This window comes from Rhizobium sp. EC-SD404 (assembly GCF_902498825.1).
GTDB lineage: Bacteria > Pseudomonadota > Alphaproteobacteria > Rhizobiales > Rhizobiaceae > Georhizobium.
Window position 1 is genome coordinate 2172329 of record NZ_LR701459.1, and the last position, 56286, is coordinate 2228614.

General features: G+C 61.7%; 54 protein-coding genes (1 of these 54 running past the window's edge). 33 read left to right on the forward strand and 21 right to left on the reverse strand.

What is annotated here, in order from left to right:
* The first annotated feature begins 19 nt into the window (after positions 1-19).
* From GC125_RS11170 to prfB, 3 genes are all read left to right on the forward strand, one after another.
* A complete protein-coding gene (locus GC125_RS11170) occupies positions 20-1273 on the forward strand; it encodes an N-acetylmuramoyl-L-alanine amidase (RefSeq protein WP_151985735.1) in 1254 nt (417 codons plus the stop codon).
* 186 nt (positions 1274-1459) lie between these two features.
* Positions 1460-3919 (forward strand): penicillin-binding protein 1A, encoded by a 2460-nt coding sequence (locus GC125_RS11175; protein ID WP_151985736.1) that lies wholly within the window; start codon positions 1460-1462, stop codon positions 3917-3919.
* Positions 3920-4040: 121 nt separating this feature from the next.
* Positions 4041-5169, forward strand: a protein-coding gene (prfB, locus tag GC125_RS11180; protein ID WP_151985737.1) for a peptide chain release factor 2 whose coding sequence is annotated in 2 segments (ribosomal slippage) — positions 4041-4109 and positions 4111-5169 — 1128 coding nt in all. Because the reading frame shifts where the segments join, the coding sequence is not laid out codon by codon here.
* A 25-nt stretch (positions 5170-5194) separates the two neighbouring features.
* Here the strand turns inward: prfB and GC125_RS11185 are convergent.
* A complete protein-coding gene (locus tag GC125_RS11185; RefSeq protein ID WP_199864554.1) occupies positions 5195-5764 on the reverse strand; it encodes a hypothetical protein in 570 nt (189 codons plus the stop codon).
* 276 nt (positions 5765-6040) lie between these two features.
* Between GC125_RS11185 and GC125_RS11190 the strand changes: the two genes are divergently transcribed.
* Complete coding sequence (locus tag GC125_RS11190) at positions 6041-6454, forward strand: DUF4168 domain-containing protein (RefSeq protein WP_199864555.1); 414 nt, start codon at positions 6041-6043, stop codon at positions 6452-6454.
* Positions 6455-6547: 93 nt separating this feature from the next.
* Here the strand turns inward: GC125_RS11190 and GC125_RS11195 are convergent, their stop codons facing one another.
* From GC125_RS11195 to gltX, 3 genes are all read right to left on the reverse strand, one after another.
* Positions 6548-7183, reverse strand: a complete 636-nt coding sequence (locus GC125_RS11195) for a MarC family protein (RefSeq protein WP_151985740.1) — start codon at positions 7181-7183, stop codon at positions 6548-6550.
* Positions 7184-7261: 78 nt separating this feature from the next.
* The gene (gene gltA / locus GC125_RS11200; RefSeq protein WP_151985741.1) at positions 7262-8551 is read right to left on the reverse strand and encodes a citrate synthase; all 1290 of its coding nucleotides are present in this window, start codon (positions 8549-8551) and stop codon (positions 7262-7264) included.
* A gap of 193 nt (positions 8552-8744) precedes the next feature.
* The gene (gltX, locus tag GC125_RS11205; RefSeq protein WP_151985742.1) at positions 8745-10163 is read right to left on the reverse strand and encodes a glutamate--tRNA ligase; all 1419 of its coding nucleotides are present in this window, start codon (positions 10161-10163) and stop codon (positions 8745-8747) included.
* A 146-nt stretch (positions 10164-10309) separates the two neighbouring features.
* On the opposite strand from gltX, the gene GC125_RS11210 reads away from it, so the two are divergent.
* A complete protein-coding gene (locus GC125_RS11210) occupies positions 10310-12862 on the forward strand; it encodes a ComEC/Rec2 family competence protein (RefSeq protein WP_151985743.1) in 2553 nt (850 codons plus the stop codon).
* On the opposite strand, the gene lexA is transcribed toward GC125_RS11210, so the two are convergent.
* The 6 genes from lexA to GC125_RS11240 form a co-directional block, all read right to left on the reverse strand.
* Positions 12856-13587, reverse strand: coding sequence for a transcriptional repressor LexA (gene lexA, locus GC125_RS11215; RefSeq protein ID WP_126010475.1), 732 nt, complete (start codon positions 13585-13587; stop codon positions 12856-12858). The two genes, GC125_RS11210 and lexA, sit on opposite strands and share 7 nt — an antisense overlap.
* A gap of 98 nt (positions 13588-13685) precedes the next feature.
* A complete protein-coding gene (locus tag GC125_RS11220) occupies positions 13686-14903 on the reverse strand; it encodes a molybdopterin molybdotransferase MoeA (RefSeq protein ID WP_151985744.1) in 1218 nt (405 codons plus the stop codon).
* A gap of 2 nt (positions 14904-14905) precedes the next feature.
* Positions 14906-15409 carry a cyclic pyranopterin monophosphate synthase MoaC gene (gene moaC, locus GC125_RS11225; RefSeq protein ID WP_151985745.1) on the reverse strand — a complete coding sequence of 168 codons (504 nt, stop codon included), beginning with the start codon at positions 15407-15409 and terminating at the stop codon, positions 14906-14908.
* Positions 15406-16215: an indole-3-glycerol phosphate synthase TrpC gene (gene trpC / locus GC125_RS11230; protein ID WP_151985746.1), complete on the reverse strand. Its 810-nt coding sequence runs from the start codon at positions 16213-16215 to the stop codon at positions 15406-15408. The genes moaC and trpC overlap by 4 nt, the downstream gene beginning before the upstream one ends.
* A gap of 34 nt (positions 16216-16249) precedes the next feature.
* The gene (gene trpD / locus GC125_RS11235) at positions 16250-17275 is read right to left on the reverse strand and encodes an anthranilate phosphoribosyltransferase (RefSeq protein ID WP_151985747.1); all 1026 of its coding nucleotides are present in this window, start codon (positions 17273-17275) and stop codon (positions 16250-16252) included.
* 25 nt (positions 17276-17300) lie between these two features.
* Positions 17301-19172 carry a peptidylprolyl isomerase gene (locus GC125_RS11240; protein ID WP_286165476.1) on the reverse strand — a complete coding sequence of 624 codons (1872 nt, stop codon included), beginning with the start codon at positions 19170-19172 and terminating at the stop codon, positions 17301-17303.
* Between the two features lie 179 nt (positions 19173-19351).
* Between GC125_RS11240 and tpiA the strand changes: the two genes are divergently transcribed.
* From tpiA to GC125_RS11280, 8 genes are all read left to right on the forward strand, one after another.
* Positions 19352-20116: a triose-phosphate isomerase gene (gene tpiA / locus GC125_RS11245; protein WP_151985749.1), complete on the forward strand. Its 765-nt coding sequence runs from the start codon at positions 19352-19354 to the stop codon at positions 20114-20116.
* Between the two features lie 118 nt (positions 20117-20234).
* Positions 20235-20807 (forward strand): preprotein translocase subunit SecG, encoded by a 573-nt coding sequence (secG, locus tag GC125_RS11250; protein WP_151985750.1) that lies wholly within the window; start codon positions 20235-20237, stop codon positions 20805-20807.
* A 155-nt stretch (positions 20808-20962) separates the two neighbouring features.
* Positions 20963-22591 carry a CTP synthase gene (gene pyrG / locus GC125_RS11255; RefSeq protein ID WP_151985751.1) on the forward strand — a complete coding sequence of 543 codons (1629 nt, stop codon included), beginning with the start codon at positions 20963-20965 and terminating at the stop codon, positions 22589-22591.
* 74 nt (positions 22592-22665) lie between these two features.
* Complete coding sequence (locus tag GC125_RS11260; protein WP_151985752.1) at positions 22666-23559, forward strand: VOC family protein; 894 nt, start codon at positions 22666-22668, stop codon at positions 23557-23559.
* Between the two features lie 3 nt (positions 23560-23562).
* Positions 23563-24402 carry a 3-deoxy-8-phosphooctulonate synthase gene (gene kdsA / locus GC125_RS11265; RefSeq protein WP_151985753.1) on the forward strand — a complete coding sequence of 280 codons (840 nt, stop codon included), beginning with the start codon at positions 23563-23565 and terminating at the stop codon, positions 24400-24402.
* Between the two features lie 110 nt (positions 24403-24512).
* The gene (locus GC125_RS11270) at positions 24513-25049 is read left to right on the forward strand and encodes a DUF992 domain-containing protein (RefSeq protein ID WP_151985754.1); all 537 of its coding nucleotides are present in this window, start codon (positions 24513-24515) and stop codon (positions 25047-25049) included.
* A gap of 126 nt (positions 25050-25175) precedes the next feature.
* Entirely contained in the window at positions 25176-26450 is a 1275-nt protein-coding gene (gene eno, locus GC125_RS11275; RefSeq protein WP_151985755.1) for a phosphopyruvate hydratase, read from the forward strand.
* 145 nt (positions 26451-26595) lie between these two features.
* Complete coding sequence (locus GC125_RS11280) at positions 26596-26865, forward strand: FtsB family cell division protein (RefSeq protein ID WP_502706051.1); 270 nt, start codon at positions 26596-26598, stop codon at positions 26863-26865.
* 73 nt (positions 26866-26938) lie between these two features.
* Here the strand turns inward: GC125_RS11280 and GC125_RS11285 are convergent, their stop codons facing one another.
* Together GC125_RS11285 and GC125_RS11290 are read right to left on the reverse strand one after the other, a co-directional pair.
* Positions 26939-27517 (reverse strand): transglycosylase SLT domain-containing protein, encoded by a 579-nt coding sequence (locus GC125_RS11285; protein WP_151985757.1) that lies wholly within the window; start codon positions 27515-27517, stop codon positions 26939-26941.
* 273 nt (positions 27518-27790) lie between these two features.
* Positions 27791-29068: a cystathionine beta-lyase gene (locus GC125_RS11290; protein WP_151985758.1), complete on the reverse strand. Its 1278-nt coding sequence runs from the start codon at positions 29066-29068 to the stop codon at positions 27791-27793.
* 203 nt (positions 29069-29271) lie between these two features.
* On the opposite strand from GC125_RS11290, the gene GC125_RS11295 reads away from it, so the two are divergent.
* The 4 genes from GC125_RS11295 to GC125_RS11310 all read left to right on the forward strand — a co-directional run bounded on the left by GC125_RS11295 (position 29272) and on the right by GC125_RS11310 (position 33692).
* A complete protein-coding gene (locus GC125_RS11295) occupies positions 29272-30291 on the forward strand; it encodes an amino acid ABC transporter substrate-binding protein (RefSeq protein WP_151985759.1) in 1020 nt (339 codons plus the stop codon).
* 223 nt (positions 30292-30514) lie between these two features.
* The gene (locus tag GC125_RS11300; RefSeq protein ID WP_151985760.1) at positions 30515-31714 is read left to right on the forward strand and encodes an amino acid ABC transporter permease; all 1200 of its coding nucleotides are present in this window, start codon (positions 30515-30517) and stop codon (positions 31712-31714) included.
* Positions 31715-31733: 19 nt separating this feature from the next.
* Positions 31734-32885 carry an amino acid ABC transporter permease gene (locus GC125_RS11305; protein ID WP_151985761.1) on the forward strand — a complete coding sequence of 384 codons (1152 nt, stop codon included), beginning with the start codon at positions 31734-31736 and terminating at the stop codon, positions 32883-32885.
* 18 nt (positions 32886-32903) lie between these two features.
* The gene (locus GC125_RS11310) at positions 32904-33692 is read left to right on the forward strand and encodes an amino acid ABC transporter ATP-binding protein (protein ID WP_151985762.1); all 789 of its coding nucleotides are present in this window, start codon (positions 32904-32906) and stop codon (positions 33690-33692) included.
* A 65-nt stretch (positions 33693-33757) separates the two neighbouring features.
* Here GC125_RS11310 and GC125_RS11315 read toward each other — a convergent pair whose 3' ends face one another.
* Positions 33758-34924 (reverse strand): FAD-dependent oxidoreductase, encoded by a 1167-nt coding sequence (locus GC125_RS11315; RefSeq protein ID WP_151985763.1) that lies wholly within the window; start codon positions 34922-34924, stop codon positions 33758-33760.
* Positions 34925-34939: 15 nt separating this feature from the next.
* Positions 34940-35185, reverse strand: coding sequence for a zinc-finger domain-containing protein (locus tag GC125_RS11320; RefSeq protein WP_151985764.1), 246 nt, complete (start codon positions 35183-35185; stop codon positions 34940-34942).
* Between the two features lie 159 nt (positions 35186-35344).
* Between GC125_RS11320 and GC125_RS11325 the strand changes: the two genes are divergently transcribed.
* The 4 genes from GC125_RS11325 (at position 35345) to GC125_RS11340 (ending at position 38401) form a co-directional block, all read left to right on the forward strand.
* Positions 35345-36127, forward strand: coding sequence for an alpha/beta fold hydrolase (locus GC125_RS11325; protein WP_151985765.1), 783 nt, complete (start codon positions 35345-35347; stop codon positions 36125-36127).
* Positions 36124-37005 (forward strand): alpha/beta fold hydrolase, encoded by an 882-nt coding sequence (locus GC125_RS11330; protein WP_151985766.1) that lies wholly within the window; start codon positions 36124-36126, stop codon positions 37003-37005. The genes GC125_RS11325 and GC125_RS11330 overlap by 4 nt, the downstream gene beginning before the upstream one ends.
* 184 nt (positions 37006-37189) lie before the next feature.
* Positions 37190-38011, forward strand: a complete 822-nt coding sequence (gene cysE, locus GC125_RS11335) for a serine O-acetyltransferase (protein ID WP_151985767.1) — start codon at positions 37190-37192, stop codon at positions 38009-38011.
* 186 nt (positions 38012-38197) lie between these two features.
* Positions 38198-38401 carry a DUF3126 family protein gene (locus GC125_RS11340; RefSeq protein ID WP_126010450.1) on the forward strand — a complete coding sequence of 68 codons (204 nt, stop codon included), beginning with the start codon at positions 38198-38200 and terminating at the stop codon, positions 38399-38401.
* A 56-nt stretch (positions 38402-38457) separates the two neighbouring features.
* On the opposite strand, the gene GC125_RS11345 is transcribed toward GC125_RS11340, so the two are convergent.
* On the reverse strand, positions 38458-39198 hold the full coding sequence (locus tag GC125_RS11345; RefSeq protein ID WP_151985768.1) for a hypothetical protein: 741 nt from the start codon (positions 39196-39198) through the stop codon (positions 38458-38460).
* Positions 39199-39326: 128 nt separating this feature from the next.
* Here GC125_RS11345 and GC125_RS11350 point away from each other — a divergent pair, with 128 nt between their 5' ends.
* Entirely contained in the window at positions 39327-39854 is a 528-nt protein-coding gene (locus GC125_RS11350; RefSeq protein ID WP_199864694.1) for a gamma carbonic anhydrase family protein, read from the forward strand.
* 85 nt (positions 39855-39939) lie between these two features.
* Here the strand turns inward: GC125_RS11350 and GC125_RS11355 are convergent, their stop codons facing one another.
* Both GC125_RS11355 and GC125_RS11360 read right to left on the reverse strand, forming a co-directional pair.
* Positions 39940-40551, reverse strand: coding sequence for a transglutaminase-like cysteine peptidase (locus tag GC125_RS11355; protein WP_151985770.1), 612 nt, complete (start codon positions 40549-40551; stop codon positions 39940-39942).
* Positions 40552-40842: 291 nt separating this feature from the next.
* A complete protein-coding gene (locus GC125_RS11360; RefSeq protein ID WP_151985771.1) occupies positions 40843-41454 on the reverse strand; it encodes a PilZ domain-containing protein in 612 nt (203 codons plus the stop codon).
* Positions 41455-41707: 253 nt separating this feature from the next.
* Here GC125_RS11360 and GC125_RS11365 point away from each other — a divergent pair, with 253 nt between their 5' ends.
* Together GC125_RS11365 and GC125_RS11370 are read left to right on the forward strand one after the other, a co-directional pair.
* A complete protein-coding gene (locus GC125_RS11365; RefSeq protein ID WP_151985772.1) occupies positions 41708-42454 on the forward strand; it encodes a rhomboid family intramembrane serine protease in 747 nt (248 codons plus the stop codon).
* Between the two features lie 113 nt (positions 42455-42567).
* On the forward strand, positions 42568-42996 hold the full coding sequence (locus GC125_RS11370) for a CBS domain-containing protein (protein ID WP_151987814.1): 429 nt from the start codon (positions 42568-42570) through the stop codon (positions 42994-42996).
* 4 nt (positions 42997-43000) lie between these two features.
* On the opposite strand, the gene GC125_RS11375 is transcribed toward GC125_RS11370, so the two are convergent.
* Genes GC125_RS11375 through GC125_RS11385 form a run of 3 tightly spaced genes read right to left on the reverse strand, consistent with a single transcriptional unit; the run spans position 43001 to position 45390 of the window.
* Positions 43001-44344, reverse strand: a complete 1344-nt coding sequence (locus tag GC125_RS11375) for a sensor histidine kinase (RefSeq protein ID WP_151985773.1) — start codon at positions 44342-44344, stop codon at positions 43001-43003.
* A 3-nt stretch (positions 44345-44347) separates the two neighbouring features.
* A complete protein-coding gene (locus tag GC125_RS11380) occupies positions 44348-45016 on the reverse strand; it encodes a response regulator (protein WP_151985774.1) in 669 nt (222 codons plus the stop codon).
* A complete protein-coding gene (locus tag GC125_RS11385; protein WP_199864556.1) occupies positions 45013-45390 on the reverse strand; it encodes a PepSY domain-containing protein in 378 nt (125 codons plus the stop codon). The genes GC125_RS11380 and GC125_RS11385 overlap by 4 nt, the downstream gene beginning before the upstream one ends.
* Positions 45391-45532: 142 nt before the next feature.
* On the opposite strand from GC125_RS11385, the gene GC125_RS11390 reads away from it, so the two are divergent.
* The 4 genes from GC125_RS11390 to GC125_RS11405 all read left to right on the forward strand — a co-directional run bounded on the left by GC125_RS11390 (position 45533) and on the right by GC125_RS11405 (position 50461).
* Entirely contained in the window at positions 45533-46525 is a 993-nt protein-coding gene (locus GC125_RS11390; protein WP_151985776.1) for a hypothetical protein, read from the forward strand.
* 332 nt (positions 46526-46857) lie between these two features.
* Positions 46858-47814 carry a TAXI family TRAP transporter solute-binding subunit gene (locus tag GC125_RS11395; RefSeq protein WP_151985777.1) on the forward strand — a complete coding sequence of 319 codons (957 nt, stop codon included), beginning with the start codon at positions 46858-46860 and terminating at the stop codon, positions 47812-47814.
* A 128-nt stretch (positions 47815-47942) separates the two neighbouring features.
* Positions 47943-50072 (forward strand): TRAP transporter permease, encoded by a 2130-nt coding sequence (locus GC125_RS11400; RefSeq protein ID WP_151985778.1) that lies wholly within the window; start codon positions 47943-47945, stop codon positions 50070-50072.
* The gene (locus tag GC125_RS11405) at positions 50069-50461 is read left to right on the forward strand and encodes a DUF1850 domain-containing protein (RefSeq protein WP_151985779.1); all 393 of its coding nucleotides are present in this window, start codon (positions 50069-50071) and stop codon (positions 50459-50461) included. The genes GC125_RS11400 and GC125_RS11405 overlap by 4 nt, the downstream gene beginning before the upstream one ends.
* Here the strand turns inward: GC125_RS11405 and GC125_RS11410 are convergent.
* Complete coding sequence (locus tag GC125_RS11410; RefSeq protein ID WP_151985780.1) at positions 50440-50679, reverse strand: hypothetical protein; 240 nt, start codon at positions 50677-50679, stop codon at positions 50440-50442. The genes GC125_RS11405 and GC125_RS11410 overlap by 22 nt on opposite strands.
* A gap of 347 nt (positions 50680-51026) precedes the next feature.
* On the opposite strand from GC125_RS11410, the gene pdhA reads away from it, so the two are divergent.
* The 5 genes from pdhA to lpdA form a co-directional block, all read left to right on the forward strand.
* On the forward strand, positions 51027-52115 hold the full coding sequence (pdhA, locus tag GC125_RS11415) for a pyruvate dehydrogenase (acetyl-transferring) E1 component subunit alpha (protein ID WP_151985781.1): 1089 nt from the start codon (positions 51027-51029) through the stop codon (positions 52113-52115).
* A 15-nt stretch (positions 52116-52130) separates the two neighbouring features.
* Positions 52131-53540, forward strand: a complete 1410-nt coding sequence (locus GC125_RS11420; protein WP_151985782.1) for a pyruvate dehydrogenase complex E1 component subunit beta — start codon at positions 52131-52133, stop codon at positions 53538-53540.
* A 13-nt stretch (positions 53541-53553) separates the two neighbouring features.
* Complete coding sequence (locus tag GC125_RS11425; protein ID WP_151985783.1) at positions 53554-54927, forward strand: pyruvate dehydrogenase complex dihydrolipoamide acetyltransferase; 1374 nt, start codon at positions 53554-53556, stop codon at positions 54925-54927.
* Positions 54928-54934: 7 nt separating this feature from the next.
* Positions 54935-55576, forward strand: coding sequence for an SGNH/GDSL hydrolase family protein (locus tag GC125_RS11430; protein ID WP_199864557.1), 642 nt, complete (start codon positions 54935-54937; stop codon positions 55574-55576).
* Positions 55577-55696: 120 nt separating this feature from the next.
* Positions 55697-56286: the 5' end (the start) of a dihydrolipoyl dehydrogenase gene (gene lpdA / locus GC125_RS11435; protein ID WP_151985785.1), read on the forward strand. It continues 856 nt past the right edge of the window; only the first 590 of its 1446 coding nucleotides appear in the window; it begins with the start codon at positions 55697-55699; its stop codon lies beyond the right edge, outside the window.

A 56286-nucleotide genomic window follows, 5' to 3' on the forward strand; every position in this document is an offset into this window, starting at 1 on the left:
CCTGAGGAGGCATACCGAGATGGACAAGACCCGAGTAAGCCGGTGTTTCTTGTACTTGGCGGCAGCGTTTCTGGCACATCTGACAATCCTGTCACTACCCGCGCACTCCCAGGATCGCGCATCAGGCAATCGGCATCTAGCCTTCGGTGCGCGCATCGCCGGTGACGAACTGCGAACCCGAGTGGTCGTCGATTTCGAGACCGAACCGGATTTCGAGGTCCATTATCTCGACGATCCGAAGCGCGTGATTATCGATCTGCCCGAAACGGTCTTCGCGTTCGACGAGGATGCATTGCCGCCGCGCGGTCTCTTCGACATGATCCGCTATGGCGCGATGGGCCCCGGGCGTTCACGCATGGTGTTCACGGCAATCGGTCCTGTCGAACTGGAGAATGCACTCGTCGAGCCGCGCGAAGATGGCCGTGGCCACCGCTTCGTGTTCGACGCCGTCGCGACCGGCGACGAGGAATTCGCGTCGAACCTGCGCGACCAGCAATGGCGTCAGGCAGGCGGACAGCCGGGAGACCAGCCAAGCACGCAAGGCGTGACGGTCGGTGAGGGCGGCGGCGAAACGCGGCCGTTCACCATTGTTCTGGATCCCGGGCACGGCGGTATCGACGCCGGCGCAAAGGGGCGGGGCGGGACGGACGAAAAGGACGTTACGCTCGAATTCGCCAAGGCCGTGGCGGCCGCATTGGAGACGAGCGACGACATTCGGGTGGTTCTGACCCGAGACGACGACCGGTTTGTTGCACTTGGCGAACGGGTGCGGATCGCGCGGCAGCACAATGCCGACCTGATGATGTCGATCCACGCCGATTCGATTCGACTTCCCGAAATTCGCGGCGCGACGGTCTATACGCTGTCCGACCGAGCCTCAGACGCCATGGCGGCCGATCTTGCCCGGCGCGAAAACCGCGTGGACGAACTCGCCGGTGTTGCCACCGGCAGCGAAGACGAAGACGTGGTCGACATCCTGCTCGATCTGACCCGACGCGAAACGCAGGTGTTTTCGGTCGGTCTTGCCCGTTCCGTTCTCGACCGGATGCGTGGCGAGATCCGGCTGATCAACAACCCGCATCGATTCGCCGGTTTCTCCGTCCTCAGGGCGCCGGATGTGCCCTCGCTGCTGGTCGAACTCGGCTATTTGTCCAATGTCGAGGACGAGAAACTGCTTAACGACAAGGAGTGGCGCACCAAAACGGCGGACCTCTTGGCCGATGCGATCAAATCCTTTCGAGCGCAGGTGTTTGCGGCCGCAAAGGATTTGTGAATGCCACTTGGTCGCGATATGCTGTGGCCAACTGGAAACACGTTCCATCCATTCGGTTCGATAGCGACTTCTGAGGGGCCATGAGCCCTATTTTGCGCACATTCCGCGGGGTAGGTCGGGACAACGACGTGCGCCGTTCGAACGGCAGCAGTCGAATGAGAAACGAACAGGCTCGGCAGACGCGATATGATCAGACTGATTGGCTATTTCTTCGGGATCGGCACCATCTTCGCCCTTATCGCCGCAGCTGCCGTCGCCTGGTATGTGGTCGACGTTACGGAAGACCTGCCGGATTACGAGGTTCTCGCCAACTACGAACCACCGGTCACGACGCGGTTCCACGCCGCTTCGGGCGAACTCATGGCCGAATACGCCCGTGAACGGCGGCTTTTCCTCCCGATCCAGGCAATTCCGGACCGGGTGAAGGCAGCGTTTCTTTCCGCCGAGGACAAGAACTTCTATTCCCACCCCGGCATCGATCCGATCGGTCTTGCGCGCGCCATCGTCGTCAATGTCCAAAATCTTGGATCCGGTCGGCGGCCGGTCGGCGCATCGACCATCACGCAGCAGGTTGCCAAGAACTTCCTTTTGAGCTCCGACCAGACGATCGATCGCAAGGTCAAGGAAGCGATTCTCTCGTTTCGCATCGAGCAGGCCTATTCCAAGGACCGCATTCTCGAACTCTATCTGAACGAGATCTTCTTCGGATATGGCGCTTACGGTATTGCCGGTGCTGCGCTTTCCTATTTCGACAAGTCGGTCAACGAACTGACGATCGCCGAGGCGGCCTATCTCGCCGCACTGCCCAAGGCACCCTCAAACTATCACCCGTTCCGTCAGACCGAGCGCGCCGTCGAGCGCCGCGACTGGGTCGTCGATCGGATGCTCGAGAACGGCTACATCAGCACGGAAGAAGCGCGCGAGGCGAAGGCGTCGCCCTTGGGCGTGGAGCCGTCGACCGGCAATTCCACGCTCTTTGCGTCCGACTACTTCGCCGAGGAAGTGCGTCGTCAGATCATCACCCGTTATGGCCAGGATGCACTCTACGAAGGCGGCCTCTCCGTTCGCACGACTCTGAACCCGCAGATGCAGGTTGCCGCCCGCGAAGCACTGCATCGCGGCCTGATGTCCTATGATCAAGAACGCGGTTTCCGCGGTCCGGTGGAGACGGTCGACATTTCCGGCGACTGGGGCGTTGCCATGGCCGAAATCAACGAACTCGCCGACGTACCGGAGTGGAAGCTCGGCGTGGTTCTCGAGGTCAACGATGCCGGCGCCACGATCGGCCTCAAGCCGCGGCCGACCGGTTCGGGCGAAGTGGGCGAAGACCGTGACACCATCACGCTGTCGGCTGCCGGCATGGAATGGGCTTACCGTCTGAATATCGATGGCCAGTCGTCGACGGCAAGCAGCCCTGCGGGTGTCCTCAATCCAGGCGACGTCGTCTTCGTCGAGGAAACAAGCGGCGAGAATGCCGGTTGGCGTCTGCGCCAGCCGCCGGAAGTGCAGGGCGCCCTGGTGGCGATGGATCCCCATACCGGCCGTGTTCTGGCTCTGGCTGGTGGATTTTCCTATTCGCAGTCGGAATTCAACCGCGCCACGCAGGCGATGCGCCAGCCGGGTTCGGCCTTCAAGCCATTCGTTTATGCAGCCGCGCTCGACAATGGCTATACGCCTGCTTCCGTGGTGATGGACGCTCCGATCGAGGTCGTGTCCGGCAATGAGATCTGGCGTCCCAAAAACTATGGTGGCGATTCGGCAGGTCCTTCGACGCTCCGACTTGGCATCGAGCGATCGCGCAACCTGATGACGGTGCGTCTGGCCCAGGACATGGGGATGGATCTCGTCGCAGAGTATTCGGAACGCTTCGGGATTTACGACGATCTGATGCCGTATTTGCCGATGTCGCTCGGCGCCGGCGAAACCACGGTTTTGAGGCTTGTCAGCGCCTATTCCGTTATCGCCAATGGCGGAAAGGCCATCGAGCCTTCGCTGATCGACCGCGTGCAGGACCGCTATGGACGAACCGTGTTCCGTCATGAAGAGCGCGTCTGCGAAACCTGCGCAGCGAATGAGTGGCAGGGACAGGAAGAGCCGGTGATCGCCGACAACCGTCAGCAGGTTCTCGACCCGATGACGGCCTACCAGATGACCTCGATGCTGGAAGGCGTCGTCACCCGGGGCACGGCGGCAAGCGCTGTCGATCTTGGCCGCCCAACGGCTGGCAAGACGGGAACGACGAACGAGGAACGTGACGCGTGGTTTGTCGGCTATACGCCGGACCTCGTGACGGGCGTCTACATGGGCTTCGACAATCCGCGCCCCATGGGTCGCGGGTCGACGGGTGGCGGACTGGCCGCACCTATTTTCAACGAATTCATGAACGACGTGCTGGAAGGCGTTCCGCCGGCTGACTTCCGAGTTCCGGAAGGCTTGAACCTGATCGCCATCGACCGCCGCACCGGCATGGCATCGAATGGCCAGGGCGGCGACGTCATCATGGAAGCCTTCAAGCCGGGCACGGGCCCCGCCCAGGACTTCTTCGTGATCGGCAACCTGGAAACCTACCAGTCGAGCGAGGAGATCATCCAGTCCTCGCCTCAGGCCAACCGCGCCGTCACCTCCGGCGCCGGCGGCCTCTACTGAGCCGTCTAAATCAGGTCGGGTCAGTCTGTTGACCTGAAGACCTTTACAGGCCGGAGCCTCGTGACTAGGTTCCGGCCACGAAACGACAAATCCCATTCGACACGCAGGAAGAAGCACGCCAATGCGCTCCGAAACCGCATCCGTCGTCGACGACATCAAGCAGGGGTTGGCCCTGCTGAGGAGGCATCTTTGACTGGGATCAATCCGTCAAACGCCTAGACTACCTCAATCACAAATCCGAAGACGCAGCCCTCTGGAACGATCCGATGGAAGCTCAGAAGCTGATGCGCGAGCGTCAGTCTCTCGAGGATTCCATCACCGGCATCCGGGCGCTCGAAAACTCGCTGGAAGACAATCTCGGCCTCATCGAACTCGGTGAGGAAGAGGGCGACGATGGCGTCGTGCGTGAGGCGGAGCAACTCCTGAAGGAGATGCGTGCCGAGCTTGATCGACGTCAGATCGAAGCGTTGCTCGCCGGCGAGGCCGACAGCAACGACAGCTATGTCGAAATCCATTCCGGCGCCGGCGGTACCGAAAGCCAGGACTGGGCCAATATGCTCATGCGCATGTACACGCGCTGGGCCGAGCGGCGGAAGTTCAAGGTCGAGGTCATGGAAGTCCATGACGGCGAAGAGGCGGGCATCAAGTCGGCGACGCTGCTCATCAAGGGACACAATGCGTATGGTTGGCTGAAGACCGAATCGGGCGTTCATCGCCTGGTGCGCATTTCGCCATTCGACAGCCAGGCTCGTCGGCATACCTCCTTCTCGAGCGTCTGGGTGTATCCCGTCATCGACGACACGATCCAGATCGAGATCAACGAGAGCGACTGTCGCATCGATACCTATCGTTCGTCGGGTGCAGGCGGCCAGCACGTCAATACGACCGACTCCGCCGTGCGCATCACCCATATGCCGAGCGGGATCGTCGTGCAGTGCCAGCAGGAACGCTCGCAGCATAAGAACCGCGAAAAAGCGTGGAACATGCTGCGCGCGCGCCTCTACGAGGCAGAGCTGAAGCGGCGTGAGGAAGCCGCCAGCGTCACCGAAGCGTCAAAGACAGAAATCGGCTGGGGCCACCAAATCCGCTCCTACGTCCTGCAGCCGTATCAGCTGGTCAAGGACCTGCGCACCGGGGTGGAGAGCACCAACCCGCAGGAAGTGCTCGACGGATCGGTCGATGCGTTCATGGAAGCCGCGCTCGCCCACCGCGTCCATGGCAGTGACGAAGCGATTGAAGACGTCGACTAGATGTCTTGGACTGGGACGGCGTCAGTCAGTTGCTGGCGCCGTCAACAGTCATCTCGCCGAACTCATCGACGAAGAGTTCGAGCATTGCCGGCTCCGGCGCATCCGGAGCGTCTTTGATATAGATGAATGCGGCAAAACCCGGTGACGCGGAAACGCCGGTCGAATTCTCGGGCCGGATATCGGTGATGAACCCTGCGCGCTCAGTGATCTCGTTGACCTCGGTTGAATCGAGAAGTTCCGGGCCGTTTTCGGTCAGCGCGATGCGTTGGAGATAGAGGCGCGAACTGTTGTCCTCGCTGCGGAGGGCCAGCGCTCGATAATAGCCGCGCTGATCCGGCTCAGCGTCGGCGGGCGCTTCCGCCTCTTCGCCGTCGGTCTGCTCGGCAGGCTCATTTGACTCCCAAAAGCCGCCGCTGACGACGAACAGCAGGCGAGGGGATAGTTCCTGTGCCAGATCCCCGGGCTCCTGTGCGGAAGCCGAGTTCCATCCCAAGAGTGCGAGAGAAAACGCCAGCGCCAAACAATGCATTGTTCGTTTCGACATCACTGCGGGCATCCTTCGTAAAGCGTCCAGTTGCCGGAGGATATGCTGCAATGATGACGGTTCTCAAGGCGGGCACGCATCGTAATCGCCGCAAGTAATTCAAAGATACTGTTAAAGATGAACCGCATCTTCCATATCGCAAGGGAAATTATTGTTTCCCGGTTTGGTTGAACGTGACGGTCTTAGCATCGATTTCGAACCTCCGCCGGTGGTTCTGCAAACTTCAAATCATTAGTTTGTTCGATGTCGCTGCCGCTTCGCGCCCATCGCGTGCGGCACAATTCTATCAAGTTGCTGAAACGCGACGAGATGAAAAGGAACGACCTAATGATTATCAGGAAATATTCGATCATGGCGCTCGCGGCCGTGAGCTTGGCATTGCCGGCCACGGGCCTAGCCGTTGCACAAGAAGCGGCCCCAGCGCAGCCTCAGGCCGAGCAGCCCATGGCGGAGCAGTATTCCGACGATACGCTTCGTTCCTTCGCCACGGCGTTCCTGCAGGTTGACGAGGTCAACCGCGAGTACACGCCGCGACTTCAGGAGGCGACGACGCCTGAGGAGCAGGAGCAGATCCAGGCGGAAGCCAGCCAGCAGATGGTGAGCATCGTGGAGGGATCGGACGTGACGGTCCAGGAATACACGTCCATCATGCAGGCGGCCCAGGCCGACCCGGCTTTGGCTGAGAAGCTGACCCAATACATCGGTGAAGCGTCGGGTAGCGCACCGGCTCCGGCGGAGTAACTGGGCCCGTTCATCCATGCGGGTCTAGATTTCGGCCCAAGCGTCTCCCACTTGGGTCGTCGAGCGGCTGCCGGATTCGTCCGGCGGCCGTTTCTACGAGCGGATAGGGAATTCGATGCTGCCCACGCCGTCGATGACGAATTGGACGGCCAGTGCCGCGAGTATGACGCCCAGGAGTCGCGTGAGGATCATGCGGCCGGTGGCGCCGAGAAAACGGTCCAACCGCTCGGCGATCACGAGCGTCCCGAACAGGATCAGAATGCAGATGAGGATCACGCCGACCAGTTCGGCGCGCTCGACGGGTCCCTGGAAAGAGCCGGAAAGCAGGATGATCGCCGAAATCGCGCCGGGTCCCGCGACGAGCGGAATTGCCAACGGAAAGACGGCGATGTTGGAGATATGATCCTGCGTGATTGCGCGTTCGGCGGTCGTCTCGTGCCGCTCCTGCCGCTTCTCGAAAATCATCTCGAAGGCGATCCAGAAGAGAAGCAGGCCGCCGGCGATCCGGAATGCGCCGAGCGTGATGCCGAGCAGCGAGAGAATGGCGGAGCCCGTGATCGCGAACACGCTGAGGATGATCGCCGCGATGATGCAGCCACGCAGGGCGACCTGAAACCGCTGCGCCCTGTTCATGCCGTCGGTCAGGCCCAGAAAGATCGGTGCGAGGCCGGGCGGATCGATCAGGACGATGATGGTCGCCAGCGCATTGAGGAGAAGGTCGTAGTTCATCGCGCGGCTCTCACGGAAAAAGAAGACGGCGGAAGCGCTGGATGCGCTCCCGCCGCCAATGGCAGTATCTTGGACGAGTTAGTTGCGCTTGGAAACCGGGACGTACTCGCGCTGCGGCTCGCCCGTGTAGAGCTGACGCGGACGACCGATGCGCTGGGAAGGATCTTCGATCATCTCGTTCCACTGGGCGATCCAGCCGACGGTGCGTGCGAGTGCGAAAAGCACCGTGAACATCGTGGTGGGGAAGCCGAGCGCCTTCAGCGTGATGCCCGAATAGAAGTCGATGTTCGGATAGAGCTTCTTCTCGACGAAATAGTCGTCGGTCAGCGCGATGCGCTCCAGTTCCATGGCGACGTCGAGCAGCGGGTCGTCCTTGATGCCGAGTTCACCCAGAACCTCATGCGTGGTCTTCTGCATGATCTTGGCACGCGGATCGTAGTTCTTGTAGACGCGGTGACCGAAGCCCATCAGGCGGAACGGATCGTTCTTGTCCTTGGCGCGGGCAATGAACTCCGGAATGCGATCGACCGAGCCGATTTCACCGAGCATGTTGAGCGCTGCTTCGTTGGCGCCGCCGTGGGCTGGGCCCCAGAGGCAGGCGATGCCGGCCGCGATGCAGGCGAACGGGTTGGCGCCCGACGAACCGGCCAGGCGTACAGTCGAGGTCGAGGCATTCTGCTCGTGATCGGCATGCAGGATGAAGATGCGGTCCATGGCGCGCGAAAGCACCGGATTGACCACATATTCCTCGCACGGGACGGCAAAGCACATGCGCAGGAAGTTCGACGTATAGTCGAGGTCGTTCTTCGGATAAACGAAGGGCTGGCCGACGTGATACTTGAACGCCATCGCAGCGATCGTCGGCATCTTCGCGATCATGCGCAAGCTTGCGACCATGCGCTGGTGCGGGTCGGTGATGTCGGTGGAGTCGTGATAGAAGGCCGACAGAGCGCCGACCACGCCGCACATAATGGCCATGGGATGCGCGTCGCGGCGGAAGCCGGTGAAGAAGCGCGACATCTGCTCATGGATCATCGTGTGATGCGTCACGCGATAGTCGAAGTCTTCCTTCTGCGCCTTGGTCGGCAGTTCCCCGTAAAGCAGCAGATAGCAGACTTCGAGGAAGTCGCCATGCTCGGCCAGCTGCTCGATCGGGTAGCCACGGTGAAGAAGAATGCCCTCGTCGCCGTCGATGTAGGTGATCTTGGATTCGCACGAAGCTGTCGACGTGAAACCCGGGTCGTAAGTGAAGGCGCCGGTGTGCTTGTAGAGCTCGGCGATGTCGTAGACTTCAGGGCCGATCGTCCCCTTGCGGACCGGAAAATCCACATCTTTGCCGTCCACGGTCAGTTTGGCGCTTTCAGTCATATCGAACCCTTCCCAATCTCTCCGAAACATGAGCGCATTCGTCAGAAAGGCGCCCATGGCTGGCGAATTGCTATATGATTTCGCTGCACCTGCCAAGTTGTCGACAATCGAATTGTGCAGCGCCGCAATTTGCGCTTAGGCCGGAGCCGGCGATGACAATCCTCTTGTCAATGATGTCAGGCGTTTCAATTGGTTAGCGGAGCTGGTCGGCAATCCGGCCGAGCGACTCCTCGCGTCCCAGAACCTTCAAAACATCGAACACGCCGGGCGAAACGGCCCGTCCCGTCAGTGCAGCGCGAAGCGGCTGGGCAACCTTGCCGAGCTTGAGTCCTTCGCGTTCAGCATAGGCGCGAACGGTCTCGTCCAGAGACTCGATCTCCCAGGAATCGAGCGTCTGCAGCATCGGCAGAAGCCCCTCGAGAACCGGGCGTCCTTCGGCCAGAATCGCTTCTGCCTTCTCGTCGTTCTGGAGCGGGCGCTCGTCGAACAGAAAGCGTGCGCCGTCGGCAAGCTCGACCAGCGTCTTGGCGCGCTCCTTCAGCCCCGGCATCGCCGCCAGAAGCTGGGCGCGGCGCTCCTCCGTCATGCGGTCGAGGAAATAGGCGCCGCCTTCCATCTCGGGCAGGATGGCGATCAGGCTGTCGACGAGACGCGCGTCGTCGGCCTGACGGATGTAATGTCCGTTCAGCGCTTCGAGCTTCTTGATGTCGAACCGGGCGGCACCCTTGTTGATGTCGGAGACATCGAACCATTCGATCATCTGCTCGATCGACATGATCTCGTCATCGCCATGGCTCCAGCCGAGACGGACGAGATAATTGGTGAGCGCCTCGGGCAGAAAACCCATCGCCCGATAGGCTTCGGCACCGAGCGCGCCATGGCGCTTGGAGAGCTTGGCACCATCGGCTCCGTGGATCAGCGGAATATGGGCCATGGAGGGGATGTCCCAGCCCATGGCACGATAGATGATCGACTGCCGCGCCGCATTGGTCAGGTGGTCGTCGCCACGAATGATGTCGGTCACGCCCATGTCATGGTCGTCGACCACGACTGCGAGCATGTAGGTCGGATTGCCGTCCGAGCGGAGGATGATGAAATCGTCGAGATCGGCATTGGGGAAGCGCACGTCGCCCTGTACGCGGTCCTGGACCAGCGTCTCGCCATCGCGCGGCGCCTTGATGCGGATGGCGGGTTTGACGCCTTCCGGTGCTTCGGAAGCATCGCGGTCGCGCCAGCGCCCGTCATAGCGCGGCGGCTTGCCGGCGGCACGCTGCGCTTCGCGCATCGCATCCAGTTCCTCTGCCGAGGCATAGCAGTGATAGGCCTCGCCACGCTTCACCAGTTCCTCAGCGATTTCGCGGTGACGCTCGGCCCGTTCGAACTGCGAGATCGGTTCGCCATCCCAGGAGAGACCCAACCAGGTCAGCCCGTCGAGAATGGCATCGACGGCAGCATCGGTCGAGCGCGCGCGATCGGTATCCTCGATGCGCAGCAGCATCTTGCCGCCCCGGTTCTGGGAATAAAGCCAATTGAACAGAGCCGTTCGCGCGCCGCCGATATGGAGGTATCCAGTGGGCGAGGGTGCGAAGCGGGTGACGATCCCTTCGGACATGATCTTGAACCTGTCAGTGATGCTGGGTTGAGCGACAATCGGGCCTTTGAAGGCCGCATCGGCATGTTGGCGGTGATCTAACACACGAGGGCGACAGCGCAAGGCTTGCGGTGTATCGTGCACCAAGGCGAGGGGGCCTGAACCGCATGGCGCATGCCGATGCTGAACGCGAGCCAGTGAATGGCTCCGCTTGCGAGCGGACTGCGTTTGCGTTCGACCCGCCCGATCCCTATGTCGACGACGATCCCGAAAGCGACCCTCTGCGCACTGTCAGCCGTTCTCAATCTCGGCGTCCGCGTTTGCCGCAATGGAATTTGAGGCAGGCGCTTGAGGAAGAGCGTGGCCATGGCGCGCTGTTTCTCTGGGCTTCCGCTTTCTTCGCGACCGGCGCCGCGCTCTGGCGCATCTTGCCGAGTGATCCGCCGTTTCTTGTGACGTTCGGTTTGACCGTGGCAGTCGGATTGGCCGCGGCACTCACCTCGAACCGGCTGCGAAACCTGCTGAGCGCGCTGTGCCTGATCCTTGCCGGGCTGGCCTCCGCAGCGGCGGAGGCGGATCGCCGCGCAATCACCGTGCTGGACAGTCCGGTGGTAACAACGATCTCCGGTCGGGTGCTGGCACGCGAAATCGATGAGGAGGGGCGTTGGCGCTACCTGGTCGAAGTCAGGTCTACGCACGACCCGACATTGCGGCGGCCGCCAGAACGCGTGCGGCTGCTGGCGCGCAGCGACCATCCCGATATCGAGATCGGCGCGTCCATCATCGGCCTGGCGCGTCTGGCGCCCCCATCTGGTCCCGCGATGCCAGGCACGTTCGATTTCGCCTTCAACTCCTATTTCGCCGGTATCGGAGCCTTCGGCTTCTTCTACGGGCCACCCGGTATCATGCCCGGTGAAAGGGTCGATGAGGGTTTCGAAGATCGGATCGCGCAATGGACGACCGAACTGCGCGAAACCATCGCCTTTCGGATCAAGGAGGTGATCCCGGGGGATGCGGGCGCCGTCGCGGCGGCGATGACCGTGTCCGACCGCCGCTCGATCTCCGAGGAGACGAACGAAGCCTTCCGCATCACCGGGCTCGCCCACATCCTCTCGATCTCCGGCCTGCACATGTCGCTGGCAGCAGCCTTGATGTTCACCGGGCTGCGCCTTGGCTTCGCGCTCGTGCCGGGCATCGCCCAGGCCTGGCCCGTCAAGAAATTCGCGGCGCTCGGCGCCATCGGCACTTCCACCTTCTACCTGCTGATTTCAGGAGCCGTCATCTCCGCGCAACGGGCGTGGATCATGGTGGTCGTCATGCTGGTCGCGGTGCTGCTCGATCGGGCCGCGCTGACTATGCGCAACGTCGCGATCGCGGCCTTTCTCATCCTTCTCGTCACGCCGTCGGCGGTGACATCGCCCGGTTTCCAGATGTCTTTCGCGGCCACTGCGGCCCTCATCGCCGCCTATGGCGGCTGGGCCGCGCGCAACAAGAACAAGGCTCCGGAGTTCTCCAGCGCCAAACCGGGCTTCGTCTGGCGCTGGACGGGGCTGATCCTCGGCTTGGCCGTGACCTCGCTGATCGCCGGAGCCGCGACGGGGATATTCTCCGCTCACCACTTCCACCGCATGTCGAGCTACGGGATGATCGCCAATGTGATCGCAATGCCCGTCATCTCCATCATCGTCATGCCGTTCGGCACCCTTGCGCTCCTGACGATGCCGTTCGGCCTCGACGCGATCTTCCTCACGATCATGGGTGTTGGTCTCCAGGCGGTCATTGCCATCGGCCATCATGTCGCCGACTATGGCGACGGTTTTGCTACGGGTCAGATTCCGGGTGCCGTCACTGCGCTTCTGTCGCTGGCGTTGCTCATTCTCGTCTTTGCCCGAACATGGCTGCGAAATGTCGCGATGATACCCGCGTCTGCCGCCGCGCTGATCATGGTGTCCGACATACGCGCCGACCCGCCATTGCTGCTGATCGCAGAGGACGGCCGCTTGGCCGCGATCTTGCGCGATGACGGCTTGGCCACCAACCGTGCGCGTCCGAGCAGCTTCATCTTCGATCAGTGGGCGACGGCAACCCGGCTGGAGACCCATGTCCCGCCAATCGTCGTTGTCGATGCACAGGCTGACCACACGTCAACCCAGGCGCCTGCCGAGCCGGTCGAGGGCGAAGCCGAAATCGACCCCGCCATTGCCTACGGAATGATGCGTCAGGCGATCCGCGAACTGAGTGATGGGCAAATAACAGGCGTGTTCCAATGCCGCCGAGGTGCGTTTTGCGTGGCTCGCATGGAAAACGGCACAACGATCGCCTGGCTGGAGGAGCCGGCCTATGTCGGCCCCGCATGCGACATGACCGATATCGCGATCATTCCGATACCGCTGTCGATGCGCGAATGCCGGTCGGGCGCGACGCTCTTCACCGCCCGCACATTGCGTGAGACCGGCGCAATCGCCGTCTACGCTGAAACGAGGGGAGACGGATTCGCGGCGAACGAAGCGCGTGCTGCAGGCAATGGGCAGAGTGCACACCTTGACCAGCAGCCGACGTTCCGCTTCGAGCAGTCTGCCGGCCGGATGCGCGCTTGGACGCGACACCGCTACTATGACTGGAGAACGGGAAGTTTTGCCGAGCCCGGCACGGATGGCGCCTCTTCCGTCAACACGAACATGAGCGGAGACGGAAGAGCTGCCGATAGCCTGGATCAGTGATAGCGCCGAATGAGCCCGACGAGCTTCCCCTGGATCTTGACGCGATCCGGGCCGAAAATCCGCGTTTCATAAGCCGGGTTGGCGGCCTCGAGCGCGACGGATGCACCTTTGCGACGGAAACGCTTCAACGTCGCTTCCTCGTCGTCGACCAGAGCCACGACGATGTCGCCGGGATTGGCCGTCGAGGAGTTCTTGATGATGACCGTGTCGCCGTCGAAGATGCCGGCTTCGATCATCGAATCGCCCTTGACCTCGAGCGCGTAATGTTCGCCGCCGCCGAGCATGTCCGGTGGAACGGCAATCGAATGGGTATTGTTCTGGATGGCGGAGATCGGCACACCCGCCGCGATACGGCCCATGACGGGCACGCTGATGGCGCGATTGTCGTTGTCGCGCGGCATCTCGCTCTGGCGGCGCTCGGCTGCAATCTCGGGCTTCGGCGTCTTGCCAAGCGATCCTTCGATGACACTCGGCGAAAAGCCGCGACGCTGCGGCACTGCCGCGTTGTAGCTGTCCGGCAGCTTGATGACTTCCAGCGCACGCGCACGGTTCGGCAGACGGCGAATGAAGCCGCGTTCCTCTAGCGCGATGATGAGGCGGTGGATCCCCGATTTAGACGCGAGATCGAGGGCTTCTTTCATCTCGTCGAAAGATGGCGGTACGCCGCTTTCCTTCAGACGCTCATGGATGAAAAGAAGCAGTTCCTGCTGCTTACGCGTCAACATCGGCTGCTTGGGCCCCCGCTCGATCGGATGGAAACAAATGTGGAACACACTTTATCTGTTCCTTTTGTGTTCCGCAAGTCCGCCAGGGAAAACCGTGGCTAGATCCGTCGCAAGACGATCGCCCGCACGGTGTCTCCCATCTTGGCGGCGGGGGCAAATGGTTGCCGGATGACGAGGCCGTCCGCCTCGGCGAACACGCGCATCATGGAGGAATCCTGCTTGGTGGCAGGGGTGGCGACCAACTTTCCGTCCGCCCGTCGGCGCATCGCCGCGCGCAGATAATCCTGGCGCACGTCGTTTTCGGCGAGGTCGACATCCAGAACCGCATCCACCATCTGCAGATGATGGGCGCGGCCAGCGAGCTTTGCGATCAGCGGCGTGAGGAAGACGTAAGAGCAGACGAGGCTCGAAACCGGGTTTCCGGGCAATCCCAGAACATGCATCGGGCCGATGCGGCCGCTCATCAGAGGTTTGCCGGGGCGCATGGCGATCTTCCAGAACGCCAACTCAAGGCCGCGCGATTCCAGCACGTTGCGAACGAGGTCGTGATCGCCGACCGAGGCGCCACCAAGCGTTACGAGGATATCGGCGCCTGCCGCCTGTGCGGCATCGATCGATCGATTCAGGGCATCCTCGGTGTCGGCGGCGATGCCGAGGTCGATCGGGTCGCCTCCTGCTTCCTTGACGATCGCAGCGACACCGAAGCTGTTGGATGCGATGATCTGATCGTCTCGTGGGTCCGCGCCCGGCTGCACGAGTTCGTCGCCAGTCGCGAGGATGGCGACGCGCGGACGACGATGAACGGGCAGGGAAGGGAGGTTCATGGCTGCTGCCAGTGTCAGCCGGCCGGCATCGAGCATCGCGCCCTTGGCAATGACCGTTTCACCCCGGTGGAAATCGAGGCCTGCACGCCGCACGAAACGCCCGGACTGGACAGGCTCTAGAACGTCGATCCGGTTTGCGTCGAGGGGCCTTGCGTTTTCCTGGATGAGAATCGCATCGGCACCGTGCGGAACCGGCGCGCCGGTAAAGATGCGGACGGTCTCGCCGCGTCCGATGGCGCCTGGGAAACCATGGCCGGCGGCCGATTCGCCGATGACGGTGAGCGTGGCGCCTGGTTCTGCCGTATCGGCTGCAATCACGGCGTAGCCGTCCATGGCGGAGGCGGGAAACGGAGGTTGATCGCGCCTCGCGATAAGTGGTTCGGCGAGCACGCGGCCCCACGCGGCATTCAAAGGCACATTCTCGATATCGTCGATCGGTCGAGCGTCAGCGAGGATCAGCGACAGTGCATCATCGACGGGCAGCAGCGCCATGGTCAGGGTGCCCCGTCATTACCCGGAAAAGTCCAATCGCCGGACTTGCCGCCCGTCTTCGACAGCAGTCGGATACCGGTGATTTCCATCGCTTTGTCGACCGCTTTCGCCATATCGTAGATGGTGAGGCAGGCAACAGACACGGCCGTCAGCGCTTCCATCTCGACGCCTGTGCGGCCCGTGAGACGCGCCATGGCCTCGACACGCAGGCCGGGCAGGGTATCCGCTGCCTCGATCGTTACAGACACCTTGGTCAGCATCAGCGGATGGCAAAGCGGGATGAGGTCGGCAGTCCGCTTGGCAGCCATGATGCCGGCAATGCGCGCCGTGGCGATGACGTCGCCCTTTGCAGCGCTGCCCGATTGAATGAGAGCGAGCGTTTCCGGGGCCATCTTCACGAAGCCTTCGGCGATGGCGACACGCTCGGTCTCGGCCTTGCCGCCGACATCGACCATGGTGGCACGCCCGCGTTCGTCGAGATGTGTGAGCCGCGGTTCGTCGCTCATTGCGCTGCCACCTGAAGTTTGCCCGTAAGCAGCGTCTCCGTCGCGCCGGCGACATCGTCGATGCGCATCAGGCTTTCGCCGACGAGGAACGTGCCGATACCGGCGCGCTCGAGACGCAGGCAGTCCTCATGGGTGAAGATGCCGCTTTCGCCGACAAGATGACGACCGGCAGCCATCGGGGCGAGGCGCTCGCTGGTTTCGAGCGACACGTCGAAGGTGCGCAGATTGCGGTTGTTGATGCCGATGAGCGGTGAGGTCAGCACCAGCGCGCGCTCCATTTCAGCCTCGTCATGCACTTCGACAAGCACGTCCATTCCGAGATCGGTCGCCGTATCGTGAAGCTCGAGGGCCATGGCATCGTCGAGACAGGCCATGATGACGAGGATGGCATCGGCGCCCATCGCCCGGGCCTCAAAGACCTGGTACGGCTCGAAGAGGAAATCCTTGCGGATGACTGGCAGCGTCGTCGCAGAACGGGCAGCGACGAGGAATTCCGGCGCGCCCATGAACGATGGGGTGTCGGTCAGAATCGACAGGCAGGCCGCGCCGCCCGCCTCATAGGCTCGGGCAAGCGCCGGCGGATCGAAATCGGCGCGGATGAGACCCTTGGACGGGCTGGCCTTTTTGATCTCGGCGATCAGAGCGAACTGACCATGAGCGCGTTTCTCCTCAATCGCGGCCAGGAACCCGCGCGGCGCGTCGACATTCGCAAGCGCTGCCTTCACCTCTGCAAGCGGCCGGGCAGCCTTGGCGGCAGCGATCTCTTCGCGCTTGTAGGCTTCGATGCGGGTCAGGATATCGCTCAACGCCTCATTTCCTTCATATCAAGCCGCTTCTTCATCATGCCGCGGCCGCGTGGCGCTGCGAGACCGCAACGAGCCGCTCCAGCACGGCAAGCGCCGCGCCGTCGTCAATCGATTTCGCCGCAAGCTCCAGACCTTCCGCAACCGTCTCTGCACGGCCGGCAACCACCAGCGATGCGCCGGCATTCAGCAGCGAAATCTCGCGATAGGCATCTTTCGAGCCGCGAAGAACTGCCTGCAACGCCTTTGCGTTATGCGCTCCGTCCGCGCCTTTCAGCGCATCGATCGACACGCGCTTCAGGCCGAGTTCTTCCGGCTCGATCGAGAAACGCCGGATCGACCCGTTCTCCAGGGCAACGATATCCGTTCGCCCCGTGGTCGTCATCTCGTCGAGACCATCACCGTGGACGACCCAGACGCGCTCCGATCCGAGATCCTTCAGCACCTCGGCCAGCGGCTCCAGCCATTCCGGCGCGAAGACGCCCAGCAACTGCCGCTTGGCGCCGGCGGGATTTGACAGTGGGCCGAGCAGATTGAAGATCGTTCGGGTGCCGAGTTCCACACGCGTCGGGCCCACATGGCGCATCGCGGCGTGGTGGGCGGGGGCGAACATGAAGCCGATGCCGGCTTCCTCGATGCAGGCCGCGATAGCCGGCGCCTTGAGATCGATCGCAACGCCGAGCGCCATCAAGGCGTCCGCAGCACCGGATTTAGACGACAGCGCGCGGTTACCGTGCTTGGCGACGGGAACGCCGCAGCCCGCCACGATGAAGGCCGCGCAGGTGGAGACGTTATACGTGCCGGTTCCGTCGCCGCCCGTGCCGACGATGTCGATCGAATCGGCGGGCGCCTCGACGGTCACCATTTTGCTGCGCATGGTGGTCACGGCGCCGACGATCTCGTCGACCGTCTCGCCGCGCACCCTGAGCGCCATCAGGAACCCGCCGATCTGGCTCGGTGTGGCATCGCCGGACATCATGATGTCAAACGCCGCCTTGGCGTCGTCGCGCGACAGCGGGACACCGGACGCGGCCTTGGCGAGGTAGCTCTTCATGTCTGCCATCACGGCATCCCCCGATGTCGCGTCTTTAAAAGCCGAGCGCCTGCGTGCCGAGCTGCTGGTTGATCCGCACCGGATATTCCGCCTGCAAACGGGTCACGAGCTGGTCGAGCAGATCGTCGCCGCCGCTGCGAGCAATGGCGGTCCGCTCCTGGTCGGGGATCGCCTTCGATGCGGAGATTGCTACCTCGTTGACGCGCATGACGATCTGGCCTGCGCCATCCGCGTCCTGCGCGGTCGCCACGTGGCCACCAGGACCGGCAAAGGCAGCCGCGATCGCCTCCGGCCCGAATGTGGGGTTCTCGCTGTCGCGCTGGAGATTGTATTCCGTGCGCACGTTCGTGCCGAGTTCCGTCGCAATATCAGCGAGCGGCGTGCCGTCGGCTACGGAAGCGCGCAGTTCTTCGGCGCGGGCAGCGAGTGCCGCTGCGCGCTGTTCCGCCTGCAAATCGGTAACGACATCGTCGCGCACTTCGTCCAGTGTGCGGTCGCGGGCCTCTTCAATGTCCAAAACCTCGAAGAACACGTAGCCGTCAGAGCCGAGATTCAGCGGCTGGGCCTCGATGCCGATCTCAGTTTCGAACGCCTGGGCAAGAAGATCCTGCGATTGGGGCAGATCGCTCAGCACGTCGCCTTCGGGTGTGCGCCCCGAGCGGTCGACCGCTTCGACGACGACCGGCTCCAACTGCTGTTCGCGTGCAGCCTCCTGCACGGGTAGGCCGCCCGCGCGTGCATCTTCATAGGCGTTGAACACATCGAACAGCGTCTGCGAGGCTTCTGCCACTGCGAGGTCTTCACGGATCTCCGCTTCGACGTCCTCGAAGGCTGTTTCCTCGCCACCCTCGATCGTGGCGACGCGCAGGATGACTGGACCGAAGGGGCCGTCGACAACATCGGTGACGCCGCCCGCTGCCTCGACGGCAAATGCCGCTTCCGCCAGCGCCGCGTTGGTCATTTCAGTCCGGGCAAACGTGCCGATGCGCACATCGGCTGCACTGCGGCCAGCTTCGGAAACGATTTCGTCGAACGGCGTTCCTTCGGCCAATTCTGCCGCTGCGGCTTCTGCGGCCTCGCGATCCGGGAAAACCAGTTGATCCAGCGTGCGTCGCTCGACGCTCGTATAGCGTTCAGGATTGTTGTCGAATTCCGCCCGCACGACCTCGGCATCGATGGCTTCCGGATCGGCGATGTCGCTTGCGGTCAGCGTCACATAAGCGATGCTGCGATATTCCGGCGCCGTGTAGCGGCTGCCATTGTCTTCGAAATAGGCGGCAAGTTCCTCGTCCGTCGGCTCGCCGATCGGATCGATCATGCTCTCGTCGACGATAAGATAGTCGACGGTGCGTGTCTCGGCTCGATGGCGGCCAAAGGCGTCGAGCAGCGTGTCGGGCAGTTCGAAACCGTCGGCCAGAGCCTCCACGACCTGCGTGCGCACAGCAACCTGCTCGCGATTGCGGATATAGTCGTCTTCGCTCATGCCGACATTCTGCAGCACCGCGGCAAAGTTTTGGCGGCTGAACTGGCCGTTGATGCCTTGGAATGCGGGGTCCTCGGCAATCAGCCCGGCCAATCGGTCCTCCGAAAGCCCGAGCTGCATGTCGCGCGCCTGCTCATCCAGTGCGGCACCGGCGACCAGCTGCGAATAAACCTGATTCTCGATGCCGAACGCGCGCGCTTGTTCGGTCGTGATCCGGGTGCCGAACTGTTGCGAGAGGAGGGAGAGTTGGCGATCGTATGCAAGCCGGAATTCCAGTGCGGACACTTCGGTCTCGCCGACCGAAACCACCGTGTCGCCACCGCCCGAGAACATCGCGCCGCTGACGCCCCAGACCGCGAATGACGCGACGAGCAGGAAGAACAGGACTTTGGCGACCCAGGTCTGGGCGCCCCTTCGCAGCATTGTCAGCATTTCTTACCCGATCATCCTCTTGCTTTCACGCGGATGCGCGCTGTTCTAGCCGCGTTGGTGCGGCACGTAAATGCCGGATTGCGGGCGCCTGTCCCCATGCGTTCGTTTGATTTTCGGGGGCAGTCTGGTAGCTACGGCCACCGAGCAAAGTTGGAAAAGGTCAAGCGCGCATGACACCTGGGATCAGGCCACTTGTGGCAGGCAATTGGAAGATGAACGGTCTTCGGGACAATCTCGGCGAGCTGAAAGCCATCATCGATGGCGTGAACGCCCCTTCGCTGGAGATGATCGATGCCCTCATCTGCCCGCCGGCGACGCTCGTCTACGTGGCGACGGCACTGGCCGAAGACAGCGATCTCGCCATCGGCGCGCAGGATTGCCACTGGAACAACTCCGGCGCCCACACCGGCGATATTTCCGCTGAGATGATTGCGGATTGCCTAGCGACGCACGTGATCGTCGGCCACTCGGAACGTCGCGCCGACCACGGTGAGGACGATGCAACCGTAGTGCGGAAGGCAGAAGCCGCCTGGGAAGCTGGCCTTGTGGCCATCATCTGCATTGGCGAGACGGAAGCGGAGCGAAAAGCGGGCGACACGCTGGCGGTTCTCGGTCGACAGCTGGCTGGCTCAGTCCCTGATGGCGCCGAGGCCGATATCACGGTCATTGCCTACGAGCCCGTCTGGGCTATCGGAACGGGCCTGACGCCGACGGCCGACGATGTCGCCGAGGCCCATGCTTTCATCCGCGAAACGCTGGTTAGCCGTTTCAAAGGCGAGGGCGCCGCCATGCGTATTCTCTATGGTGGCTCCGTGAAACCATCGAACGCGCGCGAGCTTATGGCGGTCCATAATGTCGATGGTGCACTGGTCGGCGGTGCGAGCTTGAAAGCTGATGATTTCCTCGCCATCTGTGGCGCATATAACGATATCTGACCGCGCAACGCATCGCTGCGCTCGAAATGATGGCTTCGGGGTTGGAAACGCAGCAGCTCTCGTGTAGAGGGGCCGCTGATTTTCCGACCATTGCCGCCTTTTGGCAGGACCCCCAAATATGCAGACCGTCTTGATCGTCATCCATCTCATGATCGTGCTCGCGCTGGTCGCGGTCGTGCTTCTCCAGCGTTCCGAAGGGGGCGGCCTGGGGATCGGCGGCGGTGGCGGCAACATGATGGCGTCGCGGTCGTCGGGCAATGCGCTGACGCGGATCACCGGCATCCTGGCGCTCGCCTTCTTCGTCACTTCGCTGACGCTCGGCATCCTCGCCCGTTACGAGCAGGGTCCCTCGAGCATCCTCGACCGAATCGAAGGTCAGACGGAAGGCACCGGCGCGGGCATCCTGGACCAATTGGGCGGCCCGGCTCCTGAAACTGAAACCGCGCCGGATGGCGAGAGCGATATCCCGTCCTTGCCATCGAGCGAGCCCGCACCGCAGACCGACGTGCCCGCAGCGGATGCGCCGGTTGACGAAGCACCGTCGTCCGATGCGCCGGATGTTGACGCACCTGCCGCGGTCGACGACGCGCCCACAAAAGGCGAAGACGCCCCGGCTGCGCCGTCAGACACCGACGCTGCGCCAGCCGCAGAAGACGCACCGGCACCGAATTCGGTCCCGACCGGCCAGTAAGAACGGCCACGATATACAAGATGCGGCGCCCGGTCTGGCGCCGCATTTTTTTGTGCGGAATGACGCCTGGAAGAGGCGGCAGTCCACAGGAATTGGTTCCCGGTCTGCACTTTCGGCTGGTGGAATCGCAGGCGAGAGACTAACGAGGTAAGCCCATGGCGCGATATGTTTTCATCACAGGCGGCGTGGTCTCCTCCCTCGGCAAGGGCATCGCTTCCGCAGCTCTCGGTGCACTCCTTCAGGCGCGCGGTTACCGCGTGCGGCTGAAGAAGCTGGATCCCTATCTCAATGTCGATCCGGGCACCATGAGCCCGACGCAGCACGGCGAAGTGTTCGTTACGGACGATGGCGCCGAGACCGACCTCGATCTCGGTCACTACGAGCGCTTCACCGGGCGTTCCGCCATGCAGTCGGACAACATCACGACCGGGCGCATCTACAAGAACATCATCGACAAGGAACGGCGCGGCGACTATCTCGGCGCCACCGTCCAGGTCATTCCGCACGTTACCAACGAGATCAAGAACTTCGTGCTTGAAGGCAACGAGGACTATGATTTCGTGCTGTGCGAAATCGGCGGCACCGTCGGCGACATCGAGGCGATGCCCTTCGTCGAGGCGATCCGCCAGCTCGGCAACGATGTGCCGCGTGGCAATGCGATTTACGTCCACCTGACTTTGATGCCATTCATCGCGGCCGCGGGTGAACTGAAGACGAAGCCGACGCAGCATTCGGTGAAGGAACTGCAGGCGCTCGGCATCGCTCCGGACATCCTGCTCGTGCGCGCCGACCGCGACATCCCGGTCGATGAGCGCCGCAAGCTGTCGCTTTTTTGCAATGTTCGCCCGTCCGCCGTCATCCAGGCGCTCGACGTGGCCTCGATCTACGATGTGCCGATGGCCTACCACAAGGAAGGTCTCGACGGCGAAGTGCTCGCAGCCTTCGGCATCGAGCCGGCGCCGAAGCCGCGTCTGGAACGCTGGGAAGACGTGGCCCACCGCATCCGCACGCCGGAAGGCGAGGTGACCATCGCGGTGGTCGGCAAGTACACCGGATTGAAGGATGCCTATAAGTCGCTGATCGAAGCGCTTTATCACGGCGGTATCGCCAACCGCGTGAAGGTCAATCTCGAATGGATCGAATCGGAAATCTTCGAGAAGGAAGATCCGTCGCCCTGGCTGGAGAAGGTACACGGCATCCTCGTGCCCGGCGGCTTCGGTGAGCGCGGTTCGGAAGGCAAAATACTCGCCGCCCGCTTCGCTCGCGAGCGCAAGGTGCCGTATTTCGGCATTTGCTTCGGTATGCAGATGGCCGTGCTGGAAGCGGCCCGTTCGCTGGCCGGCATCGAAAAGGCGTCTTCGACCGAGTTCGGTCCGTCAAAGGACCCGGTCGTCGGCCTGATGACCGAATGGCTGAAGGGCAACATGTTGGAGAAGCGCTCCGCGGCCGGCGATCTCGGCGGCACGATGCGCCTCGGTGCCTATGTCGCGCATCTCAAGCCTGGCACGAAGATCGCCGAGATTTACGGCACGGGTGAAATCTCCGAGCGCCATCGCCACCGCTACGAGGTCAATGTCGACTACAAGGACCAACTCGAAAGCTGCGGCCTGACATTCTCAGGCATGTCGCCGGACGGTGTCCTGCCGGAAACGATCGAGTACGCGGATCACCCGTGGTTCATCGGTGTGCAGTACCATCCCGAACTGAAGAGCCGACCGCTCGAGCCGCATCCGCTCTTTGCAAGCTTCATCGAAGCGGCCGTCGAGCAAAGCCGGCTGTTCTAGGCGAGTGTGGGCGACAGTCAGGCGGGCTGTCTTGACCGTTGCCACGATCGGGTCCGGGCGTTAGAAGCCCGGCCATGAACGCATCCTCGCAGATCACCCGTCCGCTCGACCACCTGGTCCTTCCCGTCTCCGATCTCGCAACGGCGCGCAGCCGCTACGAGGCGCTTGGCTTTACGGTCGCGCCGCGCGGCGAGCACCCGTTCGGCACAGAAAACGCCTGCGTGTTCTTCAAGGGCGGAACGTTTCTCGAGCCTTTGGCCGTCGCCGACCGGGAAGTCTGCGAAGCCGAAGCGCGTGCTGGAAACGTTTTCGTCGGCCGGGACCAGGCCTACAGGTTCCGCCGCGGACAGGATGGCTTCTCCGCGATCGTGATGGGGAGCGAAGACGCCGATCGCGACGATGCCGAGTTTACGGAGGCCGGGCTGTCTGCCGGGCGGATGCTCAGCTTCTCGCGCAAGTTCAAGACACCGGCAGGCGAGGAAGGCGAGGCGGCCTTCAAGCTCTCCTTCGCGGCCGACCCGCGTGCGCCAGACGCGTATTTCTTCACCTGCCAGCGCATCAACGTTCCGGCCGTGGACCGTTCGGCCCTGGAAAGCCACCTCAACGGTGTCGTGGCCATCCGTGAGGTGATTGCGGTCGAAGAAAACCCATCCGATTTCCAGTACCTGCTTCAGGAAATCGCCGGCACGCGAAACGTCGAGGCCCATTCCTTCGGAATTTCGGTCGATGCCACCAACGCCCGTCTTTCCGTGCTGACGCCCGCCGGGCTCGAAGGCTACTTTGGCGCGAAGACGGAGGGTCGCGAGCGCGGCATCCATCTGACCGCCGTCATCTTCACTGTCGCCGATCTGGCCGCGTGCCAGGCGCATATCTCACGGTCCGGCATCGCGACCCGCACCTCCGGCAACCGGCTGATCGTCGACCGCGCGGCCGGCCAAGGTGCAATCTTTATCTTCGAGGAGGCGTAAGCCATGGCAAGCCCTGCAAGCATCGTGAATGCCGGCAATGTCGCATTCGATAATTCGGGCCCGCTCAGCCTGATCGCCGGTCCGTGCCAGATGGAAAGCCGCGACCATGCCTTCGACCTGGCCGGGCAACTGAAGACGCTCTGTGCGGAGTTGGGGATCGGCCTCGTCTACAAATCCTCGTTCGACAAGGCCAATCGCACATCGATCGGCGGCAAGCGCGGCATCGGCCTTGAAAAGAGCCTCGAGGTCTTCGCCGACATCAAGCGTGAGTTCGACCTTCCGGTACTGACCGACGTTCACACCGAAGAGCAGTGTGCCGTCGTCGGAGAAGTGGTGGACATCCTGCAGATCCCGGCGTTTCTCAGCCGCCAGACGGATCTCCTGATCGCCGCCGCCAAGACCGGCCGCGTGGTCAACATCAAGAAGGGCCAGTTCCTCGCGCCCTGGGACATGAAGAACGTGCTCGCCAAGGTGACCGAGAGCGGCAATCCGAACGTGCTCCTGACAGAGCGCGGCGCTTCCTTCGGCTACAACACGCTCGTTTCCGACATGCGCTCGCTGCCGATCATGGCCGCGCTCGGCGCGCCGGTCGTGTTCGATGCCACCCACTCCGTCCAGCAGCCTGGCGGGCAGGGCGGATCAACGGGCGGCCAGCGCGAGTTCGTCGAGACGCTGGCGCGTGCAGCCGTGGCAGTCGGCGTCGCCGGCGTCTTCATCGAAACGCATGAGGACCCGGACAATGCCCCGTCGGACGGCCCGAACATGGTGCCGATCAAGGACATGCGGCGTCTTCTCGAGACCTTGATGGCCTTCGATGCCGTTGCCAAACGGGCACAGCATTAGACGATCAAAATATTGCCGGGATCATAATCGTTAATTGTGCGTTTCGTGGTCAGGTGCCGGCCGGGAACTTCCCATTCCCTTGGCCGGCGCTTCCCATAAAGGAGACGTCAATGAGAAAAATAATCGCCAGCGCAGTGCTGGGATCTGTCGCGCTCGCAGGCGCCTCGATCGCTCACGCTGCCGACATCGCCCCGGTCTACCAGGATGCTCCGGTCGTCTATCAGGATGCCGGTCCGCGTGATGGCGTGCGCGTCGGCTACCTGGATTGCGGTATCGGCAGCGGCGTGGGCTACGTGCTCGGCTCGGCCAAGTCGGTCGATTGCGTGTTCCGCCCGGCTGCCGGTGCGGCCCCGACAGATGCCTATACCGGCACGATCCGCAAGCTCGGCGTCGATCTCGGCTTCACCACCAACCAGCGCATGATCTGGGCAGTCGTTGCTCCGACCGCCGGTTATCATCAGGGTTCGCTCGGGGGCCTCTACAAGGGCCTGACAGCCGAAGCCACGGTCGGCGCCGGTGTCGGCACCAACGTGCTGATCGGTGGAACCGCCGGTTCCGTCCAGCTGCAGACCGTCAGCGTGACTGGCCAGCTCGGCCTCAACGTTGCCGCTGCCGGCACGTCGATGACGCTGAACCCGGTCAACTGACCAGACAACCAATCGGCCTTCGCGAGCATCGTTCGCGAAGGCCCGCCTCCATTGCCTTTTTCCCCCCATCCATTAAGACGGCGCGCGGACACCCTCCTTTGGTCTTCCCTCTGAAAGGACGCCGCAATGACCGCCATCGTCGACATCATCGGACGTGAAATTCTCGACAGCCGGGGCAATCCCACAGTCGAGGTGGATGTGATCCTCGAAGATGGTTCGATGGGCCGCGCGGCAGTTCCGTCCGGCGCCTCGACAGGTGCCCATGAGGCTGTCGAACTGCGCGACGGTGGAGAGCGCTACCTTGGCAAGGGCGTCGAGCAGGCCGTCGAATCGGTCAATGGCGAAATCTTCGACGCGCTGTCCGGTCTCGAAGCCGAAAACCAGATCCACATCGACGATTTGATGATTGAGCTTGACGGCACGCCGAACAAGTCGCGTCTCGGCGCCAACGCCATTCTCGGCGTTTCGCTCGCGGTCGCCAAGGCTGCGGCGGAAGCCAACACCTTGCCGCTCTACCGCTATGTCGGCGGCGTGCATGCGCATGTGCTGCCGGTACCGATGATGAACATCATCAATGGCGGCGAGCATGCCGACAACCCGATCGACTTCCAAGAATTCATGATCATGCCCGTCGGCGCTGAATCGCTGCGCGACGCCGTGCGCATGGGCGCCGAAGTTTTCCACACGCTGAAGAAAGAGCTGTCGGCGAACGGTCATAACACCAATGTCGGCGACGAAGGCGGCTTCGCTCCCAACATCGAAAGCGCCCCGGCGGCTCTCGATTTCATCATGAAGTCGATCGAAAAGGCCGGTTATCGCCCCGGCGAGGACATGTATCTCGCCCTCGACTGTGCCTCGACCGAGTTCTTCAAGGACGGGAAATACGTGCTCGAAGGAGAAGGCCGGACACTTGAGCCCGAGGCCATGGCCGATTACCTCGCCGAACTCGTCAGCAAGTATCCGATTGCCTCTATCGAGGACGGCATGGCTGAAGACGATTGGGACGGCTGGAAGGCTCTGACCGACAAGGTCGGCAGCAAGTGCCAGCTCGTTGGAGACGACCTATTCGTCACCAATTCCGCGCGCCTGCGCGACGGCATCAAGATGGGCGTCGCCAACTCGATACTCGTCAAGGTCAATCAGATCGGGACGCTCACGGAGACGCTGAACGCCGTTTCGATGGCGCATCGCGCCAATTACACGGCCGTCATGTCGCACCGCTCCGGCGAGACGGAAGATTCCACGATTGCCGATCTCGCCGTCGCCACCAATTGCGGACAGATCAAGACCGGTTCGCTTGCTCGTTCCGACCGGCTCGCGAAGTACAACCAGCTGATCCGCATCGAGGAAGAGCTCGGCGCCCAAGCCGTCTATGCCGGTCGCGAAATCCTTCGCGGCTGACCGCTCATGCAATGCTTGAGAGGCGGTGATAACCGTCTCTTAAGCATGATCGTGCCAAGACTATGAATGTCGTCAGTTGCCCTGCGGGGCTATGGGTAGCGCGTTCATGTCGACACGACAAAAGAGAAATTCGAAGCTTTCGCGGTTGGTCATTCCAGCAGTCGCGATCTCGTTCTTCGCCTATTTCGGCTTTCATGCGGTTCACGGTGCCTATGGCCTCAACGCCAAGATGCACCTGGAGCACCGTGCCATGGAGCTGCGGGCCGAGTTGAACGAGATGGTCGCCGAACGCGAGGCGCTGGAAAAGCGCGTCGCGCTTCTTGAGAACACGACGCTTGAGCGTGACATGCTCGACGAACGCGCGCGAGACCTTCTGAACGTCGCCCGGCCGGACGAAATCGTCATCTACCGCTGATCGTCATTCCATTATCCACATGCGAAAAGGGCGCTCGGTGAGCGCCCTTTTTCTTGTCGTCTCTGGAATAAGGTTACGCGCGCCCGCAGGCGCGCATCTGGTTGGCGTAGGTTTGTGCCATCTGTGCAGCACGGTCGGCGCCGCGCAACGCGATCGAGCTGTTGCGCCATGAACCGCGGGAATAGCCGCCGTGACCTGAGTAATAGGCTAGGTAAAGGTTGCGCATGTCGTTGAGCGCAATGCCATTCCGCTGATGGCTTTGATGGTGGTACCAGGCGACGAACGTCACAGCATCGCCGAAATTCGTTCGCCGTGCAGACCAACGTCCGGTCTTTGCCTGATACTCGGCCCAGGTGCCGTCGAGAGCCTGGGAGTAGCCATATGCGGTAGAGGCCCGCTTTCCGGGAATGAAGCCCAGAACCATCTTCCTAGGCGGACGGGCGCGGGCTCTGAAGCTCGATTCGGTATTGATGGTCGCCATCAGGATTGGGACGGGAACACCATATTGCCGCTCGGCGGCTTTTGCCTGTCGATACCAGTTGCCGACGAATCCGTCGCGTTGGTCGAATACGGCACAAACATTGTTCGTTTGCGATGGGGGACTCGCACAGCCGGCAATAACCAGCATGGCGATGAGAAGCATGGCACGCATAACAAAAACCTCATGCAATCAAGCACGAGTCATTGCTTAAAATTGTAAGGATCCCGTTAACGATGCCACTTGGATGATGTCCTTGCTACGACCGGGGACCCGGCCGAGCACGTTTGCGACGGAAATATTCCAGCGCCTTCTTGAAGATGAATGCGTAGATCAGTTTTTTCATGTGCCCGCTCCTTCAGCGCTGTGCGTTGTCGCCGCTTAATGCGGAAAGGGCCCGTGCAGTTCCGCTGGGTCAGGCGCATTTGCGGGACTTTTCACGTTAAATTACACGCTTGCCGCTGCCGCCAGACCTCGCTCGATATCTGCCAGTAGATCTGCAGCGTCTTCCAGGCCGATCTGGAGACGGATGACGGGACCTTCATTCGGCGCTTTCGCCACGGTCCGGTCTGAAAGATTGGCGACGACGGCCAGGCTCTCATAGCCTCCCCAGGAATAGCCGAGACCAAAGATCTGAAGCGCATCAAGAAACGCATGTGCCGTCGCCCTGTGGTGCCGCGCGTCGGGGCAATCGAGCACGATGGAGAAGAGCCCGCTCGCGCCGCAAAAGTCGCGCTTCCAGAGATCGTGCCCGGGAAAGCTGGGAAGCGCCGGGTGCAGCACGCGCGCGACGCCGGGCTTGCCCTCCAGGCTTTCTGCGAGAGAGAGGGCGGATTTCTGGTGACGCTCCAGCCGCACGCCCATCGTGCGCAACCCGCGTAGAATGGTGTAGCAATCGTCCGGCGCGGCGCAAACGCCCATGGCGAACTGCGTTTCCTTCAACTGCGACCAGCAGCGCTCGTTGGCGGAAACGGTGCCGAGCAGCACGTCGGAATGTCCGCTCGGATACTTGGTCGCGGCGTGGATCGAAATGTCGACGCCGAAATCGAGAGGACGGAAGAAGAGCGGCGTGGCCCATGTGTTGTCCATCATGACGACAGCGTCGACCGCATGCGCTGCTGTGGCGATCGCCGGAATGTCCTGCATTTCGAACGTGTTCGAGCCAGGGGATTCCGTGAGAACCACTTTGGTATTTGGCTTCATGACGTTCACGATGTCGGCGCCAAGCGCCGGATCGTAATACTCCACTTCGATGCCGAGCCGCTTGAGCATGGAGTCTGCGAAGTGCCGGGTGGGGAAATAGACCGAATCGACGATCAGAACGTGATCGCCCGACGAGAGAAAGGCGAGGAGCGGAATGCTGACGGCGGCAAGGCCCGACGGAACGAGAATGGTACCGGCAGACCCTTCGAGCTCATCGATCGCCGCGGCGAGTGCATCCGTCGTCGGCGTTCCCTTGGTGCCGTAGGTGTATTGCTGGTCGCGGCGCTCCATACGATCGGCCGTCGGGAAAAGCACGGTCGACGCGCGCACCACCGGAGGATTGACGAAACCGAAGAAGTCCTTCGGGTCATTGCCCATGTGCGCGAGACGGGTGTTGATGCCGTGGCTTTTGTCGTTTGTTGTCACGTCTTTATCCCTGTTGCCGCTTTGCCTGCCTAAATCGGGCGCCACACTATTCAGGACGTACGCGAAAACCAATGGCCAAGTCGCGTTTGCACACATTCAGGCGTGCTGCCCCTAAATCAGGCGCCTAAAGAAAATCACTGCCTCCTATTTCTGCACATCGGGTCTTGACCCCTCCGCTGTTTCGGAATGTGATGGGATACCCATTTTCGATCTGTGGCTGGGGTTGGCGATCAAAGCGCTTCGAATGGCCTTCAGAGGGAAGTGGGGAGTGCAGAGGGCAACAATCAAAAGGTATAACGATGACAAAGATCATTCTGTCGGCCGTGGCTGGTGCTGCCGCCCTGACGATCGGCGCGCATGCGGCTTCGGCACAGACGCTGGAGGCCGTGCAAGAGAAGGGCTATATCCAGTGCGGCGTTTCCACTGGCCTGGCAGGCTTCTCGAACACCGACGATGCTGGCGAATGGACCGGCCTCGACGTCGACTTCTGCCGCGCCATGGCTGCTGCGGTCTTCGACGATCCGGCCGCAGTTCGCTTCTCGCCGCTTTCCGCTGTCGAGCGCTTCACGGCGCTGCAGTCCGGTGAGATCGACGTGCTCTCCCGCAACACGACCTGGACCATGAGCCGCGATACGGCACTCGGCCTGAACTTCGTCGGCGTAACGTTCTATGACGGCCAGGGCTTCATGGTGCCTGCCGAACTCAACGTCGATTCCGCTCTGCAGCTTTCGGGCGCATCGGTCTGCGTTCAGTCCGGCACGACGACCGAGCTCAACCTTACCGACTATTTCAGCTCCAACAACATGGAATACAATCCGGTTGTCTTCGAAGGCCTGGAAGAGGTCAACGCCGCCTACAACGCCGGCCGTTGCGACGTCTACACGACCGACAGCTCGGGCCTCTATGCGATCCGTCTGACGCTGGACAATCCGGACGACCACGTCGTTCTTCCCGAGCTGATCTCCAAAGAGCCTCTCGGGCCTTCCGTTCGTCGTGGCGACGATCAGTGGTTCGGCATCGCCAAGTGGGTTTATTACGGCCTGGTCTACGCTGAAGAACTTGGCATCTCTTCGGAAAATCTCGAGGAAATGCTTGCTTCGGAAAACCCGGACATCCGCCGTGCACTTGGTGGTGACGGCACGTTCGGCGCCGATATGGGCCTCGAGAACGACTGGCTTGTGAAGGTCATCCGTCACGTAGGCAACTATGGCGAGATCTTCGAGCGCAACGTGGGTGCTGACTCGCCGCTTCAGATCGAACGTGGTCTGAACGCGCTCTATACGGATGGTGGCATGCAGTACGGCATGCCGATCCGCTAAGACCGGAACCAAACCAGCGGTTCCGCGGTGTCAACGCCGCGGAACCGCTTTCGACATCAGGGCAGGGTTGTGGGTTTGTACAGTCACGTGCAGCCGACTTCATGTCCTGTGTTTGTATTGGTGGGTCGACCTTTCGACGATCCGGTCGATAAAGTCGTTCCGCTGAAAAGTCGGTCTTCGAACAGGCCTGTTGCCTCCGGCATGCAACGGGAAGCGAGACACCATGACAGTTTCAACAATTGATTCCAGCGCATCGCAGCCCGCACGCGCATCTCTATTTTACGATCCGGTCATCCGCGGGATCGTCTTTCAGGTGCTTCTGGCCCTGTTCATTCTGTATTTGGTCTATTCCGGCGTCACGAATGCTGCCAACAATCTGGCGCGCGCCGGCATCGCCACCGGGTTCGGCTTTCTCGGTAACCGCGCCGGCTTCGATATCGGCCAGTCGCTCATTCCCTACACGGCGAATTCAACATACCAGCGCGCCTTTTTCGTCGGCCTGACGAACACGATCTTCGTCGCCGCCATCGGTATCTTCTTTGCGACCATCATCGGGTTCATCGTCGGCATCGCGCGGCTTTCCAAGAACTTCCTCGTCCGCAAGGTCGCGGAGGTCTATGTGGAGACGCTGCGCAACATCCCGCTGCTGCTGCAGTTGCTCTTCTGGTACAAGGCAGTGCTTTCAGCGCTTCCTGCGCCGCGCGGGTCCATCGAGATGTTCAACAGCTCGGTTTTCCTGAACAACCGCGGCCTGATACTGCCCCAGTATATTGGGGAGGCAGGCGCTTCGATCTTTTATGCCTCGATTGCGATCGGCATCGCCGCGGCGATCGTCACCAGCCGCTGGGCCAAACGCCGACAGCTGGCCACTGGCCAGATATTCCCGACCATCCGGGTGTGTCTCGGCCTGATCATTGGTTTGCCGATCGCAGTGCTTCTGCTCACCGGCGTGCCTTTTACGGCGCAATATCCCGAACTCACCGGCTTCAACTTTACGGGCGGCTCCTCGATCCGGCCGGAATTCATGGCGCTGCTCCTTGGCTTGTCGCTTTATACCGCGGCATTCATCGCCGAAATTGTCCGCGCGGGCATCCTCGCGGTCTCAAAGGGTCAAACCGAGGCTGCGTTCTCGCTCGGCCTGCGTCCCAACACCACGATGCGCCTCGTCATCATTCCGCAGGCACTGCGCGTCATCATCCCGCCGCTGACCAGCCAGTATCTCAACCTGACGAAGAACTCGTCGCTGGCCATTGCCGTCGGCTATCCGGATCTCGTGTCCGTGTTCTCCGGAACGGTGGCGAACCAGACCGGACAGGCGGTGGAAGTCATTTCCATCACCATGATCGTCTATCTGACGCTGTCGCTGCTGACATCGGCATTCATGAACTGGTTCAACTCGCGCGTCGCGCTGGTCGAGCGCTGATCGGCGAGGGGAGAATACAATGTCCGATACTCACGCCGAAACCGATCTTGCCACGACGAAACTGGCTTTCGTGCGCAACGACTTTCTCGAAAGTCAGGTTCCACCCGTGCGCGAAGGTGGCCTCGGCTATTGGCTGAAACTCAATCTCTTTGCGACCCCGAAGGACACGCTGCTGACGATCCTCACGGCCTTGTTCCTGGCCTGGATCCTGCCGCCGCTCTTCAACTGGGCGTTTTTTAACGCCGTCTGGGATGGTTCGAACCGCGAGGCTTGTCTTGGCGAAGGCCAGGGTGCCTGCTGGGCCTTTGTCGACGCGAAGTTTGGCCAGTTCATGTATGGCCGCTATCCGCTGGATGAACGCTGGCGGGTGGATCTGACCGCGATCCTGTTGATCCTCTCGCTGGTGCCGTTGGCTATTCCTGCAGTGCCTTACAAGAAGTTCAATGCGGTCTTCCTGCTGGTCATTTTCCCGGTCATCGCCTTTATCCTGCTGACCGGCCAGTTCGGCCTGGAGCCGGTTCGCACCGATCTGTGGGGCGGCTTGCTGGTGACTTTGGTGGTTGCCATAGTCGGCATCGTCGTGTCGCTGCCACTTGGCGTGTTGCTCGCTCTCGGGCGCCGGTCGCACCTGCCCTTCGTCAAATATGCCTCGATCGTCTTCATCGAGTTCTGGCGTGGCGTTCCGCTCATCACCATCCTCTTCATGTCGTCGGTGATGCTGCCTCTGTTCCTGCCCGATGGCGTGACCTTCGACAAATTGCTGCGTGCGCTTGTGGGCGTTGCCTTCTTCGCATCGGCCTACATGGCCGAGGTCATCCGCGGCGGTCTCCAGGCGATCCCGAAAGGTCAGTACGAAGCGGCCGATGCGATGGGTCTGTCTTTCTGGCAGAAGATGCGACTCATCATTCTGCCGCAGGCGCTGACGATGGTCATTCCCGGCATCGTCAACACCTTCATCGGCCTGTTCAAGGACACGAGCCTCGTCCTCATCATCGGCATCTTCGACTTGCTCGGCATCGTTCAATTGAACTTCGCCGATCCCAATTGGGCCGCGCCGCAAACTGCGATCACGGGCTTCGTCTTCGCAGCGCTGGTCTATTTCATTTTCTGTTTCGGCATGTCGAAATACTCGCTCTACATGGAGCGCCGCCTCGACACGAGCCACCGGTAACCTTGAAGGGCATTTATCATGGCTGAGCCAGCTACCCAGGAATTCGATGCGACGAAATTGAAAGTGTCCGACACCGATGTCGCCATCGACATCGTCGGCATGAACAAATGGTATGGGGATTTCCACGTTCTGCGCGACATCAACCTGCGCGTCATGCGCGGGGAGCGGATCGTCGTTGCCGGTCCTTCCGGTTCCGGCAAGTCCACGATGATCCGGTGCATCAACCGGCTCGAGGAGCATCAGAAGGGCAAGATCGTCGTCGACGGCATCGAGTTGACGAACGATCTGAAGAAGATCGACGAAGTGCGCCGCGAAGTCGGCATGGTGTTCCAGCACTTCAATCTCTTCCCGCATTTGACGATCCTCGAGAACTGCACGCTCGCGCCGATCTGGGTCCGCAAGATGCCCAAGAAGAAGGCGGACGAGATCGCGATGCACTATCTCGAGCGCGTCAAGATCCCCGAACAGGCGCACAAATATCCGGGCCAGCTCTCCGGCGGTCAGCAGCAGCGTGTCGCCATCGCGCGGTCGCTGTGTATGAACCCGCGCATCATGCTGTTCGATGAGCCGACCTCGGCGCTCGATCCGGAAATGATCAAGGAAGTGCTCGACACGATGGTGAGCCTTGCCGAAGAAGGCATGACCATGATCTGCGTCACGCACGAAATGGGTTTTGCCCGTCAGGTCGCCAACCGCGTCATCTTCATGGACCAGGGACAGATCGTCGAGCAGAACGCGCCGGCGGAGTTCTTCGACAATCCGCAGCACGAGCGCACCAAGCTCTTCCTGAGCCAGATCCTGCACTAATGAAAATGGCGCGCATTGTCCTTCGACGATGCGCGCCGTTCATTTTGACCGAAGACCGACCGTCGTCACTCGATGGAGCGGTCGCCGTAGAGCCAGTCGAAATCGCCGGCCAGATCGTCCGGTCTGCGCAGTGCCAGCACGATATCCCGCCCGAGCCGGATCGGGCCGCGGGCATGGTAGGCGAAGCGATTGAAGGCAGCGCGTCGCGCAACCTTGTCGATCCGCGGACGCCGGGCGGCGACGAAAGCCGCAATACCAGCATCGAGATCATCACCCGCCACATGTGAAGCCAGGGCATAGGCATCCTCGATCGCCATGGCGGCACCTTGCGCTGCATAGGGCGGCATGACGTGTGCGGCATCGCCGATCAGCACGAGTCGCCCGGCACCCCAGTACTGGCCAGATAATCCATGGATCGGCCATCGACCGTTCATTTCAGCGCGGTCGAACAGCCCGGTCAGGCGTTGAGACCAGCGCCCGAAAGCTTGGCTCAGTTCTTGGCGCCCGGCGTTGTTGCCCGACCAGTTCGTTTCCATCGCGGCGCCATGGGTGATCGCGACCAGATTGACCGTACCGCGTGTCTTCAGCGGGTAGGCAACGAGATGCGTCTGCGGTGCGATGAATGCGCTGAGCCTATCCGGATCGAAGAGGGAGCCGATCGCGTCGCGCGGCAAGGTCATTCGCCAGGCGATTTGCCCGGTGAACGGCGCCTTGGCAGGCCCGCCGGCGCTCGCGCGCATCCTGGACCAGACGCCGTCGGCTCCAACCACCAGATCGGGAATCCGACCGCTGCGCGCTTCAACATCCCTTCTGACGGCCTCGACCCCCGCACCTTCGATCCGCACACCCGTATGAAGATCGATCGATGGATGGTCCAGAACAGCCTGATGCAGAACCGATTGCAGATCTGCCCGGTGGATCACCGCATAGGGAGCGCCCCATCGCTGACGCGCCTTGGCGCCGGCCGGCACCTGCGCAACCTGACGACCGGTGAGGCCTGAGACGAGGTCGATCGACGCCGGCTCATGCCATTTGGCAGCCAGCTTTTCCACAAGACCCAGTCGATCCAGAAGTCGCGTGGCATTCGGCGACAATTGAAGACCGGCGCCGACTTCGGCGAGCTCGGCCGCCTGCTCGTAAATCGAGACGGAGAATCCCTTGCGGGCAAGCGCCAGCGCGCAGGTCAGGCCGGCAATGCCGGCTCCGACGATGGCTGCATGGCGCCCTGTCACGGAAACGCCGCCGCCTCAGGCGGCCTGGCGATCGTAGCTGCAGCCCGCCGGCTGTGTTTCGGTGGTGCCGAGGTTCGAATTGAATCGGTAGAGCGTCGAGCAGTACGGGCAGACTTTTTCGTTGTCGTCGCCCATGTCAAGGAACTCGTGCGGGTGATCGAAGGGCGGCGTCGCACCCACGCACATGAATTCCTTCACCCCGATTTCCACGACGGCATGTCCATCGTCGTTCTGAAAGTGGGGAATGCCGTGGCCAGCCATAGTCTGCTCCGTTTGTCGGTTCTTGCGCGCGCCGGACCATACAAAGGCCGACGGCGAAAGTGTAGTCGTTTCTCGAGGGAAAGCCCTGCTTGTCGTGGCACAGGGTCTTCCGATCGGTCGGGTCTACCTCTAGTGTGCCGCGCAACAAAGAGGACCCGCATGAATCTCGACAAGAAGCAGATGCATCGCTTTCGATCGGGCGATCTCGACATTGCCTATCTGGACGAAGGGCCGCGTGACGGTACGCCCATCCTCCTCATTCACGGCTTCGCATCCACCGCCCACGTGAACTGGGTCTATCCCGGATGGGTGAAGACCCTGACGCAGGCGGGCTATCGTACCATCGCGCTCGACAATCGTGGCCATGGCGAGAGTGACAAGCCGCATGATCCAGATGCCTATACCGCTTCGATCATGGCCGGCGACGGGCTTGCTTTGCTCGATTACCTCGACATCGAACGAGCCCATGTGTTCGGCTACTCCATGGGTGCGCGCAATTCGGCATTTCTCGCCCACCATGCTCCGGAGAGGGTCAACCGGCTCGTTCTAGGCGGCCTCGCTGCGGGTCTGGTCAAGGGCGTTGGCGACTGGACGCCGATTGCCGAGGCGCTTTTGGCTGACAGTCTCGACGAAGTAACGCACCCGCGCGGGCGAATGTTCAGAATGTTTGCCGAGCAGACGAAGAGCGATCGCAAGGCCTTGGCCGCCTGCATCACCTCGCGCGAGGAACTGAAGCCCGAGCAACTGGCGCGCCTGACGATGCCGGTGCTCGTCGGTGTTGGCACAAAGGACGACATCGCAGGCTCGCCTGAGGAGCTAGTCGCCATGCTTCCCAATGCACGCGGCGTCGATATTCCGAACCGCGATCATATGCTTGCGGTAGGCGATAAGGTGTTCAAGGCAGCCGTTCTCGATTTTCTTTCGGAAGAAGACGCGGTTTGAAGACGATCGAGTTCGCAGGCGTCGAAGGCAATCGCATCGTCGCCGACCTTTACAAGCCGAATACGCAATCTGCTCATCCGCCCGTTCTTCTCGTCCATGGCGGCGGGCAGACGCGGCATGCCTGGCGCGGCACTGCCCGCGCTTTGGCGATCGCCGGTTTCACGGCAATCGCGATGGACCAGCGCGGCCATGGCGACAGCGCCTGGGTCGGCTCCAAGGCCTATGCATTCTATGATTTCGCCGCCGATCTTGCGGCCATTTGCAAGGATATCGAGCAACAGCACGGCCGGCCTCCGATCGTGGTCGGCGCATCGCTCGGCGGGCTTGCCGCCCTGTTGGCGGAGGGTAGGGCCGGGCACGGTCTGCTCGGCGGTCTCGTCCTCGTCGATGTCACGCCGCGCATGGATCCCGATGGAATTCGGCGCATCCACGGCTTCATGGGAGAGCGCATGAGCGAGGGGTTTGCCACGCTCGAGGAGGCCGCAGCGGCCATCAGCGCATATCTGCCCGCGCGGCGCAAGCCGGCCACCTTGTCCGGGCTCGCAAAGAACCTGAGACGCGGCGACGATGGACGATATCGCTGGCATTGGGACCCGGCATTCATGGGTGGCCCGCGCCCGGTTAATTTCGAACGTGCATCTGTCGAGGCCGAGCTGGATTCGGTCGTGGCGAAGCTCAAGGTGCCGACATTGCTCGTGCGCGGCCGACAATCGGAACTGGTGACGGAAGAGGCGGTTGCCGAATTCCTCAAAGCTGCGCCGCATGCGCGCTATGTCGACGTGCTCGGGGCTGGTCACATGGTTGCCGGTGACAAGAACGACGCGTTCACTGACGCCGTGATCACGTTTCTGCTGGAAGAACAGGCGGTCGCATCGTAGTCCAGCGCTTCAAAGAGGGGCTTGATAAGCGCGCCTACACCGGCCGTTGCGGCGTCGTCATTCACGGCCGTTCACGCTGAATAAAAGATTCACGTTGGATCCTGATAGTACCAACACCCCATTTAAGTCAGGCAACCAGTCCACTATGTTTGCGGCTGGAGCCACTTTGCGAGAGGAGCCGTCCATGGCTGCGCGCAGCGATGCAAAACAAACCGATACCCTGAAGGTCATGGACCCGATCTGGAATGCGATCCGGCAGGAAGCCGAAGAAGCATCCGCTAACGAACCCGTGCTGGCAGGTTTTCTCTACAGCACCATTCTCAACGCCCGCAGTCTCGAGGAGGCGGTGATCCACCGGATCTCAGAGCGCCTCGACCATGCCGATGTGCCGGCGAGCGTGATCCGCCAGGCGTTCCTCGAAATGCGCGACGACTGGCGGGAATGGGAATCCTGGCTCCGGGTTGATATCCAGGCCGTCTACGACCGTGATCCCGCCTGCGACCGGTTCATCGAACCTGTTCTTTATTTCAAGGGTTTCCACGCCATCCAGACGCACAGGCTGGCTCATTGGCTTTGGACGATGGGGCGCCGCGATTTTGCGCTTTATCTCCAAAGCCGATCGTCGGCCGTCTTCCAGACGGACATCAATCCAGCTGCGCCGTTCGGCAAGGGCATTTTCCTCGATCACGCTACTGGCCTCGTCGTCGGTGCAACGGCCCGGGTCGGTGACAACGTTTCCATCCTGCAGGGCGTGACGCTCGGTGGCACCGGAAAACAGAGTGGCGACCGTCACCCCAAGATTGAGAACGGGGTGCTGATTGGCGCCGGTGCGAAGATCCTCGGCAACATCGTCGTGGGCCATTGCTCGCGCATCGCAGCCGGTTCCGTCGTGCTCAAGCCCGTTCCCGCGAACTCCACCGTCGCCGGCGTTCCGGCGCGCGTCATCGGCAGCGCGGGATGCGACGAGCCGTCGCGTGCCATGGACCAGCTTCTCGGCTCGATCTGAGGGTGCTTTTCGGCAATCCGGGTTTACAGCCCGGCTTGCCGCATGCGACAAGCGCTCCGGTTCACGACCGGCACTGCATTGACGTGATTTGCAGCCGGTTCCATCATCTGTAAACTCCGGTCTGTATTGCGCCGCGCTGATTTGCCGGTGACCATACTGCACCGACCGCAAGCCACGGAGCCTCCATTGAAGCCCGACGAAATCCGCAAGCTAGAGGCTTATTTCAAGCGCACCTTCAACGACCGCATGCAGGTCAAGGCGCGACCGCGAAAGGATGACTCCGCCGAGGTTTATATCGGCGACGAGTTCCTTGGCGTTGTCTTCCGCGACGACGAAGACGGCGATCTCTCCTTCAACTTCTCGATGGCCATTCTCGACGTCGATCTTTGATCAGGATTTGAGCCGTGCGGGCCGTTCCGCGGACCGAAAGCGCGGCTGATGCGATCTCAATCCAGCAGTGCGGCATCCAGATATTGGCGCACTGCATCTTCGACCGATTGCCATTCCGGCAGAAGTGCCGACGGGAACCGGTAAAGCACCGACGTGTCGCTGCCGACCAGGATATCGCGCTGGCAGGCCGTCGTCGTGAGGCCGAAGCTGGATGCATCCGTGTCGTCCAGGCAGCGCACGACATAAGGGTCTGCAGTGGCCCCGTTCTCCACATATAAGAGTTCCCCGGCATAGCCGGTCACATGCGTCAGCCTGTGGACGGCAAGTCCCGAAGGACCGGGCTCGGCTGCCCCTTCGACGAGGTGGCTGTAGATCGGCGCGTAACGGCCGGACATGTCCTTGGACATGATCTGCGGCGTCAGCGAGACGAAGATGACCGCACTACTGCCGTCGACCGCGTTGAAGTCATCGCGTGTCGACGAGGAATAGCCCTGCATATCAGGCCAGCGAAAATAGAGATCGAGGCTCGCTTTGGGACCTGCCTGACGCTGATTGTCGAAGCGGATCACATTGGCCGGTAGATCGAAGACGTCTTCGCCGATAGCCGAGCGGAAAAGCTCGGTCGAGGTGGAGTGCCCGGCCATCGCGATGCGCTCGCCGACCCACCGCCCGCCGACCGCCGCCAAAGCCGACAGCGCCGCGAAGGCAAAGATGCCGAGCATAAGGCGCGTCACAAGGCGCGAGGTGACGATCGGTTCGAAGCGCTCGCCTTCATGTCTGGTCTGGTCGTATGCCATGATGCCTCTCTGGCGCATTCTGAGCCCGCATCGAATCGATGGCGGCAGACGCCACGCAGGCTTCAGGGTTGCTCCAACAGGGTTAATCCGCTGTTAATGCAGAGCTTTAAATTGGGAGGATGATGGATTTGGCACTTTACCGACTGGATGACAGAGAACCGGCGCTGCCCGACGGTTTTCACTGGATCGCCGCTTCCGCCGAGGTGATCGGCGCCGTGGAGATCGGCGAGGATGTTGGGATCTGGTTCAACGCGGTTCTGCGCGGCGATAACGAACTCATCCGTGTCGGGCGAGGCTCCAACATCCAGGAGAACTGCGTCCTCCACACCGATATGGGGTTTCCGCTGAGCATCGGCGAGGGCTGCACCATCGGTCACAAGGCGATGCTGCATGGCTGCACGATCGGAGACAACAGCCTGATCGGCATGGGCGCCACGGTCTTGAACGGCGCGGTAATCGGCAAGAACTGCCTCATCGGCGCCGGCGCGCTAGTGACGGAACGCAAGATCATTTCGGACAATTCGATGGTGCTGGGCTCGCCGGGCAAGGTCGTGCGCGAACTGGATGAATCGGCGATCGCGATGCTTCGCCTTTCGGCCGCCCACTACATCGACAACGCCAAGCGCTTTGCCTCCGGTCTCGTGCGCATCAACTGACAGAAAAAGCCGGCGCTCCTTATTGGAGCACCGGCCAGAGAGGCCCGCCTACGGGGAAGCGGGACGGGCCTTAGGGATTGGAGGATTAGCGGACGGCGCCCACCGCCATCGGATTGCGGTTGTCGTCGATCTTGTTCCAGCGCCCGGCATGGTTGGCCGCCTGACGCTTGAGATAGGTGTATTCCGTGTCGGACCAGAGCATGACGCGGTCGCGCATATTGTCGAGAATGAAGTCGCCGTGGTCGGTGGCGACCGTCAGCACGGCGTGGCCGGAGCCGTCCGGCTGCAGGACGACGGTGATCAGCAGATGTTCGGCGGAAAAGCCGCGCTCCATCAGCATGCGACGCTTGAGCAGAGCGTAGTCCTCGCAGTCGCCGACGCTGGTCGGGTAGTCCCAATATTCCTCGACGCCGTAGATCTCCTGATCCGTCAGCGGAATGATGGTGCGGTTCGCGGTGGCGTTGACGTGCAGCATGTCGGCCCAGCCCTGACGAGTCAGTTGCGCCGGTGCGCCGGTGACGCCCGAAGTCGCCTGGCATTCCTGCTGCTGGCGCAGGCAGAATTCGTGATGGCCGATCGGCTGGCTCGTGGCGCCGGTGGTGACCATGTTGAGCGACGCTGCGCCTGCACTGTTCTGTCCCAGAATGGCACCCGTCAGAGCGATTGCCGTGAAGATTGCTTTTTGCATTTTGTTCATTGGTTGCTTCCCCGTGTTGGGAAGACATTGCCACGAACAATTTTAGATCACGCAAAATAGTACAGTAGAGTTAAGTAAAAATCCAATGTATCCCGTCAATAAATTCGAAACTATACTATCGCGCATTTTACCGATTGTGGAGCGACTTTGTTTACCATCGAAATCCCGGTGCTCTGGGATTCTGCCAATGAAAAAGGCCGCCTGGCTTGAAGCGAGGCGGCCTTGTCTTGATTTGGCACAGGGAAGGATTTGGCCGGAAACTGGCTTGTTTCGAGCCAGCTGCCTGAAAAATTATCCGAGATAATTTCGCAATGCTTCGGCAGGTTGAACGCGCACGAACTCCATCGCGACGCCTTCCTGGAAGTGGCGCACAACGCGACCGCGCATCGTTCCAAGCGTCAGCGGCGTGCCGAGGGCAGGGCGCACGTCGATCTCGATCGCGGCGCCGGAAAGCGAAAGATCGATCACGCGGCATGCGTACCGACGGCCGTCTTCGAGCAGGATTTCGGAACGCGCACTGCGGGGCGTGTAACGCTCGTGGCGACGGTCTTCAGGAAGGGCGAGCTCGTGTTTGTTGGCAAGCCAAGTGAGCTGCGCCGCAAGCTTCTCGCGCTTGCGCTGCGTGGCGTTGAGCGTGATCGCGAATCCGCGGCCATCCGCCTCCACCACGCGACCTTCGATACGTCCGATGTGATCGAGATAAGCGACGATGCGTTCATTGGTCTTCGGGCGCGCGGCGCACTGGAACACCACATCACCCGGCGACATTTCCGCCGCCACGCAATCGAACTCGGAGAAATCCGCGCACATCAGGCGACCGGGCAGGTTGACGGTCACGCTCTGAAAGCGTCGATCGCCGGATGCAGTCGGGGCGCTTGGCGCCTTTTCAAGGACGAATGACATGGTGCCCCTTGGCATAAACAGGATCTTGTCCCCAAGGTTAGGCCATATCTGTTAACAACCGGTAATATTCATCCAAGGTCACGGTGTAAAAATGGTGCACTGTTCTGCTCGGCGAAACCTTGGTCCATCCGGCGGATCTGTTGTGTCTTTCCCCTGATTCAATTGACTTTGTGCCTGCACCGTCCCACCTCTAAACCAACATCGACGCCGCCCAAGCGGCTCTGGCACGACTCGGCGCAGGAGTGAATTGTCCATGACGAACGACAACAGCAGTCATGCGCCCGGCGAACCGGTTGGCGCAGCGCCCGAGCCTGAGCGTCGATCCGAACCCGTGTTCAACTTGCCGCGTGTGGTGGTAATAGCGCTCGGTCTTCTTTGGGCGATACATCTGATCCGCGTCGGGCTTCTGGGCCGCATTCAGGATTTGGGCCTGTTGTTGGAGACCGCGTTCATTCCTTTGCGGTACGCCGTTCCGCTGACCGACCAATCGCCGGCATGGTTGTGGTCGCCCGTCACCTATTCGCTGCTGCATGGCAGCTTCGCGCATATCATCGTCAATTCTCTGTGGCTGGTGGCATTCGGTTCAATCGTGGCGCGGCGTATCGGCACGACGCGCTTCGTTCTGTTCTGGGTGGCATCGGCAGTCGCAGCCGTCGCGCTGCATCTCGCCCTTCACTGGGGAGACGACGTACCCGTCATCGGCGCATCGGGCGTCGTCTCCGGCCTCATGGGTGCGGCGGCGCGGTTTGCCTTTCCGCAGAGCGGCCGCTTCAGACGGGAAAAGGCACATTTCCTACCGCGCCTCTCCGTGGTGGAGTCTCTAAGCAACCGGACGGTCCTGGTTTATGTCGGACTTTGGTTCGGCATCAATGCCCTCGCCGCCTTCGGGTTTGGGTCCGATCCGAGTGGTACGACCCAGATCGCCTGGGAAGCGCATATCGGGGGATTCCTGTTCGGTTTCCTGGGCTTCGCCTTCTTCGATCGTCGATCCTGGGCCTGACATCCGACACTCCAAGGTCTTGCTTGAAAAAGTTCTGCTGACGCCGCACGATGCGCCCAGAGGGTGCTCGCTCGGGGGGAATATGCATCGAGCCGCGGCATGTGGAGGAAGAGATGACAGTCAGAATCATATTGGATGAAAAAGGGCGGGACGTGACCACGGTCAGTCGCGAAACGACCCTCATGGATGCCGCGCGCGTGCTGACGGAGCAGAAAATCGGCGCGGTAGTCGTCGTCGATCCGGACCGTCAAATTCTCGGCATTCTTTCCGAACGCGATATCGTGCGTGCCATCGCCGAACGTGGCGGCGAGGTCATGGACCAACAAGTTGCAAGCGTCATGACGCGCAAAGTGGTCCAGTGCCAAGAAGAGAGTTCCATCAACGAAGTGATGGAGATCATGACCAATGGACGGTTCCGCCATCTGCCGGTGGCGATCAGCGGCAGGCTGGCTGGAATCATCTCCATCGGGGACGTGGTGCGCCGGCGCATCCAGGATGTGGAGCGCGAGGCGGAAGACATGAAGGCTTACATCGCCAGCTGATCGATCACGCGTCGCTGGCCGGTAGCTCCAGCGTTGCCAGAAGACCGCTACCGGCGGCGCGTTCAAGCGTGAGCGTGCCGCCATAAAGCCGAGCCAGATCGTCGACGATCGATAGACCAAGGCCGCTCCCTGGCTTGCTCTCGTCGAAACGCACGCCACGGGATGTCGCGGCTTGAAGGGCCTCTTCAGCCAGCCCCGGACCATCGTCCCGTATCGAAATGGTCATGCGACCACCGTCCCCGGTTTTGGCGGTCACGAGAACTGACTTCGACGCCCATTTGCAGGCGTTGTCGATGAGGTTTCCGAGCATTTCATCGAGATCCTGCCGCTCGCCGGCGAAGCTTGGTCGACCGTGTACGTCGACCTCCAGCGACAGCTGACGATCGGCATGGATACCTCGAAAGACCGGCAGCAGATCCGAGATCGCTTCGCCGACGGAAACCCGTGCTCCGAGCACGCCGTGCGACGCGGCCGATCGCGCGCGGCGCAGATGGTGGCCGATCAGCCTGTTCATCTGCTCCGTCGCATCGAGCAGGGCGCCATCGTCGGTATCGTTTGTCGTCTGAAGCCGGTTGCTCAAGACCGACAGGGGTGTTTTGAGGCCATGGGCCAAATTGCCCACATGGGTCCGCGCGCGGTCGATCACAGTCTTGTTGTGGGCGAGAAGCGCGTTGATCTCGGATGCGACCGGCGCGATTTCCACGTAGGGCTGATCGGGTAACCGCTCTTCATCACCACGCCGCACGGCGGCAAGGTCCCGCCCGAGTTTGGCGAGCGGCTGCAGCCCGAAATGCACCTGAAGGCCGATCGCGATCGCAATGCCGACGGCAAGCAGCGCGAGCGACAGGACGAGCGGCTGCACGATGGTCGCCACTTCGTCTTCGATCAGGTCTGCCGGCATGGCGACGACGACCCTCAGGCGGCGCGTTCCACCGGGTGCGGTGAAATCGCGCTCCTGTTTGCGGATGATCGCCCCGTTGGGCCCTGCCTCGGTGCGGGTCGTGATCGTGCCGTCCGGTTCGGCGACGGCGACGCCCAGTTCGACGTCCCAGAGCGATCGGGAGCGCGACAGCACCCCATTTTCGTCATTGACCTGCCAGTACCAGCCCGACAGCGGCCGATCGAAGCGGGGATCGACCACCGAATTGGCGATGACCACGTTGCCCTGTTCGTCGAACTCGGTGCCGGACATGACGGCGATCATCGTCGCCTGCAACTGCGCGTCCGCATTGCGTTCGACGAACTGGCGCAGGAGTGCCGAAATGAAGAGCCCGGCAATCAGGATCGCGACAGCTGTCCAGACCAGCGCCAGGCCGACGAGGCGCAGTTTCAACGACCGTCGCGCCATCGATCAGGCGTCCGCGGGCGCGGAGAGGCGATAGCCTTGGCCGCGGATCGTCTCGATCATGTTGCGACCGATCTTGCGCCGCAGCCGACCGATGATCACTTCGATCGAATTGAAGTCGCGATCCGTATCGCGTTCATAAAGGTGTTCGCTGAGCTCCGTGCGGGTGATGGGGCGTTCCGCATGGTGGATGAGGTAGGAAAGCATCCGCGTCTCGAATGCCGTGAGCTTCAGCGGCAGACCATCGAGCGTGATGATGGCAAGTTGCGTGTCGAGCACCAGCGGCCCGCAGGTCAGTTCGCTCGTGGCGTGGCCGGCAGCCCGGCGCACGAGGCTGCGGCAGCGCACGACGACCTCTTCCATCCGGAAAGGCTTGACGACGTAGTCGTCTGCGCCGGCGCGAAAACCACGCACTTTCTCCGACCAGTCGTCGCGCGCCGTCAGGATCAGAACCGGCATCATCCTCTTCCCGCGACGCCAGCTCGTCAGGATCGAGATGCCGTCCATCTTGGGCAGGCCGAGATCCAGGACGACCACATCGTAAGTCTCCGTCATGCCGAGAAATTCAGCCGCTTCGCCGTCATGCGACGTGTCGACCGCAAAGCCGGCCGTAGTCAGCGCCTCGGCAATCTGGCCGGCGATGCGCTCGTCGTCTTCCACCACAAGCGCTCTCATGGGCGTCGCCTCGCATCGACGAGACCGCGACCGTCAGCTTCCAATATCGCTCCATCGCGTCCGTCGACACGGATGCGCAAGATGTCGCCGCGCGGTGTCAGCATCCGCAAAGCATAGACGATGTCGGTCTGCTCATGCGGCCGGCCGGTATCGAGCACGGCTTCGATGACGGTTCCTTCAAAACGGGCCTGGGCGCGCTCCATGGCCTGCGCGATCGACACGGTCGCGTCCTGCGATTGGGCGAGAATCGTGGGCGCGAGCGGGTTTGCGGCCACTGACGACGTTCCCGCGATCGCGATGCCTGCAGCAACGAAAAGGCCGGACAGGAATGGCCGTCCGAGCCAATTTGGAGGGGTGGGGATATGGTCGGTCATCATGCCCGCACTTATAGCGGCTGATCTTGAATGGAAGTTGAACCGGGCGGTTGCGGTCCTGTTCAGGCCAGAGGACGTAGAAGAAGGGCAAGCCGAAGCGCAGTCATTTGAACTGCCAACGGCATCAGCAAAGGAACCAACCATGACACTCATGCCGAAAGCCATCCTTCCGTTGCTTGTCGCAGCCGCTTCGCTGCCGTTCGCCGGCGCAGCAGCATTCGCGCAGACCGTTTCGATCGATCAGCTCGGCAACTCCGCCGGCATGAACATCGAAGGCGAGGTGAGTGACGTGTTCGGCAACCGCTTCGTGCTCGATGACGGCACGGGACGCGTCCTCGTCGAAGCCGGACCGGAGCGCGGTCAAGAATATGACATTCGGGCCGGCGAACGGCTTACCGTTTACGGCCAGCCTGATGGCGACGGCTTCGATGCCGTGCGTATCGTGCGTGAAGACGGCAGCGAAATCGAGGTGCGTGGCGCCGACGGTCCGCCGCCGTGGGCGAATGCCGAGCGCGGGCCTGAGCGCCGACCAGCGCCAGAGGGCGGGCCCGCTGGACAAGATGAGATCCGGCAGATCAGCTCAATGCTTGAAGCCGCGGGTCTGACCGACATCCGGCTCGATGAGCGCAAAGGCCGTCACTATGAATTCGAGACCAGAGACGCGGACGGTCGGCAGGTCGACGTGGATGTCTTTTTCGATGGCCAGATCAAGAAGATCGATGTCGAAAGCGACCAGCCGGCCATGACGGTCGACCTGACGTCCTTGTTGCCGGAAGTGATGCGGGCCGCGGTCGCCGAACGCGGCATCGTCGATCTCAGGGAATATGACGCGAAGCGCAACCACGCCGAAGTCGACGGTTATGATGCGCAGGGGAGCGAGATCGAGATGGAGATCGCAATCGACGGACGCATCCTCAAGGTTGAAATCGACGATGACGATGACCGTTCGGCGCGGCCGAGCGTGGACGAAGGCGCTCTTCGCACCGCGGTCGAAGCAGGTGGTTACGAATGGAGCGGCAACGTTGAGCGCAAGCCGCGCCATTTCGAGGTGAGCGCCGTCAATCCCGAGGGCGAGACGGTCATGCTGCATGTCGATCTAAACGGCGAAATCTACAAGGAACAGCTTCAACGCTGAACGTGGCATCCGGAAAATCGAAGATCGAAGCCGGCGGCTCATCATGGACCGCCGGCTTCGCTCGTTTGGGACGCAACCCGGGAAACGTCCCCGCAGGACACTGTGCAACTTGCCTGATGGGTATGTGCCGTGTAGCTTTTGCGCCGTCGGGTAGCGCTTGCCCGTTCAAGGAAGCGCAATCAATCACGGCCCAAGCGGTCGCTAGCAGTCGGTTCGGCGCAGGGAGCGCGCTCGAGAACGACGGCATATGGAGGAATCGGGCGGCGGCGCGTCGCCTGTGTTTGCAGCAGAAAAACGCGGGCGAGAGACCCGTCGTGTGGAGGAGATAAACGATGTCGAAACTGATGAAGAAGGCTGTCCTTGGCGGGATGGTCCTGGCAATCGGTGCATTTCCAGGCGCCGCAAGTGCGCAACAGTTCATCAACGTGCTGACCGGCGGCACGTCGGGGGTCTATTACCCGCTCGGCGTTGCGATGTCCGAGATCTATGGCGACAACATCGAAGGTGTCCGCACCCAGGTCCAGGCCACCAAGGCCTCGGTCGAGAACCTCAACCTTCTCGAGCAGGGCAGGGGCGAGATCGGTTTCTCGCTTGGTGATTCTCTCGTGATGGGCTGGGAAGGCAACGAAGAAGCCGGTTTCCGTGCACCGCTTCAGAAGCTGCGGCGCGTTGCTGCGATCTACCCGAACTATCTCCAGCTTGTCGCGACGGCCGATTCCGGCATCACGACGCTCGCCGATCTCGAAGGTCGCACCCTGTCGGTTGGCGCTCCGGCTTCGGGCACCGAGCTGAACACCCGCGCCATTCTCGGCGCCGCCGACATGACCTATGAAAATCTCGGTCAGGTCCAGTATCTGCCCTTCGCCGAGTCCGTCGAACTGATGAAGAACCGTCAGCTGGACGCGACCTTGCAGTCCGCTGGCCTTGGTGTTGCGTCGATCCAGGATTTGTCCACCACCAATCCGACCACGATCGTCGAAATCCCGTCGGAGCTGGTGGAGTCGATCGGCGCGCCTTACGCACCCGCGATCATTCCCGCCGGCACCTATGAGGGTCAGGATGAGGACGTGGAGACCGCTTCGGTCATCAACTACCTAGTCACCCATGAAGATGTGGACGAGGAAACCGTCTACCAGATGACCAAGCTGCTCTACGAAAACCTCGATCGGATGGTCTCGGCCCATTCGGCAGCAGCCGAAATCGATGTTCAGAACGCCGTGGATGAAAACCCGGTCCCGCTGCACCCAGGCGCCGAGCGTTATTACCGCGAACAGGGCCTGATCGACTGACGTCGACATACATCCGATGAGATGGAATAGCGCCCCGAGTGATCTTGGGGCGCTATTTGTCTGTACCCGACAGTGACTTTGCGATCGGCTCCCGTTCATCAGCCGAGACGCCCCAACGAGTAAGCACAATGACAGCCAGCGAGCGTGAATTGCCCTTGGATGCGTCGCTTCAGGCGCCGCCTGAAGCTTCCGAAGCCGAACACGGCCTGCCTGGCGGGTATGGGCAAGGATTGGAAGGGCGCATCGTCTTCCTGATCGCGATCGCGTTCTCGGTCTTCCAACTGTGGTTTGCCGCTTACCATTCGCTGCCCAGCCAGACGGTCCGCGCGCTGCACGTCGGCTTCGTTTTGTTGCTCGGCTTCTCCCTGATTGCCAGCCTCAAGGGCGGACCGCTTCCCTTGCGGATCGCGCTGTGGGGTGCCGGCATCCTGGGCTTTCTGACCGGGGTGTATCACTACGTCTTTTACGAGGATCTCATCCTGCGCGAAGGCGGCTGGCTGATCACGCAGGACCTCGTCGTCGGGACGATCATGATCGCGCTCGTCTTCGAGGCAACGCGTCGCTTGATGGGGATCGCGCTGCCGATCATTGCCGGCGTCTTTCTGATCTATGGCATGTTCGGTGAATATTTCCCCGGGGTGCTCGCCCATCGCGGTTACGGCTTCGATCAGATCATCGGTCATCTCGGCTTTGGCACCGAAGGAATCTACGGCACGCCGGTCTACGTATCGGCGACCTATATCTTCCTGTTCATTCTGTTCGGATCGTTTCTCGAACGGGCGGGGATGATCAAGCTTTTCACCGATGTCTCGCTCGGCATGGTTGGCCATACGCGGGGCGGACCGGCGAAAGTGGCCGTCGTGTCATCGGGTTTCATGGGCACCATTTCGGGCTCCGGCGTCGCGAATGTCGTGACCACCGGCCAGTTCACCATCCCTCTCATGAAACGCTTCGGCTACAAGCCGGCCTTCGCCGGCGGCGTCGAGGCGGTGTCGTCCATGGGTGGGCAGATCATGCCGCCGGTCATGGGCGCCGTCGCATTCATCATGGCCGAAACGCTTAACATTCCCTACCGTGAGGTGGTCATCGCTGCGATCATTCCGGCGATCCTCTATTTCTTCTCAGCGTTCTGGATGGTGCATCTGGAAGCCGGCAAGCGCGGCCTCGTCGGCATGAGCCGCGATCAGCTGCCAAGCGCCATCGGTGCGCTGCGCGCGGGCTGGTACCTGACCATTCCCCTGGCAGCACTCGTCTACCTGCTGTTTACGGGCTACACGCCGCTTTTTGCCGGTACGATGGGCCTGGCGCTCACCGCCGTTCTCATCCTCGGCGGCGCCATAGCTCGTGGACTGCCCGGTCAGGCGATCCGCTTTCTTTTCTGGATTCTGCTCGGCCTGCTCTGCGCCGCGTTCTTCCAGTATGGCGTCAACGTCATCATCGTCACGATCGCCGTGCTCATTGCCGTCAACGCTTTCGTCAAGGGCGGGCGGCAGACGTTGGCCGATTGCCGTGACGCATTGGCCGACGGCGCAAAGAATGCGCTTCCGGTCGCGATCGCCTGCGCCATGGTCGGCGTCATCATCGGTGTCCTCACCCTGACGGGTTCGGCCTCGACCTTCGCATCCTTCATCGTCCGCATCGGCGAGACGAACCTGTTCCTATCGCTGGTTCTGACGATGATCACGTGCCTCATCCTTGGCATGGGCATTCCGACGATTCCGAACTACATCATCACGTCGTCCATCGCGGGGCCGGCACTGCTGGAACTCGGCGTTCCGCTGCTCGTCAGCCACATGTTCGTCTTCTACTTCGGCATCCTCGCCGACCTGACGCCGCCGGTCGCGCTCGCAGCTTTCGCCGCCGCTCCCATCGCCAAGGAATCGGGCATGAAGATCGGCATGCAGGCCGTGAAGATCGCGTTGGCCGGCTTCGTCATTCCCTTCATGGCCGTCTATACGCCGGCACTCATGATGCAGGATGGCGGCCCATTGGCCGAAGCGATCGGCTTTTGGCCCGCCGTGGCCTACATCGTCTTCAAGACCGTTATCTCGATATCGCTCTGGGGCGCGGCGGCGATCGGCTTCATGTTTGCCCCGCTTGCCTGGTGGGAACGGTTGCTGGCAACCGCCGCAGCTTTCTCGCTCGTTCTGGCAATGCCGATTACAGATGAGGTCGGCTTTGCGCTCGCGGCAGTGTTCCTGGCCCTGCAATGGTGGCGTAGCCGACGAAGCCGGGAGCAGGCGGTCGCGGGCGAATGAGCCTCTGCCTGAGCGCGGCGGGCAAAACCATCGCGCTGGCTCTGGAAGCATTTTCACTTGTTTGGACGCACTCCGTGGAAAAGACCGAGTGGCGCGAGGATTGGCGCGTCGCCGATGGCCTGTTGGTCATCGAGCGCGCGCATGTCCAGGGCACGGGTGCCGGCATGGAGATCCCGGCCGGTGCGGAGATGATCGACGGCGCATGGGTCTACGAGCCGAGCTTGCCCCCGAGGCCGTCCGTGTTCTTCTCTGATGCGGGGCAGGGCAGCGACTGGCAAATCTGCGCCATGGGTCGCTGCCGGACGATCGGCTCACTTGTCGCCGTAGCCGGCAGCACGCTGGAAATGAAAGCGTGCGACGAACCTGGTCAACCGCTGTTCGACGACTGATAGCCGACCCCTCGCTCGAGCGCCACGGCGCGCAGAACCTTCCGCAAACGAAACCGTTCCAGCGGCACCGGCGCACTGCGATAGCGCGCGGTCAACAGGTCCTCATCGAGCTCATCGATGGCGGCTCGAATATCGTCGTTGCTCACTGCCTGATCATCAACCAGAAAGCGCACCATTTTAGCGAAGCTGTCCGACGTCATGTCGATCTCCAAAGGCATGAAGTGACGCCCCCGAACGGACTAAAATGGCATAACCGGAGCGCTTATAAAGACGTCCCTGATGCGCTCTTCTCAGACGGCTAACGAGAGCTTGTCGGCTGTGCCATTTCCGGGCAGCGCCATGCGATCCCCGGGTGCTGAAATCGGGTCCGGAAAGTGCGGCGCACCATCTCTGTGTGCGCCGCAATGACCGCATTGCAGCAATTAACACGAAACAAGTTAATAACCTGAAAGACATTACAAATCAGTCACTTCCATTGCATTGAAGCTATGCATTTGCGCTGTTGCTGGCCGTTTCGCTTTAGCATAGGTTCGAGCCAACGAATTGCGTCTCAGGGAGGAAATGCATGGCCACGCGCAAGCCCGCGTCAACGGCTGCTCGCCGTACGTCATCTGCCCGCACATCCGCATCCGTTCGCCAGCAGACGAAGAAATCGTCGCCTGTCGGACAGATCATAGCGCCCCCGGCGCCGGAGGAGTTCACCAAGGAGCGTGAACTGCAGGCCTACAACGACATGCTGCTCATCCGGCGCTTCGAGGAGAAGGCCGGCCAGCTGTACGGCATGGGTTTCATCGGCGGTTTCTGCCACCTCTATATCGGCCAGGAAGCAGTCGTCATCGGCATGCAGATGGCGTTGAAGGAAGGCGATCAGGTCATTACCGGCTACCGCGACCATGGCCACATGCTCGCAACCGGTATGAAGCCGCGCGGCGTCATGGCCGAGCTGACCGGCCGCAGGGATGGTTATTCCCGCGGCAAGGGCGGCTCAATGCACATGTTCTCCAAGGAGAAGGGGTTCTATGGCGGCCATGGCATCGTTGGCGGTCAGGTCTCGCTCGGCACCGGGCTCGCTTTTGCGAACCGTTACCGCGAGAACGACAACATCTCGCTGACCTATTTCGGTGACGGCGCGGCCAACCAGGGCCAGGTCTACGAAAGCTTCAACATGGCCGCTCTCTGGAAGCTGCCTGTCGTCTACATCGTCGAGAACAACCGCTACGCGATGGGCACTTCCGTCTCGCGCGCCTCGGCCCAGACCGATTTCTCCCAGCGCGGCGCATCCTTCAACATCCCGGGAATCCAGGTGGATGGCATGGACGTGCGCGCGGTCAAGGCTGCCGGCGATCTGGCCGCCGAGCACTGCCGTTCGGGCAAGGGCCCGATCATCCTGGAGATGCTGACATACCGGTATCGTGGCCACTCCATGTCCGACCCGGCGAAATACCGTTCTAAAGACGAAGTGCAGAAGATGCGCTCCGAGCAGGACCCGATCGAGCAGGTGCGAAAGCGGCTTCTCGACAACGGTTGGGCCAGCGAGGACGAACTGAAGGCGATGGACAAGAAGATCCGCGACATCGTTGCCGACAGCGCCGACTTCGCACAGTCCAATCCCGAGCCGGATCCGTCCGAGCTCTACACCGATATTCTCATTTAAGGTCGGGAGCCGCCCATGTCTGTTGAAATTCTGATGCCGGCGCTGTCCCCGACGATGGAAGAGGGCACGCTGTCGAAATGGCTGAAAAAGGAAGGCGACACGGTCGCCGCCGGTGACGTGATCGCCGAGATCGAGACCGACAAGGCGACGATGGAAGTCGAAGCCGTCGATGAGGGGACGATCGCCAAGATCGTCGTTCCGGAAGGCACCGAGAACGTCAAGGTGAATGCCGTCATCGCAATCCTCGCCGAAGAAGGCGAAGACGCATCGGCCGCGGCTTCCGGTGGTGGTCAGAAGGCAGAAGCCGAAGCGCCTGCCGAAGCGGAAGCGCCCAAGGACGAGCCGAAAGGCGAGGCCGAGGGCTCCAAGGAGAGCGGCAAGGTCCCGGCCCAGCCCAAGGTCGAAGCCCAGTCCGATCCTGACATTCCTGAAGGCACCGAAATGGTTTCGACGACGGTGCGTGAAGCGCTGCGCGACGCCATGGCCGAGGAGATGCGCCGCGACAAGGACGTCTTCATCATGGGCGAGGAAGTCGCCGAGTATCAGGGCGCCTACAAGATCACCCAGGGCCTGCTGGACGAGTTCGGCGCCAAGCGCGTCGTCGACACGCCGATTACCGAGCATGGCTTTGCCGGCGTCGGCGTCGGAGCGGCCATGTCCGGTCTGAAGCCGATCGTCGAATTCATGACGTTCAACTTCGCCATGCAGGCGATCGACCACATCGTGAACTCGGCCGCCAAGACCCTTTACATGGCCGGCGGCCAGATGGGTGCGCCGATCGTCTTCCGTGGACCGAATGGTGCTGCAGCCCGCGTCGGCGCTCAGCACTCGCAGTGTTACGCCGCATGGTACGGCCACATCCCGGGCCTCAAGGTCGTCATGCCATATACGGCAGCAGACGCCAAAGGCCTGCTCAAGGCCGCGATCCGCGATCCCAACCCTATCATCTTCCTCGAAAACGAGATCCTCTACGGCCAGAGCTTCGACGTACCGAAGATGGATGATTTCGTGCTGCCGATCGGCAAGGCCCGTATCCACAAGAAGGGTACGGACGTCACGATCGTCTCCTTCGGCATCGGCATGACCTACGCCCTCAAGGCGATGGACGAGCTGGCCGGTATGGGCATCGATGTCGAGCTGATCGATCTGCGCACCATTCGGCCAATGGATCTTCCGACCGTCATCGAATCGGTGAAGAAGACAGGCCGCCTGGTCACGGTGGAAGAAGGTTTCCCGCAATCGTCCGTCGGCACCGAGATCGCCACGCGCGTGATGCAGCAAGCATTCGATTATCTGGATGCGCCGGTCATCACGATCGCCGGCAAGGACGTGCCGATGCCTTATGCCGCCAACCTGGAAAAACTCGCTCTGCCGAACGTCCAGGAAGTCGTCGATGCTGTGAAAGCCGTGACTTACAAAGCCTGAGGGAGGGCAAGAGATGCCGATCAACATCACGATGCCCGCGCTCTCTCCCACGATGGAAGAGGGCAATCTCGCAAAATGGCTGGTGAAGGAGGGCGACAAGGTCTCCTCCGGTGACGTCATCGCCGAGATCGAAACCGATAAGGCGACGATGGAAGTCGAAGCCGTCGACGAAGGCACGATCGCCAAGCTGGTCGTGCCGGCCGGTACCGAAGGCGTGAAGGTCAACGCCGTCATTGCCATTCTCGCCGAAGAAGGTGAAGACGCCGCTGCCGCCGCCAAGGGCGACGGTTCGGAGGCGAAAGCTGAGGCAAAGACGGACCAGCCCGAGGCGAAGGCCGAACAGCCCAAGGCCGAGGAAAAGGCCGAGAAGCCGGCAGAAACGGCAAAGCCGGTCGCCGACCAAGCACCTGCCGCTTCCACGCCTGCACCGAAGAAGGACGGCGAGCGCATTTTCGCATCGCCGCTGGCGCGCAGGCTTGCCAAGGAAAGCGGCCTCGATCTTTCTGCAGTTTCCGGTACCGGTCCGAAGGGCCGCATCGTGAAAGCCGACATCGAGGCAGCCGCCAAGGGCGGCGCACCCAAGGCTGCGGCGAGCGGCGCGCAGGCTCCGTCTGCATCGGCCACCGCACCGGCTCCGATGGCGAAGGGCGCCAGCGACGAACAGGTTCTCAAGAATTTCGCCGAAGGCTCCTACGAACTCGTGCCGCATGACGGCATGCGCAAGACCATCGCCAAGCGGCTGGTCGAGTCCAAGCAGACCGTTCCACATTTCTACGTCTCGGTCGATTGCGAGCTCGATGCGCTTCTGGCGCTGCGCAAGCAGTTGAACGACGCCGCACCGGTCCGCGACGACAAGCCCGCCTACAAGCTCTCTGTCAACGATCTGGTGATCAAGGCTCTGGCCTTGGCGCTACGCGACGTGCCGGACGCGAACGTCTCCTGGACCGAAAGCGCGATGGTCAAGCACAAGCACGCCGATGTCGGCGTTGCCGTGTCGATCCCGGGTGGCCTGATCACGCCGATCATCCGCAAGGCCGAGGAGAAGTCGCTCTCGGCCATCTCGAACGAGATGAAGGATCTCGGCAAGCGCGCCCGCGACCGCAAGCTGAAGCCGGAAGAGTATCAGGGCGGAACGTCGGCGGTCTCCAACATGGGCATGATGGGGGTCAAGAACTTCTCCGCCGTCATCAACCCGCCGCATGCCACCATCCTGGCGGTCGGCGCCGGCGAAAAGCGGCCGATCGTCAAGAACGGCGAGCTGGCGATTGCGGAAGTCATGACCGTAACGCTCTCGACCGATCATCGCTGCGTCGATGGCGCGCTCGGAGCCGAGCTGATCGGCGCCTTCAAGCGCTACATCGAAAACCCGATGGGAATGCTGGTCTAGGGACGGTTTGATGAAAACCATCCTCTGCTTCGGCGATTCACTCACATGGGGTACGGATGCCGCCACGGGCGGTCGGCATGGCTATGCCGATCTCTGGCCGTCATCGTTGAAGGCGCATCTCGGTGGCGAGATCGACGTGGTCGCCGAGGGTCTCGGCGGCCGCACCACGGCCTATGACGATCCAACGGCGCTTGCCGAACGCGCCGGGACCAAGATCCTGCCGACGCTTCTTTCGAGCCATGAGCCGATCGATCTCGTCATCATCATGCTCGGCACCAACGATTTGAAGGCCAAGGTTGCCGGCCGCGCCATCGATGCGATGCTCGGCATGGAGCGGCTGGTGGAGCAGGTGAAGCATCACACGTGGCGCCCGCTCTACGAAGCGCCGGAGGTGCTGATCGTCGCGCCACCGATCATCTGCGAAACCGCCGATCCGATTTTCTCGGCGATGTATAGCGGCGCGATCGAGCAGTCTGAAATGCTCGCCTCCTACTATGCCGATCTCGCCGACGAGATGGGCTGCGGGTTCTTCGATGCGTCGTCCGTCGCCGTGACGACGCCGATCGACGGTGTGCATCTCGATGCCGACAACACGCGTGCGATAGGCAAGGGCCTGGCACCGATCGTCCGGGTTATGCTCGGGATCTAGAGCGCTTCTAGGTGAAGTGGATACCGGTTCACCGCCCGGAAATGCGACAAGTCAAAACTTAGAATAATTGAGCGATGCGAAGAAAAGCAAAATTATTCTAGACCGGAAAAGGATAGGGACATGGCCGAAAGCTACGACGTCATTATCATCGGTTCGGGCCCTGGCGGCTACGTCACCGCGATCCGCTCCGCCCAGCTTGGTTTCAAGACCGCGATTGTCGAGCGCGAACATATGGGCGGTATCTGCCTCAACTGGGGCTGCATCCCCACCAAGGCGCTCCTGCGATCGGCTGAAATCCTCGATCACGCCAACCACGCCAAGGACTACGGCTTGACGTTGGAAGGCACGATGACGGCCAAGGTGGAGGATGTGGTCAAGCGGTCACGCGGCGTCTCGCTGCGTCTCAATGGCGGCGTCGGCTTCCTGATGAAGAAGAACAAGATCGATGTGATCTGGGGCGAGGCCGAACTGACCAAGCCGGGCGAGATCAAGGTTTCGCCGATGAAGAAGAAGCCCGTCGAGCCTCAGCCGCCGGCGCCCAAGGGCACGAAGGGCGAGGGGACCTACACCGCCAAGCACATCATCCTGGCGACAGGCGCGCGCCCCCGCACGCTGCCGGGCATCGAGCCAGACGGCAAGCTGATCTGGACCTATTTCGAGGCCATGGTGCCGCAGGAAATGCCGAAGTCACTGCTGGTGATGGGCTCTGG

Bases quoted from the DNA above. Each gene is read 5' to 3' on its own strand.
- lexA (WP_126010475.1), bottom strand. From the start codon at position 13,587: ATGTTGACGCGTAAGCAGCAGGAACTGCTTCTTTTCATCCATGAGCGT.
- GC125_RS11210 (WP_151985743.1), top strand. From the start codon at position 10,310: ATGGCGCATGCCGATGCTGAACGCGAGCCAGTGAATGGCTCCGCTTGC.
- GC125_RS11395 (WP_151985777.1), top strand. From the start codon at position 46,858: ATGTCGAAACTGATGAAGAAGGCTGTCCTTGGCGGGATGGTCCTGGCA.
- GC125_RS11390 (WP_151985776.1), top strand. From the start codon at position 45,533: ATGACACTCATGCCGAAAGCCATCCTTCCGTTGCTTGTCGCAGCCGCT.
- pdhA (WP_151985781.1), top strand. From the start codon at position 51,027: ATGGCCACGCGCAAGCCCGCGTCAACGGCTGCTCGCCGTACGTCATCT.
- GC125_RS11320 (WP_151985764.1), bottom strand. From the start codon at position 35,185: ATGGCTGGCCACGGCATTCCCCACTTTCAGAACGACGATGGACATGCC.
- kdsA (WP_151985753.1), top strand. From the start codon at position 23,563: ATGGCAAGCCCTGCAAGCATCGTGAATGCCGGCAATGTCGCATTCGAT.
- GC125_RS11405 (WP_151985779.1), top strand. From the start codon at position 50,069: ATGAGCCTCTGCCTGAGCGCGGCGGGCAAAACCATCGCGCTGGCTCTG.
- GC125_RS11305 (WP_151985761.1), top strand. From the start codon at position 31,734: ATGTCCGATACTCACGCCGAAACCGATCTTGCCACGACGAAACTGGCT.
- gltX (WP_151985742.1), bottom strand. From the start codon at position 10,163: ATGTCCGAAGGGATCGTCACCCGCTTCGCACCCTCGCCCACTGGATAC.
- GC125_RS11170 (WP_151985735.1), top strand. From the start codon at position 20: ATGGACAAGACCCGAGTAAGCCGGTGTTTCTTGTACTTGGCGGCAGCG.
- GC125_RS11370 (WP_151987814.1), top strand. From the start codon at position 42,568: ATGACAGTCAGAATCATATTGGATGAAAAAGGGCGGGACGTGACCACG.
- trpD (WP_151985747.1), bottom strand. From the start codon at position 17,275: ATGGCAGACATGAAGAGCTACCTCGCCAAGGCCGCGTCCGGTGTCCCG.
- GC125_RS11295 (WP_151985759.1), top strand. From the start codon at position 29,272: ATGACAAAGATCATTCTGTCGGCCGTGGCTGGTGCTGCCGCCCTGACG.
- GC125_RS11260 (WP_151985752.1), top strand. From the start codon at position 22,666: ATGAACGCATCCTCGCAGATCACCCGTCCGCTCGACCACCTGGTCCTT.
- GC125_RS11360 (WP_151985771.1), bottom strand. From the start codon at position 41,454: ATGTCATTCGTCCTTGAAAAGGCGCCAAGCGCCCCGACTGCATCCGGC.
- GC125_RS11425 (WP_151985783.1), top strand. From the start codon at position 53,554: ATGCCGATCAACATCACGATGCCCGCGCTCTCTCCCACGATGGAAGAG.
- GC125_RS11220 (WP_151985744.1), bottom strand. From the start codon at position 14,903: ATGGCGCTGCTGCCCGTCGATGATGCACTGTCGCTGATCCTCGCTGAC.
- gltA (WP_151985741.1), bottom strand. From the start codon at position 8,551: ATGACTGAAAGCGCCAAACTGACCGTGGACGGCAAAGATGTGGATTTT.
- cysE (WP_151985767.1), top strand. From the start codon at position 37,190: ATGGCTGCGCGCAGCGATGCAAAACAAACCGATACCCTGAAGGTCATG.
- GC125_RS11380 (WP_151985774.1), bottom strand. From the start codon at position 45,016: ATGAGAGCGCTTGTGGTGGAAGACGACGAGCGCATCGCCGGCCAGATT.
- moaC (WP_151985745.1), bottom strand. From the start codon at position 15,409: ATGAGCGACGAACCGCGGCTCACACATCTCGACGAACGCGGGCGTGCC.
- GC125_RS11175 (WP_151985736.1), top strand. From the start codon at position 1,460: ATGATCAGACTGATTGGCTATTTCTTCGGGATCGGCACCATCTTCGCC.
- GC125_RS11365 (WP_151985772.1), top strand. From the start codon at position 41,708: ATGACGAACGACAACAGCAGTCATGCGCCCGGCGAACCGGTTGGCGCA.
- eno (WP_151985755.1), top strand. From the start codon at position 25,176: ATGACCGCCATCGTCGACATCATCGGACGTGAAATTCTCGACAGCCGG.
- GC125_RS11410 (WP_151985780.1), bottom strand. From the start codon at position 50,679: ATGCCTTTGGAGATCGACATGACGTCGGACAGCTTCGCTAAAATGGTG.
- GC125_RS11240 (WP_286165476.1), bottom strand. From the start codon at position 19,172: ATGCTGCGAAGGGGCGCCCAGACCTGGGTCGCCAAAGTCCTGTTCTTC.
- GC125_RS11270 (WP_151985754.1), top strand. From the start codon at position 24,513: ATGAGAAAAATAATCGCCAGCGCAGTGCTGGGATCTGTCGCGCTCGCA.
- GC125_RS11345 (WP_151985768.1), bottom strand. From the start codon at position 39,198: ATGGCATACGACCAGACCAGACATGAAGGCGAGCGCTTCGAACCGATC.
- GC125_RS11190 (WP_199864555.1), top strand. From the start codon at position 6,041: ATGATTATCAGGAAATATTCGATCATGGCGCTCGCGGCCGTGAGCTTG.
- GC125_RS11375 (WP_151985773.1), bottom strand. From the start codon at position 44,344: ATGGCGCGACGGTCGTTGAAACTGCGCCTCGTCGGCCTGGCGCTGGTC.
- GC125_RS11195 (WP_151985740.1), bottom strand. From the start codon at position 7,183: ATGAACTACGACCTTCTCCTCAATGCGCTGGCGACCATCATCGTCCTG.
- GC125_RS11385 (WP_199864556.1), bottom strand. From the start codon at position 45,390: ATGACCGACCATATCCCCACCCCTCCAAATTGGCTCGGACGGCCATTC.
- tpiA (WP_151985749.1), top strand. From the start codon at position 19,352: ATGACACCTGGGATCAGGCCACTTGTGGCAGGCAATTGGAAGATGAAC.
- pyrG (WP_151985751.1), top strand. From the start codon at position 20,963: ATGGCGCGATATGTTTTCATCACAGGCGGCGTGGTCTCCTCCCTCGGC.
- GC125_RS11310 (WP_151985762.1), top strand. From the start codon at position 32,904: ATGGCTGAGCCAGCTACCCAGGAATTCGATGCGACGAAATTGAAAGTG.
- GC125_RS11355 (WP_151985770.1), bottom strand. From the start codon at position 40,551: ATGAACAAAATGCAAAAAGCAATCTTCACGGCAATCGCTCTGACGGGT.
- GC125_RS11400 (WP_151985778.1), top strand. From the start codon at position 47,943: ATGACAGCCAGCGAGCGTGAATTGCCCTTGGATGCGTCGCTTCAGGCG.
- GC125_RS11300 (WP_151985760.1), top strand. From the start codon at position 30,515: ATGACAGTTTCAACAATTGATTCCAGCGCATCGCAGCCCGCACGCGCA.
- GC125_RS11290 (WP_151985758.1), bottom strand. From the start codon at position 29,068: ATGTGTGCAAACGCGACTTGGCCATTGGTTTTCGCGTACGTCCTGAAT.
- secG (WP_151985750.1), top strand. From the start codon at position 20,235: ATGCAGACCGTCTTGATCGTCATCCATCTCATGATCGTGCTCGCGCTG.
- GC125_RS11420 (WP_151985782.1), top strand. From the start codon at position 52,131: ATGTCTGTTGAAATTCTGATGCCGGCGCTGTCCCCGACGATGGAAGAG.
- GC125_RS11325 (WP_151985765.1), top strand. From the start codon at position 35,345: ATGAATCTCGACAAGAAGCAGATGCATCGCTTTCGATCGGGCGATCTC.
- GC125_RS11285 (WP_151985757.1), bottom strand. From the start codon at position 27,517: ATGCGTGCCATGCTTCTCATCGCCATGCTGGTTATTGCCGGCTGTGCG.